The sequence below is a fragment of the Nocardia citri genome, from assembly GCF_054065835.1.
Genome location: NZ_JBSUQM010000005.1, coordinates 288,358 through 336,473 on the forward strand (window position 1 = coordinate 288,358; position 48,116 = coordinate 336,473).

45 protein-coding genes and 1 pseudogene (1 of these 46 running past the window's edge) are annotated in these 48,116 nt (G+C 65.8%); 28 read left to right on the forward strand and 18 right to left on the reverse strand.

What is annotated here, in order from left to right; all coding sequences use genetic code 11:
• The 5 genes from ACW2Q0_RS10815 to proB form a co-directional block, all read left to right on the forward strand.
• Positions 1-1,842, forward strand: partial view of a translation initiation factor IF-2 N-terminal domain-containing protein gene (locus ACW2Q0_RS10815; protein ID WP_457188753.1) — the 3' portion only. It extends 1,431 nt beyond the left edge of the window; 1,842 of the gene's 3,273 nt are visible here — the last part of the coding sequence; its start codon lies off the left edge, out of view; it ends in the stop codon at positions 1,840-1,842.
• 305 nt (positions 1,843-2,147) lie between these two features.
• Positions 2,148-2,459: a 50S ribosomal protein L21 gene (gene rplU, locus ACW2Q0_RS10820; protein WP_040687720.1), complete on the forward strand. Its 312-nt coding sequence runs from the start codon at positions 2,148-2,150 to the stop codon at positions 2,457-2,459.
• A gap of 40 nt (positions 2,460-2,499) precedes the next feature.
• Complete coding sequence (gene rpmA / locus ACW2Q0_RS10825) at positions 2,500-2,766, forward strand: 50S ribosomal protein L27 (protein WP_457188755.1); 267 nt, start codon at positions 2,500-2,502, stop codon at positions 2,764-2,766.
• A 156-nt stretch (positions 2,767-2,922) separates the two neighbouring features.
• The gene (obgE, locus tag ACW2Q0_RS10830) at positions 2,923-4,377 is read left to right on the forward strand and encodes a GTPase ObgE (RefSeq protein ID WP_457188757.1); all 1,455 of its coding nucleotides are present in this window, start codon (positions 2,923-2,925) and stop codon (positions 4,375-4,377) included.
• Between the two features lie 219 nt (positions 4,378-4,596).
• Positions 4,597-5,712 carry a glutamate 5-kinase gene (proB, locus tag ACW2Q0_RS10835; protein ID WP_457188889.1) on the forward strand — a complete coding sequence of 372 codons (1,116 nt, stop codon included), beginning with the start codon at positions 4,597-4,599 and terminating at the stop codon, positions 5,710-5,712.
• Between the two features lie 75 nt (positions 5,713-5,787).
• On the opposite strand, the gene ACW2Q0_RS10840 is transcribed toward proB, so the two are convergent.
• The 5 genes from ACW2Q0_RS10840 to ligD (ACW2Q0_RS10860) form a co-directional block, all read right to left on the reverse strand.
• A complete protein-coding gene (locus tag ACW2Q0_RS10840) occupies positions 5,788-7,167 on the reverse strand; it encodes a hypothetical protein (protein WP_457188759.1) in 1,380 nt (459 codons plus the stop codon).
• 97 nt (positions 7,168-7,264) lie between these two features.
• The gene (locus ACW2Q0_RS10845) at positions 7,265-7,639 is read right to left on the reverse strand and encodes a hypothetical protein (protein ID WP_457188761.1); all 375 of its coding nucleotides are present in this window, start codon (positions 7,637-7,639) and stop codon (positions 7,265-7,267) included.
• 85 nt (positions 7,640-7,724) lie between these two features.
• On the reverse strand, positions 7,725-8,441 hold the full coding sequence (locus ACW2Q0_RS10850) for an ESX secretion-associated protein EspG (RefSeq protein ID WP_457188763.1): 717 nt from the start codon (positions 8,439-8,441) through the stop codon (positions 7,725-7,727).
• Positions 8,442-9,235: 794 nt separating this feature from the next.
• On the reverse strand, positions 9,236-10,192 hold the full coding sequence (locus tag ACW2Q0_RS10855) for a D-isomer specific 2-hydroxyacid dehydrogenase family protein (protein ID WP_457188765.1): 957 nt from the start codon (positions 10,190-10,192) through the stop codon (positions 9,236-9,238).
• Between the two features lie 110 nt (positions 10,193-10,302).
• Entirely contained in the window at positions 10,303-11,259 is a 957-nt protein-coding gene (ligD, locus tag ACW2Q0_RS10860) for a non-homologous end-joining DNA ligase (protein WP_457188767.1), read from the reverse strand.
• A gap of 57 nt (positions 11,260-11,316) precedes the next feature.
• On the opposite strand from ligD (ACW2Q0_RS10860), the gene ACW2Q0_RS10865 reads away from it, so the two are divergent.
• Positions 11,317-11,490, forward strand: a complete 174-nt coding sequence (locus ACW2Q0_RS10865) for an isochorismatase family protein (protein ID WP_457188769.1) — start codon at positions 11,317-11,319, stop codon at positions 11,488-11,490.
• A 301-nt stretch (positions 11,491-11,791) separates the two neighbouring features.
• Here the strand turns inward: ACW2Q0_RS10865 and ACW2Q0_RS10870 are convergent, their stop codons facing one another.
• Together ACW2Q0_RS10870 and ACW2Q0_RS10875 are read right to left on the reverse strand one after the other, a co-directional pair.
• Entirely contained in the window at positions 11,792-11,950 is a 159-nt protein-coding gene (locus tag ACW2Q0_RS10870; protein WP_457188771.1) for a hypothetical protein, read from the reverse strand.
• Positions 11,951-12,037: 87 nt separating this feature from the next.
• Positions 12,038-14,212: a RecQ family ATP-dependent DNA helicase gene (locus tag ACW2Q0_RS10875; RefSeq protein ID WP_457188773.1), complete on the reverse strand. Its 2,175-nt coding sequence runs from the start codon at positions 14,210-14,212 to the stop codon at positions 12,038-12,040.
• Positions 14,213-14,540: 328 nt separating this feature from the next.
• Here ACW2Q0_RS10875 and ACW2Q0_RS10880 point away from each other — a divergent pair, with 328 nt between their 5' ends.
• Entirely contained in the window at positions 14,541-15,023 is a 483-nt protein-coding gene (locus tag ACW2Q0_RS10880; RefSeq protein WP_457188775.1) for a hypothetical protein, read from the forward strand.
• 42 nt (positions 15,024-15,065) lie between these two features.
• On the opposite strand, the gene ACW2Q0_RS10885 is transcribed toward ACW2Q0_RS10880, so the two are convergent.
• Positions 15,066-16,289, reverse strand: a complete 1,224-nt coding sequence (locus tag ACW2Q0_RS10885) for an RtcB family protein (protein ID WP_457188777.1) — start codon at positions 16,287-16,289, stop codon at positions 15,066-15,068.
• Between the two features lie 204 nt (positions 16,290-16,493).
• On the opposite strand from ACW2Q0_RS10885, the gene ACW2Q0_RS10890 reads away from it, so the two are divergent.
• Positions 16,494-17,240 (forward strand): DsbA family protein, encoded by a 747-nt coding sequence (locus ACW2Q0_RS10890; RefSeq protein ID WP_457188779.1) that lies wholly within the window; start codon positions 16,494-16,496, stop codon positions 17,238-17,240.
• On the opposite strand, the gene ACW2Q0_RS10895 is transcribed toward ACW2Q0_RS10890, so the two are convergent.
• A complete protein-coding gene (locus tag ACW2Q0_RS10895; RefSeq protein WP_457188781.1) occupies positions 17,237-18,304 on the reverse strand; it encodes an amidohydrolase family protein in 1,068 nt (355 codons plus the stop codon). The genes ACW2Q0_RS10890 and ACW2Q0_RS10895 overlap by 4 nt on opposite strands.
• Position 18,305: 1 nt before the next feature.
• The gene (locus ACW2Q0_RS10900) at positions 18,306-19,679 is read right to left on the reverse strand and encodes a glutamine synthetase (protein WP_457188783.1); all 1,374 of its coding nucleotides are present in this window, start codon (positions 19,677-19,679) and stop codon (positions 18,306-18,308) included.
• 395 nt (positions 19,680-20,074) lie between these two features.
• Between ACW2Q0_RS10900 and ACW2Q0_RS10905 the strand changes: the two genes are divergently transcribed.
• The 3 genes from ACW2Q0_RS10905 to ACW2Q0_RS10915 all read left to right on the forward strand — a co-directional run bounded on the left by ACW2Q0_RS10905 (position 20,075) and on the right by ACW2Q0_RS10915 (position 23,781).
• A complete protein-coding gene (locus ACW2Q0_RS10905) occupies positions 20,075-22,087 on the forward strand; it encodes a polyprenyl synthetase family protein (RefSeq protein WP_457188785.1) in 2,013 nt (670 codons plus the stop codon).
• A gap of 264 nt (positions 22,088-22,351) precedes the next feature.
• Positions 22,352-22,960: an ABC transporter ATP-binding protein gene (locus tag ACW2Q0_RS10910; protein ID WP_457188787.1), complete on the forward strand. Its 609-nt coding sequence runs from the start codon at positions 22,352-22,354 to the stop codon at positions 22,958-22,960.
• Positions 22,957-23,781 (forward strand): hypothetical protein, encoded by an 825-nt coding sequence (locus tag ACW2Q0_RS10915; RefSeq protein WP_457188789.1) that lies wholly within the window; start codon positions 22,957-22,959, stop codon positions 23,779-23,781. Before ACW2Q0_RS10910 ends, ACW2Q0_RS10915 begins: the two co-directional genes overlap by 4 nt.
• Positions 23,782-23,847: 66 nt before the next feature.
• Here ACW2Q0_RS10915 and ACW2Q0_RS10920 read toward each other — a convergent pair whose 3' ends face one another.
• The 6 genes and pseudogenes from ACW2Q0_RS10920 to ACW2Q0_RS10945 all read right to left on the reverse strand — a co-directional run bounded on the left by ACW2Q0_RS10920 (position 23,848) and on the right by ACW2Q0_RS10945 (position 28,172).
• Positions 23,848-25,854, reverse strand: coding sequence for a polyprenyl synthetase family protein (locus ACW2Q0_RS10920; protein WP_457188791.1), 2,007 nt, complete (start codon positions 25,852-25,854; stop codon positions 23,848-23,850).
• Between the two features lie 227 nt (positions 25,855-26,081).
• Positions 26,082-26,246: pseudogene (locus tag ACW2Q0_RS10925) on the reverse strand (GH-E family nuclease); the annotation flags it as partial.
• 45 nt (positions 26,247-26,291) lie between these two features.
• Complete coding sequence (locus ACW2Q0_RS10930) at positions 26,292-26,465, reverse strand: hypothetical protein (protein WP_457188793.1); 174 nt, start codon at positions 26,463-26,465, stop codon at positions 26,292-26,294.
• A gap of 62 nt (positions 26,466-26,527) precedes the next feature.
• On the reverse strand, positions 26,528-26,740 hold the full coding sequence (locus ACW2Q0_RS10935) for a DUF397 domain-containing protein (RefSeq protein ID WP_457188795.1): 213 nt from the start codon (positions 26,738-26,740) through the stop codon (positions 26,528-26,530).
• On the reverse strand, positions 26,730-27,638 hold the full coding sequence (locus ACW2Q0_RS10940) for a helix-turn-helix domain-containing protein (RefSeq protein ID WP_457188797.1): 909 nt from the start codon (positions 27,636-27,638) through the stop codon (positions 26,730-26,732). The genes ACW2Q0_RS10935 and ACW2Q0_RS10940 overlap by 11 nt, the downstream gene beginning before the upstream one ends.
• A gap of 321 nt (positions 27,639-27,959) precedes the next feature.
• Positions 27,960-28,172 carry a DUF2510 domain-containing protein gene (locus ACW2Q0_RS10945; protein ID WP_457188799.1) on the reverse strand — a complete coding sequence of 71 codons (213 nt, stop codon included), beginning with the start codon at positions 28,170-28,172 and terminating at the stop codon, positions 27,960-27,962.
• Between the two features lie 75 nt (positions 28,173-28,247).
• Between ACW2Q0_RS10945 and ACW2Q0_RS10950 the strand changes: the two genes are divergently transcribed.
• The 11 genes from ACW2Q0_RS10950 to ACW2Q0_RS11000 all read left to right on the forward strand — a co-directional run bounded on the left by ACW2Q0_RS10950 (position 28,248) and on the right by ACW2Q0_RS11000 (position 38,372).
• A complete protein-coding gene (locus tag ACW2Q0_RS10950) occupies positions 28,248-29,513 on the forward strand; it encodes a glutamate-5-semialdehyde dehydrogenase (RefSeq protein WP_457188801.1) in 1,266 nt (421 codons plus the stop codon).
• Positions 29,514-29,582: 69 nt separating this feature from the next.
• Entirely contained in the window at positions 29,583-30,479 is an 897-nt protein-coding gene (locus tag ACW2Q0_RS10955; protein WP_457188804.1) for an AAA family ATPase, read from the forward strand.
• 3 nt (positions 30,480-30,482) lie between these two features.
• Entirely contained in the window at positions 30,483-31,898 is a 1,416-nt protein-coding gene (locus tag ACW2Q0_RS10960; RefSeq protein ID WP_457188806.1) for a vWA domain-containing protein, read from the forward strand.
• Positions 31,899-32,123: 225 nt separating this feature from the next.
• Complete coding sequence (locus ACW2Q0_RS10965) at positions 32,124-32,873, forward strand: RsiV family protein (RefSeq protein WP_457188808.1); 750 nt, start codon at positions 32,124-32,126, stop codon at positions 32,871-32,873.
• 65 nt (positions 32,874-32,938) lie between these two features.
• Positions 32,939-33,619 (forward strand): RsiV family protein, encoded by a 681-nt coding sequence (locus ACW2Q0_RS10970; protein ID WP_457188810.1) that lies wholly within the window; start codon positions 32,939-32,941, stop codon positions 33,617-33,619.
• Between the two features lie 48 nt (positions 33,620-33,667).
• Positions 33,668-34,309, forward strand: a complete 642-nt coding sequence (nadD, locus tag ACW2Q0_RS10975) for a nicotinate-nucleotide adenylyltransferase (protein WP_457188812.1) — start codon at positions 33,668-33,670, stop codon at positions 34,307-34,309.
• A gap of 83 nt (positions 34,310-34,392) precedes the next feature.
• Positions 34,393-34,845, forward strand: a complete 453-nt coding sequence (gene rsfS, locus ACW2Q0_RS10980; protein ID WP_457188814.1) for a ribosome silencing factor — start codon at positions 34,393-34,395, stop codon at positions 34,843-34,845.
• A gap of 55 nt (positions 34,846-34,900) precedes the next feature.
• Positions 34,901-35,560, forward strand: coding sequence for a histidine phosphatase family protein (locus tag ACW2Q0_RS10985; protein WP_457188816.1), 660 nt, complete (start codon positions 34,901-34,903; stop codon positions 35,558-35,560).
• A 442-nt stretch (positions 35,561-36,002) separates the two neighbouring features.
• A complete protein-coding gene (gene octT, locus ACW2Q0_RS10990; protein ID WP_457188892.1) occupies positions 36,003-36,761 on the forward strand; it encodes a diglucosylglycerate octanoyltransferase in 759 nt (252 codons plus the stop codon).
• Between the two features lie 3 nt (positions 36,762-36,764).
• Positions 36,765-37,607: a DegV family protein gene (locus tag ACW2Q0_RS10995; protein ID WP_457188818.1), complete on the forward strand. Its 843-nt coding sequence runs from the start codon at positions 36,765-36,767 to the stop codon at positions 37,605-37,607.
• Positions 37,608-37,874: 267 nt separating this feature from the next.
• Entirely contained in the window at positions 37,875-38,372 is a 498-nt protein-coding gene (locus tag ACW2Q0_RS11000) for a hypothetical protein (RefSeq protein WP_457188820.1), read from the forward strand.
• Between the two features lie 7 nt (positions 38,373-38,379).
• Here ACW2Q0_RS11000 and thrS read toward each other — a convergent pair whose 3' ends face one another.
• Complete coding sequence (thrS, locus tag ACW2Q0_RS11005) at positions 38,380-39,588, reverse strand: threonine--tRNA ligase (protein WP_457188822.1); 1,209 nt, start codon at positions 39,586-39,588, stop codon at positions 38,380-38,382.
• 325 nt (positions 39,589-39,913) lie between these two features.
• On the opposite strand from thrS, the gene lexA reads away from it, so the two are divergent.
• The 6 genes from lexA (at position 39,914) to holA (ending at position 47,724) form a co-directional block, all read left to right on the forward strand.
• The gene (lexA, locus tag ACW2Q0_RS11010) at positions 39,914-40,573 is read left to right on the forward strand and encodes a transcriptional repressor LexA (RefSeq protein ID WP_457188824.1); all 660 of its coding nucleotides are present in this window, start codon (positions 39,914-39,916) and stop codon (positions 40,571-40,573) included.
• A gap of 87 nt (positions 40,574-40,660) precedes the next feature.
• Complete coding sequence (locus tag ACW2Q0_RS11015; RefSeq protein ID WP_457188826.1) at positions 40,661-41,152, forward strand: FBP domain-containing protein; 492 nt, start codon at positions 40,661-40,663, stop codon at positions 41,150-41,152.
• Between the two features lie 189 nt (positions 41,153-41,341).
• Entirely contained in the window at positions 41,342-42,340 is a 999-nt protein-coding gene (ligD, locus tag ACW2Q0_RS11020; RefSeq protein WP_457188828.1) for a non-homologous end-joining DNA ligase, read from the forward strand.
• Positions 42,341-42,565: 225 nt separating this feature from the next.
• Positions 42,566-43,690 (forward strand): helix-hairpin-helix domain-containing protein, encoded by a 1,125-nt coding sequence (locus ACW2Q0_RS11025; protein ID WP_457188830.1) that lies wholly within the window; start codon positions 42,566-42,568, stop codon positions 43,688-43,690.
• Positions 43,687-46,260 (forward strand): ComEC/Rec2 family competence protein, encoded by a 2,574-nt coding sequence (locus tag ACW2Q0_RS11030; protein WP_457188832.1) that lies wholly within the window; start codon positions 43,687-43,689, stop codon positions 46,258-46,260. Before ACW2Q0_RS11025 ends, ACW2Q0_RS11030 begins: the two co-directional genes overlap by 4 nt.
• A 492-nt stretch (positions 46,261-46,752) precedes the next feature.
• On the forward strand, positions 46,753-47,724 hold the full coding sequence (gene holA, locus ACW2Q0_RS11035; protein WP_457188834.1) for a DNA polymerase III subunit delta: 972 nt from the start codon (positions 46,753-46,755) through the stop codon (positions 47,722-47,724).
• 123 nt (positions 47,725-47,847) lie between these two features.
• Here the strand turns inward: holA and ACW2Q0_RS11040 are convergent.
• On the reverse strand, positions 47,848-48,116 hold a 269-nt coding region (locus tag ACW2Q0_RS11040; RefSeq protein WP_457188836.1), incomplete at its 5' end, for a toxin-antitoxin system HicB family antitoxin.

The window sequence follows — 48,116 nt, forward strand, 5'->3', positions numbered from 1 at the left end:
GGTGAGGTGAATTGGGAGGCCGCCGGTCTCGGCGGTAAGGAGCGCAAGATCGAGCAGGCGCTCAAGCCCGGCGATCAGGTGCTGGTCCAGGTCTCCAAGGATCCGGTCGGGCACAAGGGCGCCCGGCTGACCACCCAGATCAGCCTGGCCGGACGCTTCCTGGTGTACGTACCGGGCGGTTCGTCTACCGGTATCAGCCGCAAGCTGCCCGATACCGAGCGCAAGCGGCTCAAGGAGATCCTGCGCGATATCGTGCCCGCCGATGCCGGGGTGATCATCCGTACCGCGTCGGAGGGCGTCAGCGAGACCGAGCTGGCTCGCGATGTGGAGCGGCTGCAGGCGACCTGGCGCACCATCGAGAAGGCCGCCGAGATCAAGGACAACGGCGCGCCCAAGACGCTGTACGAAGAGCCGGACCTGTTGGTCAAGGTCATCCGTGACCTGTTCAACGAGGACTTCTCCACGCTGGTCATCGAGGGCGAGCGGTCCTGGAGCACGGTCGAGAACTACATCCGTACGGTCGCGCCGGATATGCTCGCCCGGGTCTCCCGGCACGAGAACAACGGTGTCGACGTCTTCGAGACCTACCGGATCGATGAGCAGCTCGCCAAAGCACTCGACCGCAAGGTGTGGCTGCCCTCGGGCGGCACCCTGGTGATCGACCGGACCGAAGCGATGACCGTCATCGACGTCAATACCGGCAAGTTCACCGGTGCGGGCGGCAGCAATCTGGAAGAGACGGTCACCAGGAACAATCTGGAAGCGGCCGAGGAGATCGTGCGCCAGATGCGGCTGCGCGATATCGGCGGCATGATCGTCGTCGACTTCATCGACATGGTGCTGGAATCGAACCGGGATCTGGTGCTGCGCAGGCTGACCGAGGCATTGGGCCGCGACCGCACCCGTCACCAGGTCTCCGAGGTGACTTCGCTGGGCCTGGTGCAGATGACCCGCAAGAAGCTGGGCACCGGGCTGGTGGAGGCGTTCTCGACGACCTGCGAGCACTGCCACGGCCGGGGCATCCTCGTGCACACCTATCCGGTGGAGCTCACGGGCGCCGAGGAAGCTACGCGAGGTGGCCGGGAGACCGGGGCGCGACGGCGGCGCGGCCGGGACAAGGGTGCGGCGGCGAGCGCACCCGCGGCGACCAATGGCACCCCGCATGTCGCCGAGGACGAGGCGGACATCGCGGTCAAGCGAGCGCATCCGGTGGCGTTGGCGATGGCGGCGCATCAGTCGGAGGAGGCGGCGGATACCGAGGATGTGCACGTCGAGGACGTCGAGGAAGTTACGGAGGTCGCCGCCGTCGATACCGATGTCGTCGCGGCGACCGATGAGGCTCCGGTCGAGCAGGTCGTAGTCTCCGATTCGGTTGCGGCGGTCGCCGGGGAAGTCGCCGAGGCGGTGGCCGACGAAATCGCGGAGGCGGTCGTCGAGGAAGCCGCGGAAGCGGCACCCGAGGAAGTCGCGGCCGAGGCGGCCGTCGAGCCCGGATCCGAGGCGGTCGTAGCACCGGTCGAGGCGCGGATTCCGACCTCGGTGGCGGATGAACCCGCTGAGTCCGTGGCAGTTGTGACAACGGAAGCACCGGCCTCGCCCAACGGTGCGCCCGAATCCGCGGCGCCTCGTACCGCTGCCCGCAGGCGCCGTGTCGCGCGTTCGGCCGCCGCGCCGGCCGCCGACAGCACCGGCGCGGTCTTCGTGCTGCCGACGGCGGATCAGGCATCCGCGGGGCCCGTGGTGGACTACACCACGGATGTGCCGGTCGTGGTGCCCGTGCGCAAGCCGCGCCGCCGGGCCGTCGGCCGTCCCGCCGGACCGCCGGTGGACGACGCGAACTGATTTGCCACAATCGGATCAGAATCCGGGACCCCCGCCGCATTTCGCGACGGGGGTCCCGCCTTTCGCGGGCACCGGTTTGGTCGGGGTGGTACCCGTCCTGTAATCTTGGACAGTCGCTGCCCGGCGACAGCGCTTGTTTGCGCTGTGTTCGTGACTCGGCTCGAGGCCGAGAGCCATCAGATTGCTGAGGCGGCGGTGACTACCAGACCAGAGTGCTGTGGTTTCCAGCCGGAGTCATCCGGGCGGGAGCACGCAGCCGCGCGAGCACGAGCCGCGCGCATTACAGGAAGAAGGGCAGCCGACCGATGGCAACGTACGCGATCGTCAAGACCGGCGGAAAGCAGTACAAGGTCGCGGTCGGTGACCTGGTGAAGGTCGAGAAGATCGAGGGTGCGCCGGGTTCGTCCGTGGCGCTGGCCCCGGTTCTCGTGGTGAACGGCGCCGAGCTGACCACCGATGCGGACAAGCTGGCCAAGGTGTCCGTGGCCGCCGAGGTCGTCGAGCACACCAAGGGCCCGAAGATCCGCATCCACAAGTTCAAGAACAAGACCGGCTACCACAAGCGTCAAGGTCACCGTCAGCCGCTGACGGTCCTCAAGGTCACCGGCATCAAGTAAGCCTCCGCGCTTTCTCGAATTACTTCACAGGAGTTCAGAAATGGCACATAAGAAGGGTGCATCCAGCTCCCGCAACGGTCGCGACTCGAATTCCCAGCGACTCGGCGTCAAGCGTTTCGGTGGCCAGACCGTTTCTGCGGGCGAGATCCTGGTTCGCCAGCGCGGCACGCACTTCCACCCCGGCGTGCTCGTCGGCCGTGGCGGCGACGACACCTTGTTCGCCCTGGCCGCTGGCAAGGTCGAATTCGGCACCAAGCGTGGCCGCAAGACCGTGAACATCGTGGTCCCGGAGCCGGTCGAGGCCTGAGCGCCTTAAGCCACTCCGGAAACAGCTGAGCGGGTCAGGGTGCATTCCCTGGCCCGCTTTTCGCATTCTCGAAAGATCGCGTTCCGTCAGCGCAGGCTCTTTTCGAGCGACCTGCAGGCAGTCGCTACGACTACCAACGAGGAGGATGATTCGGACATGTCCAAATTCATCGACCGTGTCGTATTGCATGTGCGTGCGGGCAAGGGTGGTCACGGCTGCGCCTCCGTGCGCCGCGAGAAGTTCATGCCGCTCGGTGGACCGGACGGCGGTAACGGCGGACGCGGCGGGGATGTGATCCTCGAGGTCGACCCGAATGTGCACACCCTGCTGGACTTCCACTTCCATCCGCACGCCAAGGCGAGCAACGGCAAGCCGGGCGAGGGCAGTAACCGTGATGGCAAGCAGGGCACCGACCTGGTGCTGAAGGTGCCCGACGGCACCGTGGTGCTCGACGACGACGGCAAGGTGCTCGTCGATCTGGTCGGCTCGGGCAATAAGTTCATCGTGGCCCGTGGTGGACGCGGCGGGCTCGGTAATGCCGCGCTGGCCTCCAGGGCGCGTAAGGCGCCCGGTTTCGCACTGCTCGGTGAGGACGGTGAGGAGGGCGCTCTCGTCCTCGAGCTGAAATCCGTCGCCGATGTGGGTCTGGTCGGGTATCCGTCAGCGGGTAAATCTTCGTTGGTGTCGGTGCTTTCGGCCGCCAAGCCGAAGATCGCGGACTACCCGTTCACCACGCTGGTACCCAATCTCGGCGTGGTCTCCAGCGGTGACACCACCTTCACCATCGCCGATGTGCCCGGGCTGATTCCGGGTGCGAGCGACGGGCGTGGGCTCGGGCTGGACTTCCTGCGACATCTGGAGCGCTGTGCGGTGCTCGCGCACGTTGTGGACTGCGCGACGTTGGAGCCGGGACGCGATCCGGTCTCCGATGTCGATGCGCTCGAGGCTGAACTCGCCGCCTACAAGCCGGCTTTGGATGCCGATACCGGGCTCGGTGATCTGGCGGATCGGCCGCGCGTGGTGATCCTGAACAAGGTCGATGTGCCCGATGCCGCCGAGTTGGCGGAGATGGTCACGGCCGAATTCAGCGCACGTGGCTGGCCGGTCTTCGAGATTTCGGCGGTGAGCCGAGCGGGCCTGCGCCCCTTGACCTTTGCGCTTGCGGAGATGGTCGAGCAGTATCGGATCGCGCATCCGAAGGCGGCGCCGAAGCGTCCGGTGATCCGCCCGATCGCGGTGAACGAGACCGGCTTCAGTGTGATCGCCGATCCCGAGGAGCCGGGCGGCTTCATCGTGCGCGGGCCGCAGCCGGAGCGCTGGGTGCGCCAGACCCAGTTCGACAACGACGAAGCCGTGGGCTACCTCGCCGACCGCCTCGCTCGCCTCGGCGTCGAGGAGGAACTGGTGAAGCAGGGCGCGGAGCCCGGTGCGCCGGTCACCATCGGCGATGTCACATTCGATTGGGAGCCGCAGATCTCCGCGGGCGTGGACATGGTGCCAACTGGTCGTGGGACCGATATTCGACTGGAGCAGAACGACCGGATCAGCGCTGCCGAACGCAAACACGCATCCCGAGTGCGCCGCGGTCTGGTCAAGGACGACGAGGAATAGCGTGAATGCCGTGGGCTTGTGGTGGGCGCCGGCGTCCGGCACAGCGCTTCGGCGAGCGCTGCGGTTCGGTTCGCCCCTGCGGCGAGTACCGGAATTCGATGGCGAGCGGCGCGTGCGGGGTGCGGTGATGCGCTCGGCCGGTTCGGTTGGTGCGACGAGTTCTGTTGCGGTACAGGGAGTCCGGTTGCGATGCAGGTGAGTTCGGGGATGGCCGAGGTGATGTCGCAGTCCGGGCTGAGTGAGGCCAGGACGGCGATTGCTTCGGCGCGCAGTGTGGTGGTGAAGATCGGGTCTTCGGCGCTGACCAGCCTCAGGGGCGGGCTGGATATGGCGCGACTGGATCGGCTCGCCGATGCGGTGGAGGCGCGGATGCGGGCCGGATCCGATGTGGTCGTGGTGTCCTCCGGTGCTATCGGTGCCGGTATCGCACCGCTCGGATTGACCAGTCGCCCAAGGGATTTGGCCACCAAGCAAGCCGCGGCCAGCGTTGGTCAGTTGGCATTGGCGCATGCCTGGGGCACCTCGTTCGCGCGATTCGGGCGTACGGTCGGGCAGGTGTTGTTGAGTGCCGACGACTTTTCGCGCCGCGAACATCATCGCAATGCCCAGCGCACCCTGGACCGGTTGCGCTCGCTCGGTGCGGTTGCGGTAGTGAACGAAAACGACACCGTCGCAACGGAAGAGATCCGATTCGGCGATAACGACCGCCTCGCCGCACTGGTCGCACATCTGGTCGGCGCGGATGCGCTGGTGCTGCTCTCCGATGTGGAAGGCCTCTACGACGGCGATCCGCGCAAGGGTGTCGCCAACTTCATCCCAGAGGTCCGCAGCAGCGCCGACCTCGACGGCGTTATCGCGGGCAGTGGCGGTGCGCTCGGCACCGGTGGCATGGCCTCCAAACTCTCCGCAGCCCGGCTGGCCGCCGACGCGGGCGTCCCCGTTCTACTGGCCGCCGCCACCGAGGCCGATGTCGCGCTCAGCGCGGGTACCGTCGGAACCGCCTTCGCCGCCCGCCCGGTCCGCCTTTCCGCCCGCAAATTCTGGGTCCGCCACGCCGCCGACAGCCGCGGCGCCATCCTCATCGACGAGGGAGCGGTCCAAGCCGTCGCCCACCGCCGCCGCTCGCTCCTTGCCGCAGGCATCACCGGCGTACGTGGCCGCTTCCACGGCGGCGACGTAGTCGATCTCGTCGCCCCCGACAACCGCATTGTCGCCCGCGGCGTAGTCGAATACGACAGCACCGAACTCTCCGGCATGCTCGGCCGCTCCACCACCGAACTGCCGGACACCATGCAACGCCCGGTAATCCACGCCGACGACTTGGTCAAGGTGTAGAGCCCGCTGTTTAACTTGTTGATTTGTGTATTCAGCCGTCGAAGCCTGGTGTAACTCGATGCTTATGAGAACGGCTCATCGCTGACTGCCGTCTGAGGTTGGGATGACGCCGGGTTGGTTGGTGGTCGGCGGGGGTTGGGATGGGTTGGTTTGGTCGGGTATCGGGCCGGTGATGCCGGGTTGGCCGCCGGGGTCGGGGAGAGGCGAGGTTGGTCCTGACGGGCCGGGGGCCGGGGGTGCGGGTGGGGGTGCCTGTTGGGTTGGGGGTGCCGGTGTCGGGGCGGGCTGTGGCTGTGGCGCCCGGGATTCCGGCGTCGGAGGCGCTGGGTTTGTTTGGGGCGCAGGAGATTCCGGGGTGGAGGGTGCCGGGGATGGGTCCGGGGCAGGCTGAGGGGCCGGGGCTGGAGCCGGGGTTGGCTGTGGTGGGTGGGATTCCGGCGTGCTGGGTGCCGGAGTTGGCTGTGGTGGGTGGGATTCCGGCGTGCTGGGTGCCGGGGTTGGCTGCGGTGCCTGCGAATCCGGGGTTCCAGGAGCCGGAGTGGTGGGTGCCGGTGCCGTCGGGTCCGGAGTTGGTTGTGGCGCTTGGGAATCCGGAGTGGAGGGTGCGGGCAGGGGGTCGGGGGCAGGCAGTGGGGGCGGTGCCGGTGTCGGCTGCGGTGCCTGGGAATCCGGGGTTCCAGGGGGTGGAGTGGTGGGTATCGGTGTAGTCGGTTGCGGTGCGCCGGTTTCTGGTGTCGACGTTGTCGGTCCGGGAACCTGTGTGCCGGATTGGGTTGGCGGCGATATTGGTTCGGTGGCTTGATCGGGCTCGGTCGACGGTTGCTGCGAATGCTGGGGTACCGATGGTGTCGCGCCCGGTGTGCCGGGTAAGGCGGGTGGTCCGGGGAGGGCGGGGACGGCGGTGCCTGCCATGTGGTAGGCGGGTTTGTAGATCATGTTCATGGCGAGGACGGCTTCTTGGCGCAGTGCCTCGTCCGCCATTTGCGCATTGATCACGTTGGCGGCTTCGAGAAGTCGGGCGATGGTGCCGATGGGGCCCGAATTGCCTGGTGGCACCACGGCGATCTTCACTGCTTCGGCCGCTGCGGCCACCGCGCCGAGGCGGGTGCCGACCTGGCCCATGATCGCGGCGAGTTCATCGACGGAGTCGGCGTAGCTGCGAGCACTCGCGTATGCGGCTTCGGCGGCGGCACCCTCCCAGGCCATCGAATTCATCACCCGATCCGAGCCGGCTCGGGTCAGCGGAAACGAACTGGCCAGTGTCCCTGCGACTTCCAGCCACGTGATCGACGCATTGAGGATCTGCGCGGCATCGATCTGCTGGGTCTTGGCGTAGATCTCCTCATGCTTCATCGACTCGAAATGTTCCATCGAGCTGATGTAATCGGGATCATTACCGCGCCCACCCGTCGCCTGAGCACCGGTGCCCATGGACTCGCTGCGCGATGCTGTCATGACCGCGCCTCGCTGACGCTCGCCCCCGTGATCCCCGCAGCCCGCCTATCGAGCGCCCGACCGCTGCCTCGCGCGGAGTCACACCGCGATGCGGGCCTCATCGCGGCACCCGCGTTTCGATTGCCCGCAGTGCCGCGGCATTCGCGGCATCGGCCTCCTCGAACAGCCCGCCGCTGATCAGGAACGCCTCCTTCATGCGGTAGGCGGCTTCGATGTAGTGGTCGAGCAGGGTGGCGGCGTCGCGGGCCTTGTGCGCGAATCCGGCCTGCAATTGCTGTGCGGAGATGAATCCGCCGAAGCCGGCCAGCTCGGCCGCCGATTCGAGGCGCTGGCGTAGATCGATGAGCCGGTCGGCCTGGTGGTCGTACATTTCGGCGCAACGTCGCGCCGCGTCCGGATCGAACTTGACAGTGCCCGCCTGCGCCTCCTGTTTGAAGCGGGCGATATCGGCTCGGCTGCTCTCGATCGTCATGCACCACACCCCCGGGGATCGGTCGGTCCGCCTCAGACTAACCGTTAGCCATGCCCGCGCATGAAATAGTTCTGGTCGGATACGACTATCGGGCCTGCGCGGGAATACGTTTCTGCAGCTGCGTCGCGAGTTGCTCGGCCGAGGCGGGCACGATGTGCACGGTATCGCCGGCCTTGATCAGATAGCGCCCGTCGCCCTTGACATCGATCCAGGTGTAGTGAATCGGCGGTTGCGGTGACGGCTGGTCCACCCGCCCTTCGATCCGGATATGCCCCTCGGTGGTGTGCGGCTTCAGCAGCAGCCGCCGGATCGGCAGCACCGCCGCCCGCTGCGATACGACCACCGTCTCGTCGTCGCGGATGGCATCGGCGGGTGCTGCTCGCGCCGGTTCGTGTCCGGCGCGGGCCGTGGGCAGCAATGCCGCGATGCGAGCGCCGAGCTTGGCGCTGAGGCCGATCGAAAGTCGTACGCGCCCACCGAAATCCGTTCCGGAACCGGGTTCCTGGACGACGAGGACGGCGCGGTCGTAGATCGCGCAGGCCAATAATCGGATCTCGGTTCCGGGACCATGTCCGCCGCCGATCGCCACGATCCTGGTCTGCGGTGCGGCCAGAATCCGCAGGCACGCCGATAGGTCTGGATCGCTGCGCGGCGGTAATCGCTGGTCCAGTTGGGCGCGCAATTCATCGGCTTCGGTTTCGGTTCGCGGCGTCTCGAGAATGCGCAGTGGATACGGGTGACGGTCCACTTCGGTTTCGCGCCAGATATGGGCGAACTCGTCCGGGGTGAAGGTCCAACCCACGCCGAATCACTCCTCACAACCCGCGAACGTCGAGGCTCCCGCTGGCGACTCTTGCAGGCCGCTCGAAAGGGTCAGCTTACTGGTGCCCCGAGGCGTTCGAACCATGTCTTCGTACCACAAGATTGCGGGCTGAGGTCGAAGGCCAAAGTCGGATGTATCCAAACAGCCCTTCCGTTTTGCTCCGCTTGTTGCACCGCAGCGCTCGCTCCGGTGCCGAACGCACCGCGCAGAACCACGTCCAACGCATCCTGCCCGAGCGGGATTCGCCAACCGCGGCCAGATCGCGGCCTGGGGGCGCCCGAAACCTGACCATTGACCCGCAGGATCTGCGCATACGCGAAGTTGTAGGCCGAGGTAACGGTTGTGTTGCCATGGGCTCACATTGCATTGAGCTCGCCGAAAATGGGAATTCCTTCGACACGTCCCGTGAGCGGAATGAGGTGCCACATGAACACAGTGGTATGCGGCGATTGCTGGCGCCGCGAAAACTTGACGTTCGCACAGCGACTCGACCCGGCATTCATCCGGCCCAAAACCGACTATCTGTGTCCGGAGCACCGTGCCTGCCGCGCCGAAACGCTCGGTCGGCCCGAGCCCGAGCCCGAGCTAGGGCAATCGGCGGCGTGAGCCATTACCTGAAACATGAGTGTCTTTGTGGCGGTGTGTGTTTCAGGCAGCCGTTCCTTCGCCAGCTTCATTTCCGCGAGCCGGTCGACGAGTTCATCGGTATCGGTGCCGCGTTGTCAATGGCACATTTCAAAAAGGGTGATCCTGATCCCAATTGTGGGTGGGGCTCAGTAACCTCGTTCGGTATCGATCGGGGCGAGTAGATCGCCTCCGCTGGTGAAGCGCCGCACATTCGCGCAGACGTGGTCCGCGAAGGCGGCCAGGCGCAGCTGTGGTGGATTCGAATCATGCGGTGTGACAATGGCATTCGGCAGCACCCAGAGCGGATGGCCGTCCGGCAACGGTTCGGGATCGGTGACATCGAGACCGGCGCCGCCGATCGCGCCCGAGGCCAGTGCGGCCACCAGCGCGTCGGTGTCGACCAGGCTGCCACGCGCCACATTGATCACCCAGGACGACGGCTTCAACCTCGACAGTTCCTCGACCCCGACCAGGTGTTTCGTCTCGTGCGTCGCGGGCGCGGCGATCACCACGTGATCGGTGCGTGGCCAGATGCGGGCCAGATGTTCGGCAGGCAGGGTCTCGACGGTGTCCGGAATCCCGGGCCCGGTCACCGGGCGACCGGAGCGATTGACGGCGATGATGTGCGCGCCGAGCGGGACGAGCATGGGAATCAGGGCGCGCCCGATCCCGCCCGCACCGACGATGGTGACCGTCTTACCGCGCAATGTGCCGACGTGCGGGAAGAAATCGTGCTGTCGCCAACTGGCCGCATGTAGGTGTTCCGGCAGATACCGCACTCCGGCGAGCAGCAGCATCAGTGCGTGCTCGGCCACGCTCGCGGCGAAAGCGCCTGCGGCGGAGGTGAATCGAACGTCCGGATGCCGGGCCAGAATACCTGCGGTGAACCAGTCCTCGACACCGGCCGCGGGCAGCTGCACCCATTCGACGGAGGCGGGCAAATCGTCCGGGAATTCGCCCGGACCGCCCGACCAGATCAAGGCCCTGGCCTGCGGCAGATCCGCGACGGTCGCGCCGCCCTCCACGACGGCCTTGCGCAAGAGCGTCGGCGGGGGCGTCGACGGGCCGATCGCGACCGGCACCGGAAAATCGGCGGGGCTCATGGACGACCTCCTGTCGCGGGCGAAACCGCTGGCACGGCTGCTGCGGTTGACTTCGTTGCGAACCGTAGCACCAGAACCTTTCGACCGGTCCGAGCCACCGGGCAGGGGAGTCAGCCCTCGTCGAGGTCGACGTCCAGATTGTCCCGGTCGGCCCACTCGAGCAGTTGGTCGATGCGGAACACCGCCTCGTCGATGCCCTCGTGCAGATCGCCGTATTCGGCGAAGCGGGCGGGGACCGTCTTCATGGTGAAGTCGCGCGGGTCGACATCGGGAATCTCATCCCAGCGAATGGGCGTGGAGACCGTCGCCTCCGGGACGCCGCGCACCGAATACGCCGCGGCGATGGTGTGGTCGCGAGCGTTCTGGTTGTAGTCGACGAACAGCAGTTTCGGATCGCGGTCCTTGCGCCACCACGTGGTGGTCACGTCGTCGGGTGCGCGGCGCTCGACCTCCTGCGCAAAGGCGAGTGCGGCCCGGCGCACCTCGGTGAAACCCCACTCCGGTGCGATGCGCACATAGATGTGCATGCCCTTGCCGCCGGAGGTTTTCGGCCAGCCGACCGCGCCCAACTCGTCGAGCACGTCATGCGCGACGTCCGCGACTCGCTGCACCCGCGACCACGGGCAATCCGGCATCGGGTCGAGGTCGATGCGCCATTCGTCGGGGCGCTCGGTGTCGTCGCGGCGCGAGTTCCACGGATGGAACTCAACCGTCGACATCTGCACGGCCCAGATGACATCAGCCAATGTGTCCACGCAGAGTTCATCGGCATGGCGGCCGTAGCGGGGAAAGAAGACGCGCACCGTCGGAACCCAGTCCGGTGCACCGGCGGGCAGCCGTTTCTGATGCACCTTGTCGCCTGCGAGTCCCTTGGGGAAGCGATGCAACATGCACGGCCGATCCCGCAGCGCGCGGACGATGCCGTCCCCGACGCTGAGGTAGTACTGCACCAGGTCGAGCTTGGTCGCACCGGATTCCGGGAAGTAGATCCGGTCCGGGTTGGAAATGCGGACGGTGCGGTCGCCGACATCGAGTTCGACGGCGGGCGACGCGGACTTACTGGCCACCCGTCCGACGATAACGGCTCGGCGGGTCCATCGCCGGTATCCCGATTGATACACAGCGTGCATTGTCGCCGCGCCGCGCACGAACACGGCTACCACGTCACCCTGGCCGTCGACGCCATAACCGACTCCGACGCCGAGACCCACCAGCACAGCATCGGCAAGATCTTCCCGCGCCTCGGCGAAACCGGCAGCACCGCCGAAATCGTCGAACTGCTCGCCGCGAGCCGCTGACCTGCGGCTTCGCCGGTTGTGAACGCCGATGCCATCCGGGGCGAACGGGCGCACACCGGCGAAATGATGACCAAGCTGATGCGAGAGATTCGTCGACTGTTCGGTGGCGGCGCGGTGCCCGCGGGCGGCGGCCGGGGCCCGGGCGAGCCTGGTGGCGGCGCCGCGGGCGTGCGCGAGCCGCGCAGGCCGATACCGCCGGACGACCGGCTGAGTGATACCCGACGGATCGAGCCGGGCCCGCCGACTTTTCGACTACCGGACACGCGTAGGTAACGTGTGTCCGGTGATCATCCGTGCGGGCTCAGTCGGGCTTGCGCAGCTCCGTTATGGGTGGTAGCTCGATGGTGTCGGCCATCGGGTCGATGCGCGGGTTGTCCAAGGATTCGAAGAATGCCTCGGCCGAGCCGTACCGCGCGGTGACCTCATCCAGCAGCCGTTTTGCGGGGAGGTTCGAGTGCATGCGCCTATCGTCACCTATGGAGCCCGGCCCGAAACGTTAGTTAGCTAAAAGTTGGCTAGTTTGTTAGTTGCCGACGGCAAACGCTGACTAGGTCTGGGTGGCGAGAGTGAACGGCAGTACCGCCGGCGCGCCCGCGTTGCGCAGGGCATGCGCGGCCACCGTGAGTGTCCAACCGGTATCCGACAGTGCGTCGACGAGCAAGATCGGACCGTCCGCCGAACTCAGGTCCGGAATCAGCCAGGAGTCGAACAGTCCAGCCACCCGGTGGGCCGAGTTCGCGGCGGATACCGGCGGCCGGTCCGGACGCAGTTGCAAGGTACCGAGGTCACGCAGGCGGCCTACCTCGGCGAGGCGGGCGGCGAGGGTGGCGGTGAGCACCGGATAGCGGTGTGATTCGAGGGCCATCACCGCGGTCGGGCGCGTCGCCCAATCCCATTCGCGCAACACCGCGATGCAGGCGTCGAAGACCGCGTCCGGGACCGGATCGTCGGGCGCGTCCAGCAGCGCGCGCAGGCGCTGACCCCAGCCGAGGTCGGTGAGCCGACCGAGCGCACGCCCGGTCTCGGCGCCATTGGTTATCTTGCCGGACAACGGAATACCGAGTTTGGCCATCCCGGTGGGCCACTGCTTGCGCGGGGTGAGATCGAGGCCGGGACGGTCGAGCCGGGCCCGGGTCGCGGCGATGGCCGCAGGGTCGATGGTGGTATCGCGGCGCGTGCCGGTGCAGTTGTCGCAGCGGCCGCAGCCGGGCGTGTCGGCCTCGAGGGCGGGCAAGCCGGGATCGTCGAGCTGGCGGCGCAGGAACTGCATCCGGCAGCCGGTGGTGCGCTGATAGTCGATCATCGCCTGTTGTTCGACCTCGCGGGCCGCGGCGAGACGTTCGTAGCGTTCGGTGTCGTAGACCCACGGCTGCCCGGTGGTGATCCAGCCGCCGCGCACCCGCCGTACCGCGCCGTCCACATCGAGCACCTTGAGTACCATTTCCAGTCGCGAGCGGTTCAGCTCCACCATGGGCTCGAGTGCCGCGGTCGATATGGCTCGGTCGAAATCCAGTGCGTCGAGTACCGAGCGCACGATATGTTCGCGCGGAAAGGCAACGGAGGCAAAGTAACTCCAGATCCTGGTGTCCTCCGCACCGGGCAGCAGTACCACCTCGGCGCGATCGGTGCCGCGACCGGCACGACCCACCTGCTGGTAGTAGGCGATGGGGGAGGACGGTGCGCCGACGTGCACCACGAAACCCAGATCGGGTTTGTCGAAGCCCATGCCCAGCGCCGAGGTCGCGATGAGCGCCTTCACCTCGTTGTTCAACAAGGCGGCTTCGAGTGCCTCACGTTCGGCGGTATCGGTCTGGCCGGTGTAGGCGGCGACATTGTGTCCATGCGAATTCAACACATCGGCGAGGTCGTGCGCGGCAGCGACGGTGAGGGTGTAGACGATGCCGGAACCGGTCAGCTTGTCGAGGTGACCGCTGAGCCAGGCGGTGCGCTCGATGGCATCGTCGAAGCGCACCACCGATAGGTGCAGCGATTCGCGATCGAGGGTGCCGCGTAAAACCAACGGGGGTGGCAGGCCGACGGAGTCGGCGGGGTGGACAGACGCAGTGTCGGTGCCGATCTGGGTGGCGACATCGGTGACCACCCGATCGTTGGCGGTCGCGGTGGTGGCGAGTACCGGCACATCGGAGCCGAGATCGGCGATCAGAGTGCGGATGCGGCGGTAATCGGGCCGGAAGTCATGACCCCAGTCCGAGACGCAGTGTGCCTCGTCGATCACGACCAGTCCGGCGTCGGCGGCCAACTTGGGCAATACCTGGTCGCGGAAGTCCGGATTGTTCAGCCGTTCCGGGCTGACCAGCAGGACATCCACCTCGCCCGCGGCCACCCGATCGTGGATTTCGTCCCACTCGGTGACATTGCCGGAGTTGATGGTCGCCGCGATGACGCCCGCCCGTTCGGCGGCCGCGACCTGGTTGCGCATCAGCGCCAGCAATGGCGACACGATCACTGTCGGCCCGCGCCCCGCCCGGCGTAGCAGCTTGGCCGCGATGAAATACACCGCCGACTTACCCCAGCCGGTGCGCTGCACGACCAGGGCCCGGCGCCGACGCACGATGAGCGCTTCGATAGCCGTCCACTGGTCCTCGCGCAGTTCCGCCTGGGCTCCCGCGAGGTCGCGTAGCAATTCCTCGGCCCGTTCCCGCAGGTCGGGCGCGGTGAGGTCGATCGCTGAAATACCGGCCGCGGTGGTCATGGGCTCCATCGTGCCCGATGCCACCGACATCGACAGCGACGACCGTGCGCAGCGGTATCCGTTCGACGGAAGGCTCGGTCGTTCGGTGGTCGCGAGCGCTACCGGTGGACACCGACACCTGCGGCGTCGCCGGGGCGGCCCACCCCACGGATTCGCGACGACAATGTTCCGACGTCGCGCCGGAACGCCCGTGATAGCCGCGGGCGAGTGCAGGGCCGGATACAGCTCACCGGTGACACCCGCGGGCACCGCGGCCGAAACAGCGAAATAGCTATGGGCAACGGACAATAGGATGAGATCATTGCTGCGCACCGTGGGACCGCGCGAGGAGGCAGCCATGACCAACTACGAGCCGCCGCCGGGTTGGTCGCCACCCGGTGCGCAATTCCGCAGTACCGGTGGATTCGGGCGGACCGTCGTCGGCATATTGACCGGTCTGGTGGTCACCCCGGTCGGCATCGGACTCGCCGCGCATGCGGCGCTGGATACCCGGCAATGGGTCATTCTCGGGTCCGCGGCAAACCGGGCCGGGTCGACATTCCAGATCGTCGGCGGGGCACTGTTATTGTTCCTGGTGGCCGCGCTTGCCGCGTACGCACCGGCCGGGACGGTGCTGGCCGGTCTGATCTGGGGTGTGGTACCGGGCTTTGTCTATATCCTGTTCCCGGATGACACCTGGCGGATTATTCATGACGATCTGCCGCTGCTATCCGATGAGATGCGGCAAGCGCTGATCACCTGGGTGACCAGCGGTTTCCCCTTCATCCTCGGGGTACTGCTGCTCGGTGCCGGAGTGGCCGGGACGCTGCGGCGGCGCTGAGGGCCGAATTGTGGCTGTTATCACCGCAATTCGGCCGCCAGGTCACCCCTTCACGCACAGCACCTGACGCAGCGTCGCGACGATATCGACCAGATCGCGTTGCGCGGCGATGACCTCGTCGATGTCCTTGTACGCGGCCGGGATCTCGTCGACCACACCCGCGTCCTTGCGCGATTCCACGCCCTCGGTCTGCGCGATCAGATCGGCGACGGTGAACTGCCGCTTCGCCGCGTTCCGGCTCATCCGCCGCCCGGCACCGTGCGACGCCGACTGGAACGAGGCCGGATTTCCCTTGCCCCGCACCACATATGAGCGCGTGCCCATCGAACCTGGAATCAACGCCAGATCGCCAGCACCCGCCCGCACCGCGCCCTTGCGGGTCACCAGCATCGGCAACCCGTCGATCTCTTCCTCCGCCACATAGTTGTGGTGGCAAGATATGGGTTCATCGAAACGCACTTCGCGTCCGGCGAATTCCGCGCGCACAGCACCGCATACCAGCGACAGCATGACCGCCCGGTTGCGTGCGGCATATTCCTGGGCCCAGGTCAGATCGCGCCGGTAGGCTTCCATTTCCGGTGTGCCGGAAAGGAATACGGCCAGATCGCGGTCGGGCAGGTCCTTGTTGTGCGGCAGTGTGCGCGCGATAGTCATATGCCGTTCCGCGAGTTCCTTGCCGATATTGCGGCTACCCGAGTGCAGCAGGATCCATACCCTGTCGTGCTCGTCCAGGCAGATCTCGATGAAGTGATTGCCACCGCCGAGCGAGCCGATCTGCTTGTGTGCCTTGGATTCCAGCGCCTGTACGCCCGGATTCAGTGAGCCGAACTCGGACCAGAAGCGCGTCCAGCCGCTGACGTGCTTGGCCAGTTCGCCATGTGAGGCCGCGAACTGCGCGCCCAGCTTCGCGACGTCGACCGCAGCCTTATGTGACTGGAACCCCACCGGTACCGCCGCCTCGATGCGCGAGCGCAGCGAATGCAGGTTGTCCGGTAGATCGGCGGCGGTGAGGTCGGTCTGCACGCTTTCCATCCCGCAGCCGATATCGACGCCGACCGCCGCCGGCGCGACCGCATCGCGCATCGCGATCACCGAGCCGACCGTCGCGCCCTTGCCGAGATGCACGTCGGGCATGACACGGAGGCCGTGCACCCATGGCAGTTGCGCGATATTCCGCAGTTGCCGCAGCGTGGACTGCTCGATGTCGTGCTCGTTGGCCCACATGAGCGTCTGCGCCCTGGTTCCGCGCAGCTCGACGGGAAACATGGGAAGCGTCCTTTCTGGTTCGGTCTATTCCCTATCAACGCTAGGTTCACCCGGGGCGGTGCGCACTTCAATATTTGCGAAGCCGGCAGCAAGAAATCGGCGGTCGGGCGTCGTCGGCGCGCGACCGGACGAGGATGCCGCGTTCGGCAACCGCTATCGTGCGGGGCGGAACTTTTCGGCGAGCGAAAGCGTGGTGAAGGTACCGTGAGCAACCCTCAGCATGGATGGGCCGTTCCGCCGTCACCGTCGCGGTCCACCAACCGCGCCGCTGTCATTCTGGTGGCGGTCGCCGCACTGCTGATCGTCGCTGTGGTCGTGGTCGGCGCGGTTGTGGTGCGCAAGAGTCACATGAATGTCATTTCGGGTAACGCGACGGCGGCGGGCGCCGACTCCGGTACCAGCCCCGCGGGCGTGACCGCCACCGGAACGGTCCGCGTCGGTGATTCGAATGCGAAGGTCGTCGTTCGAGTGGTCGCGGACCTGCAGTGCCCCGCGTGTAAGCAATTCGAGAAGAGCAACGCGAAGACTTTGGAAGACGCCGCCAAGAACGGCACCGCGATCATCGAATACGACGTCATCTCATTCTTGGATCGCGCCTCCAGCACCCAGTACTCCTCGCGGGCCGCAAATGCGTCGTATTGTGTTGCGGGACAAGACCACTCGAAGTATCAGGGCTGGTTCGCCGCGATGTTCGAGCAGCAGCCCGCCGAGGGTGGTAGCGGCCTGCCCGACAGCAAGCTCATCGAGATCGCCAAGAATGCCGGCTACACCGATCCGTCTGTCGCCCAATGTATTACCGATCGCAAATATGACACCTATCTCCGTGACAAGACCAAGCGGGTCCTCAACGGTGAGGTCAACGCCACTCCGACCGTCTTCGTCAACGGTAAGAAACTCGACTCCGGCCAGCTGTCCAACGGACTCGAGGCCGCCATCGCCGCTGCGCGCTAGTCCACGGACAGCGCGTAGGTGCGCGCCGCGTTTCCGTAGGCGATCGCCGAGACGAGTCGTTCGGCGTCGGTGAGGGTGATGATGTCGTCGGCGATCCACTCGTCGAGCAGGCAGCCGAGGCCGTGGCGCCACAGTAGTGCGCCGAGATAGTGCAGCTCCGGGAGCCCGCAACCGTCGGAGGAGTACAGCATCGCCCGGAACGGTGCGAGTTCGAGTGCTTCGGCGAGTACGGCCTCGGCTCGTCGTCCCACATACGGAATGGTCAGGCCGAGGTCCAGATGCACATGGTCGAAGAGATGGGCGAGATAGGCGGCGTTGCGGTGGAACGGCCAGCAGTGCAGCAGCATGACCGATAGCCCGGAGCCCGCGGTGGCGTGAAGGAAGTCGGTGAGCAGCAGCGGATCGGCGCAATTCAGCCGCAGATCCGGATCGCCGAATCCGGTGTGGATCTGCAGGGGCAGGCCGAGCTCGGCTCCGATGCGAGCGCCGAGTCCGACAAGCCAGCCGAGCGTCACCGGGTCGGTGAGGCGCAGTTCCTGGGTGATCGTCGACGGCGGTGTTTCGGTGCGTGGGAAGTCCAGGCCACAGCGGTAGGCGACGATTGTCTTGAGGCCGACAGCATTTCGGGCCCGACCACGCAACGCGGTCTCGACATCCTCGAAGGGCCTTTTCGCCGAGGCGACTTCGGTGATCACCTGCTCGGCTACCTGTTCGAGCCGGACGATCTCGCACACCTCGCCAGGAGCTAGGGCGGCGAATTCTGCTCGTCCACCGCCGAATCCGGTATCGAGAAACCATCGGGTGGTGCCTGCGGCGCGCAGCAGTCGAGTGGTTGCCTCGCGCCAGCCGAGGTCGGCCCTGCGCGCCAGATAACGCTCCGGATCCGCATGCGGTTCCAGGTCGAGAACCGGTGCGCACCAACGCCTTACCGCCAAACCGATCGATGAATCGAAGGTGCCGCGTTGTCCTTCACCCAGGAGTCGCTCGAATCCGGGGCGGTCCAGATCCGCGGCCACGACGCCGTGACAATGGTGATCGGTGAGCGCGACACCATCGGTGAGCACGCTAGAACCGCCAGCGGGTGAGTTCGACCACCTTGGCCGGACTGATATCCCGATAGCGTTCGGCCTCGGCACGACGCACGGTGAGCAGCGCATCATGCAATTCGACGCCGAGTGCCTCAGCGAGCACCTTGGAGTCCGCGAGTGCGTCGGCGGCCTCCATGGAACCGGTCGGCAACCGCCGCACACCCGACAGCAGGAGTTGCTCGGCATCGAAACCGACCGGATCGCCGGAGATTTCGGCGGGCAGCCGCAGTTCTTCGGCGACACCGGCGAGTCCGGCGGCAATAACCGTACCGACGATCAGATACGGATTACCGGTCGCGTCGAAACATTTGACCTCGGCATTGGCCGCCCAGTCCGCGGTGCCCCGCAAGCCGGTGATGAAGCGCAGCGCGGACTCCCGCGTCTCCCGGCCCCAGCATTGCCAGACCCCGGCCCAGCGTGAGGGTTGCAGCCTGAGGAAACTCGCCGGATTGCCCGCGCCGACCGCGACCAAGGCGGGTAGCTCCCGCAGCACACCCGCCAGGAACGCCTCGCCGGCGGGACGCATGCCATAGGGGCCGTCGCCCGTGGCCAGGAGCGGTCCTTCGGTGTCGTGTAGCGAAAAATGCAGGTGCGCACCGGAACCCGCGCCACCGGGCTCGATACAAGGCGCGAGCAGTGCGCGCCAACCGTATTGCGCGCTCACCTGCCGGATGGTGTGCCGCACCAGGATCACGTCATCGGCGGCCGCGACCGGATCATTGGGTGCGACGGACAATTCCATTTGCGACAGAGCGTATTCCGGGTGGAACTGATCGACGGCGATCTCCTGGCGCTCCAACGCCGCGACGAGATCGCTGGCGTATTCGCCCACCTGGCTCAACCGGATCATGCCGTAGGCGGGCCCGTATACCGCTGGGACGAAATCGTTGCCGACATCCCCGCGCCCGACCGCCCACTCCGTCTCGAACGCCATCGACAGCCGCAGACCGACCTGCTGGGCGGCCTGTGCCTGCCGGGTCGCGAAGGCGCGCTGACAGGCGACGAAGCGGTTGCCGTCCAGGGTGAACTTATCGGCGGGCGCCCAGGCCCACCCCGGTTGACAGGCGAGTTCGGTCAATCGCGACAGGTCGGGAATCAGACGCAAATCGCCATCGGGCCCGCCGATATATCGTCCGACAGACATCAGATCATCGAAGGTGAACGTCTCGAAACAGGGCGACACCCCGATACCGAACCTGGCAGCATGCGCCAGCCGACCCTTCGGCACCGTCTTCACCCTGGTAATTCCGGCATTGTCCACAAAAGTCAGTGCAACCATATGGGCCTCGAGATGCCCGATCAACGCATCGTGGGCACCCTCGGCCGGTATCCGATCCGGCATGGTGGGCATAACCCCAAGATAATCTGGCCCCGGCCGCTTCGGCACAGACTCGGCCCACCTCGTCGCATCGGGTTATCCGGCCAATTCGATGGCCGGCACTTCGCGGCTTATGGTCGACCTGTCGGGACCAGAGGCACCCGGCCAGCCACCTCGGTCTTTCCTACGACAGATCCTGAACGAGATCGATGGAATTCAGCGAGCGGATCTATCACGAATAGGCCATGCCGTTGTCAGCGAGAAGCCATCCGCCGCGTGTCGCAGCGCATGGACGCGTGTCCGAAAGCGGTAAATCTCACCTTTGGCGTCAAAATTGGCCGATACCAACATTTTTCGTGCACTATCGTGTCAAATTTCAAATGTATCAACGGTGTAGATGGCCGATACCCCTAGGCAGGAGAGCGCGCGTGCCCCGTGAGATTGATTCCGCTGTCTTCCCTCACCTGGATGCGGACCTGGACCGCGTCCGTGATGTTCTCGGGCCCGTGCGGTTTCGAGGTCGGCCCGAGCTGACCGCACTTACTGATGAGGGGCCGGACACGTCTCGTCGGCTGGTGCGTCCGACGTTGACGTTACTGTCGTACTACCTGCTCACCGATCCCGCGACCCCGGCCGACGACCGGGCGGTGCGCGCGGCTGCCGGGGTGGAGTTGCTGCATCTGGGGTCGTTGTATCACGACGACGTCATCGATCACGCCGATCAGCGCCGCGGACGTCCCAGCACCAATGCGGTGTGGGGTTCGCACATGGCCGTGCTGGCTGGGGACTGTGTGACGACCTCGGGCACGCGCATGCTGGTGGAACTCGGCCAGCGCGAGGTTTCCGCGGCGGTGATCGCGAGCGAGCAGATGTGCGCGGGGATGGTGCTCGAGGCCGCCGATGAGTATGTGGCCGCTCGCAGTGAGCACTCCTACCTGGAGTCGATCGGCGGTAAGACAGCGGCGTTGCTGTCGTTGGCGTGCCGGGTCGGCGCGATGCAGGGCGGCTGCCGCGACGAGCACGTGGAGGCGTTGGCCGAGTTCGGTCGATATTTCGGGCTGGCATACCAATTGTGTGATGACATCCTCGATTTGACTTCGACCGCCGAAGAAATGGGTAAGCCGGTCAACACGGATCTGTTCGAGGGCATCTACACGTTGCCCGTGATCCGTGCGGCTGTTCGCGACCAACGACTTGCCCGCCTGCTGGGTCGGCGAATGACGCGTGCGGACGCCGCGCGTGCCCGCGAGCTCGTGATCGCCTCGGGTGCCGTGGATGAGGCACAGGCGGTCGCAGAGGAATTCATCGACCAGGCCCAGGATCAGCTTGCCGCTGTGCCCGTTGACTCTCGGGTTCGCCACGCGATGATCGGTTATGTCCGGTCGGTACTCGACCGGCGAACTTCCCGCCCCGTCGTTTCGGGGCCTTCGACACAGCCATCCGAGGCAGGGGGCGAGCCGGTCTCGCCGCAGGCCATATCATGGCTGAGGAACTGGATGGCAGATACCGGCCTTGTCGCCTCTCCGGCCGAGTTCGACCAGGATCACCGGTGGTCAGGAGTGTTCCGGCTGCCGGCGCAACCCTTCTTGGCCCCCGCGGACGCAGACCATGAACAGGCCTTCACCGCCATGGCTGCGCTGCTTGCCGTGTGGGATGATCTGTTCGATGATCCACGGCTGAGGGATCCAGAAGCTGTCAGCGCGCTGCGGCATGGACTGGCGGCTGTGCTGCGTCAGGATCCACGGGAACCGGGGAAGCCCGGCGCGATCGCGACGGCATGGGCGAGTGTGTGGCCGCGCCTGCGCGAGGGCCGCACCATCGAGTGGCAGGAGCGGTTCCTCGACAGCGTCGAGGCGTGGTTCGAAGCCTGCGAACGCGAAGCGCACCATCGCATCAACCGCTACGTCCCCACCACCGCCGACTGGCTCCCGCTGCGGAACTCGACCGGTGGGTTCGCCATCGCTGCCGCCCTCCTGGAGGTGCGCCAGGACTGGGAACTGCCGTCGACACTGCGGAACCACCCTGTGTTCCGCCGTCTCGAGGAACTTCTCTTCTGGGTGGCCCTGGCGGAGAACGATCTGGTGTCACTGGATCGGGACGAGGCCGACCATATCCCCTACAACCTGGTCAGGGCCATCCGGCAGGAAACCGGGTGCACCCGTGGTGCAGCCATCGAGCAGGTGCAGCGTCAGCTGACCGAGAAACGCGCTCGGATCGACGCCGTGATCCGCTACTTGCCCGCACTCCTGCGCGTACTTCCCGGTCTATCCGGCCGCAGGAAGGAGTACATGTCGCTCTACGAGAACATCAGGGACGCGGCGTTCACGGCGCGTCACGCCGACCGGTACACGCAGAGCTCGGATGCCGCCGCGCCGGACTTGGAACGCTTGCGCCGTGAGGTCTACTACCCCGCTGCGGATTCGGCTCCCAGCAGGGCGTAAATCCTGCCGCCGAAGCATTTTCTCCGCTCCGGCGGCTCTCCGGGCCGGCGCACCGGTTCGAGGGCCGGTGCTATCTGCTCAGGATAAGCATGGGCAGATAAGCACGGGCACTGGCAAGTTGAGTCGGTAACCGCCCCGGCTGAATTCGGTCAACCACGCAGCGCTTCCCGTGTCGCGAATTGGCTGTCGCGGCACGGGTTTTCGTCGTTGCTTGGTAACATCCGAACGGATGCCGGGCCACTGCATCCGCGGCAGCAAGGGGCGATGATGGAAGTGGAGAACGTCCACCACTCATACGGCAGGCGGTCGGTGCTGCGTGGTATCGACATCGTGCTGCCTGTGGGGACGCTGATGGGCATCGTCGGTGAGAACGGGGTGGGGAAGTCGACGCTATTGAAGGTCCTTTCCGGAGGGCTGCGACCGGACCGGGGCACGATCCGGCACCGTGGACGGTTCGGTTACTGCCCGCAGCAGGTGATCCTCAACGACGCCTTCACGGTCCGCCAGCATCTCGACTTCTTCGCCGCTGCCTATGCCGTTGCGGATCTGCGGCGGGCCGAGGAGACCATGGAGATTCTCCGGTTCTCCGAGTACCTCGGCGAGCGCGTCGCGACGCTGAGCGGCGGCACCCGCCAGAAGCTCAACCTGACGTTGGCGGTGATGCACGACCCGCAGGTTCTGCTGCTCGACGAGCCCTACCAGGGTTTCGATTGGGAGACGTATCTGCGTTTCTGGGATCTGGTCACCCAGTTCCGTGACAGCGGCCGGTCGGTTCTGGTCGTCTCGCATCTGGCCCACGACACCGACAAGCTGGATCAGGTGTGGCAGTTGCACGACGGGGTCCTACACGACAGACAAGAGAAGGCTGGATGAGCAACGGTTTTCGACTGTTTCTGATCGCCACCCGCTACGGCCTCATCGAGCACGCACGTAACCGGTTCGCCATGCTGTTGGTGGCCGCCTTCGTCCCCATATTGATCACTCTGGTGCACGTGGCCGTCACCGACATCGAGGTGCCGTTCCGGCTCCGGGACACCGGTCTCGTGCTGCGGGCCAATGGCAATGAACTCGCCCAGATCAGCGTCGCGCTGATGGCGGTCTCACTGATCATCGGGTTCATGATGTTCGCGGCGACTTTCAGCAGTGGAGCGTTCGACCGGCGACTGTCGATGGCCGGGTATCCTCGGGTCGCGCTGGGGCTGGCGAAGATCGCCTGCCTGGTGGTGGCCTCCGTGATTGTCTGCGCGTACGCCACCGCGATCATCTGCTGCTACTGGTCGCCTCGGCAGCCGGGCCTGCTTGCCGCGGCGCTTTTCGGCGCGGCGATGACCTACGGGGCACTCGGTGTCGCCCTCGGTGCGCTGCTGCGTCGCGAGGTGGAGGGTATGTTCGCCATCGCGATGATCAGCTGCGTCGATATGGCCGTGCAGAATCCCATCGCCAGCGTCGGGGCAGACAGCGATCTGGTGCGCTGGCTGCCCTCCTATGGGGCAATGCAGGCTTCGACCGCGGCCGGATTCTCCGATGCCACGCCATTTGTGGGCTTCGCCGTGCAACTGGCCTGGTTCGCCGTGAGCGCCCTCGTCGGACTGATCGCTTTCCATCTGCGGACCCGCTCGTCTCTTCGACCTCCGATGTGGGTCCGCATCTGTGGACCTCGCGTCCCATGGCCGACGAAGTCGGCGAAGCACTGAGGGCGCAACCCGCGCGATGCCACGCTGAACCGCGCGGGACACCCCTGACTTTGTCGGCTGTGGGGCTTACGGAGCGATAGGGGCCGGTTCGTCGGCGTGGTCGTGGATCTCCCGCCACAAGCGTTCCAAGTCCGGCGCCGCGGAAGCGGAGTTCGGCTCGTACCGATCGCTATCACGTCCCCACAGCGCCACATTCGTGATGTTCTCGTATATCTGCGCGTAATCCTTCCTCCTGCCCGACAGGCCGGGAAGCACGCGGATGAGTCCGGGGATGTAGCGGATCACCGCCTCGAGTTGGGCGCGATGCTCCGCCGCCTGGCGCCGCACCTGCTCGACGGCTTCGCCAGGGGTGCAGCCGGTTTCGTGACGGACCGCCCGCACCAAGTTATAGGGGACTTGGTCTGCCTCGTCCTGATCCAAGCCCACCAGGTCGTTCTCCACGAATGTCACCCAGAAGGCGAGTTCCTCGAATCGGCGGATCACGGGATGGTTGCGCAGCTTGGACGGCAGTTCGCTGTCCTGGTACACCTCGATGCAGGCGAGGGCGATTTCGATCCCACTAGTCGCGATCCGCAGCGGCAGGTAGTCGGCGGTGGCGGGGATGTAGCCGTTGATGCGATGGTGCGCTTCGCGTTCAGCCGCTTCGAACCACTCCTCGAGACCGTTGAGGAACCGCTCCTGCCAGCGGGTGGTCCGGCCCGCGCGCAGACGCGGCCACACACTCGCCCAGGCCGTTGCGATCGCGCCGGGCCGTGACGGCGCCTGCGGGTCCTGGCGCACCACCGCCACCATGCCGCGCCGCAGCGCGGTGACCGCCTCCGGGTCCTTCAGTTGCGGATCCTCGAACAGGTCGTCCCACACCAGGGTCAGCACGGCCATACCGTAGGTTGTCTGTTCACGTGCGGTGTCCGCTGCCGGGGTCAAGGTTTGTGCCGGGAGCTGGATCGCGCCTGTCCACCGGTGGTAGTCGGCCTCGGCGGCAGTGCGGGCAAGACCGGTGTCCAGCAGCCAGTTTCTCAACCATTGCGCGACGTGTGGCGGGAGCCCGGCACCGCGGGCTCGGGGCTGCGTCGCGCGCGGGGCGACGGCGGGATCGGAAGGTCGCCGGTCGAGGATGGACCGGGCGTAGGCGGTCATCGCGTCGCGGGCGCGTCGGTCGACGGGCACAGCGGCAAGTCGACCGGCGGCCTGGTCCATGAATTCATCGGCCATCGCCTGTGCTTCGTCCACGGCACCGGAGGTGATGACGAGTTCGTGGGCCCGCGCGACTTGCTCACGCGTCATTGCTCTGCGTAGCAGTCGGACAAGGTTCTCGTCGCGGGCGGCCGCGCGGATCACAGGAAGTGTGTAGATGCCCTCGGGCAGATCCGCGTTGACGGGCTTGCCCATTTCTTCGGCGGTCGAGGTCAGGTCAAGGATGTCGTCATACAGCTGGTATGCCATCCCGAAATGTCGCCCGAACAGGGCCAACGCCTCTTCTGCATCCTCGGGGCGCCCGGCTTGCATCGCACCGACCCGGCATGCCAGCGAGAGCACCGCCGCCGTTTTACCGTCGATCGCGTCCAAGTAGGACTGCTCGCTGCGGCAGGCCACATAGAGGTCGGCGGCCTCGATCACCATGCCCGCGCACATCTGCTCACCCGCGATCGCCCCCGCGAGAACTTCCCGCCGGCCTAGTTCGGCCAGCATGCGCACGCTCGCGAGCATCACGGAGTCCCCACCCAGTACCGCCATATGCGAACCCCACACCACATTGGCACTGGGGCGGCCGCGACGCTGGTACGCGTGATCGACGACATCGTCGTGGTAGAGCGAGCCCAGATGCAGCAATTCGACGGCAGCCGCGGCGCGCACCACCCGGTCGTCGGCCGGGGTCGCGGGATCGGTGAGCAAGTAGTACGACAACAGGGTCAAAGTGGGACGAACCAAACGGCGAGAGGTATCCGGACCCTCGTCGGTGAGTGCGGTCAGCTCAGGCCTGCCCGTCAGTCGAACAGGTCCTAGAACTGCACGGACGCGGTCCAAGTCCGCATCCAGATGTGGGAAGACAGCTGAATCGATTTCACGTGGCACGAGGGCACTCCTGACTGGTTACATCGGGTCATCTGCAACACCATCGATCAGTGGAATTGGACCTCGAATTCGCGCGGAAGATGTTGGTATCGGCCAATTTTGGTGCGGTCATGGCAGGGCTGGCCATCGTCCGAGATTGTGCGGCCCACGTTTCGAAGAAAAGGATGGGTGTCGCCGCGCCAGAGATCGGCATAGGCAGAGCCGCCACGATTATTCCACAGCGAAAGTTATGCCCCACTTCGCTTCCGCCACAAGGGATTTAGCTGTCCGCGTCTGTGACTGCGGTTGCCGTATTGGTCCTCGATATGGAAGTACTCCGGGTGGCCGTTGACGTAGTCGTTGAACTGCTGCTGGTCCATACCCTGGCTTTGGGCATCTGCCAGCAGCCGACGGTGTTCGAAGCCGGCTGTTGTGTTGGTTCACCGCCACGAGTGCGATCAGCTCGACGAGCGCGCGTTTGATCGCTTGGTCTGGTCGACCGAATTCGCATGCGAGTCACAGGATGTCGCGAGCTGATCACATACACCCGCCAAGGTCTCGAACTGGTTCTTGACGAGGTCGGCCTGCTCGAGCGACTGCTCGGTCTCCGGGCTCTGCTGCGCCTCGATCATTTCAGTAATGGCCTCAGTTAATTACGTGTGGGACTGAGGTGGTTTACCGTGGTCGGGAGCTGTTACGTGGTGGGGTGGATGAACTCGCCGCCCTGTACGTCTGATGCGAAGGCATCCCATTCGCCGGGGGTGAATATCAGTGCTGGGCCGGTTGGGTTTTTCGAGTCGCGGACGCCGACTTTGTCTCCGTCGAGCCAGGCCACCTCGACGCATTGGGCGCTGCCTTCGCTGTAGCTGCTCTTGAACCAGTTCACCCCGGATAGGTCAACGCTCACGACGCTCGTGCTCCTTCGCTACCTGCCGCAACAGGTTTCTGCTTTCCACCTCACCCAGGCATGCATCCTGGATGGCCGTAGCAAGCTCACTATAGAACCGCACGTCCTCGGGCTTCTCGAGATATAGATCTTGTGCGGCTCCGCCGTCGATGAATACCACGGGAGGCTCGACGGGTTCTCCTTTGGCGCAACGCTCGAACCCCAGGATGATGAACGAGCTGTAGGGCGTCCCCCAGGTCAAACCGGCCCTGAATGGATGTATCCGCAATGTGATGTTGGGGCGCTTGGACATTTCGGCGAGGTGCTTCAGCTGCGCGGCCATGATGCTGGGTGTGCCGATCACCCGGTGAAGCACCGACTCGTGCAGTATCACGTCCAGCTGGATCGGGTTCGTCTTGCGCGTGACGAGCGCTTGCCGTTTCATCCGGTGCTCGACGCGCCGGTCGACGTCCTCGGGATTGGTGAATTTGGGGAATGCACTGATGATTGCGCGCGCGTAGTCGGCCGTCTGGAGTAGGCCGGGGACGTGTTGCTCATGGTAGGTGGTGAGTCGGCGGGCGGCGGCTTCGAGCCCGACATACATGTTGAAGGCGTTGCTGAACAGGCCACCGTATACGTGATACCAATTCTTGAACCGGGCTTGGGTCGCGAGATCGACTGCGGCCCGTGTGTCTTCGCGTCCAACGTCGTATACCTCGCACAGCGCCTGCACATCCTGTCTTTGAACCTTCTGAATCTGGCCGGTCTCGATGCGCTGGAGCACGGCCCTGGAAAGGTCGACCAATTTGGCGGCTTCGGCGATGGTGAATCCGGTTGCTTCGCGGCGGTCGCGAAGGAACCGTCCGAGCTGGCGGCGCGGCAGGGTTGACGATGGGCCATCCTCTTCGGTGCTGGTCACGGGGTCTCCTGGAATCGAGTCATGTCGGAGCGGAAACAGAGCCTGTTGTCATCGCGGAACCGAGTCCCGTTCTGGCGCTTAGTCCCTCGGTCCCCGGGAGCAACGGCGCACGATCTGACTGATCGGTATCGATCAGGTGATGGCCCGCAATGTCCACCGCGGTACCGGAGTGGAGTCGAGCCGGTGCGAAATCTGGAACCGGCCGCCAACCGCGGAAACCCGCTGTGGCTGCACCGACGAGCGGTTCACCCGCCGTCGTATGCAAGGTATTGCCTTGTCAAGGCTGAGAACTCAGGCCGTGCTGAGCTGATATGCCGGTGGTCAGTGCGTCCGCGGCTGCGTATGCGGCGTCCACTGCCGCCCGTCGAACCAGCGCACGACGCCGGGGTTGGCCGGATCCGGATACCACCCCGGTGTCAGCGATGGTGCGGGATGGTTCGGTCTGCGAGATCCGGACTGCACGATGAGCAAGACGAGTCCGACGCCCACACCGACGACCACCAGTGCCGCGATCAAGAGCAGCAGGAGTTCCATGCGGCAAGTATGGACGGGCCGCCGGTCCGCGCCGTGGCTGGAACCGCTTTCGCACCGGTCAGTAGGCTGTCACCTATGACGGTAGGGACGACGACCGGCCAGGATATCCGCGAAGCGGTGCACGATGCGGCGCGGAAGGCTCGGGCGGCTTCGCGGGCGCTCGCGCAGTTGACCACGGCGCAGAAGAACGAGGCGCTGCATGCGGCGGCGGATGCGTTGCTCGCGGCGGCCGATACCGTGCTCGCCGCCAATGCCGAAGACATCGCGGCCGCGCAGGCGGCGGGGACCGAGGATTCGCTGCTGGATCGGCTGCGGTTGACCAAGGCGCGTATCGACGGTATCGCCTCGGGGTTGCGCCAGGTGGCGGGGCTGCCCGATCCGGTCGGCGTGGTCGTGCGCGGGTCGACGCTGCCGAACGGGCTGGAGATCCGTCAGGTCCGAGTGCCGCTCGGCGTGGTCGGCATGGTCTATGAGGCCCGCCCGAATGTCACCGTCGACGCATTCGGACTCGCGCTCAAATCCGGCAATGCGGCGCTGCTGCGCGGGTCCTCCTCGGCCGCGCATTCCAATGCCGCACTCGTCACCGTGCTGCGGGAAGCCCTTGTCGCACTGGATATTCCGGCAGATGCGGTGCAGTTGCTGCCCAGCCATGATCGCTCGAGCGTGACCCATCTGATCCAGGCCCGCGGCCTGGTCGACGTGGTCATCCCGCGTGGCGGCGCGGGCCTGATCAATGCCGTGGTCCGCGACGCCCAAGTACCCACCATCGAGACCGGTACCGGCAACTGCCACGTCTACGTGCACGAGGCCGCCGATCTGGACATGGCCGAGCAGATCCTGATCAACGCCAAGACCCGCCGTCCCAGCGTGTGCAATGCCGCCGAGACGGTGCTCATCGATGACGCGATCGCCACCGCCGCCGTGCCCCGGCTGATCGAGGCGCTGCAAAACCACGGCGTCACCGTGCACGGCGATCTGCCCGGACTGGTGCCCGCCGACGACAAGGACTGGGGCGAGGAGTACCTCACCCTCGATATCGCGCTCAAGGTCGTCAAGAATCTCGATGAAGCTGTCGAGCACATCAACACCTGGGGCACCGGCCACACCGAGGCCATCGTTACCGCTGAACTTGCCGCGGCCCGCGAATTCACCAGCCGCGTGGATGCCGCCGCCGTCATGGTGAACGCCTCCACTGCCTTCACCGACGGCGAGCAGTTCGGCTTCGGCGCGGAAATCGGCATCTCCACCCAGAAGTTGCACGCCCGCGGCCCGATGGCGCTGCCGGAACTGACCTCGACCAAATGGATCGTCTGGGGCGATGGCCAGATCCGCCCGGTCTAGATTTCGTTCGGTGTAAGAACCGCCGAGTGCTTGCATCGAAGCCTGCCGTAGCGTTGGAGGTGGGTTTCGATGGAAGGACGCTACGTGGGTACCGAAAGCGCAACGCAGGACCCGATCTTCACCTCGGTCGACGATGTGATCCAACGACTGGCCACCACCGGGTACCTGGCCGATAAGGCGACAGCGACCTCGGTATTCCTGGCTGATCGGCTCGGTAAGCCGCTGTTGATCGAGGGTCCAGCCGGTGTCGGCAAGACCGAACTGGCCAGGGCGGTCGCGCGGACCGTGGACGCGGAGCTGGTGCGCCTGCAGTGCTACGAGGGCGTCGACGAGGCCCGCGCACTGTACGAGTGGAATCACGCCAAGCAGATTCTGCGGATCCAGGCGTCCAGCGAGAATGACTGGGAAGAGACCAAGGCCGACGTCTTCACCGAGGAGTTCCTGCTGTCGCGGCCGCTGCTGACCGCGATCCGCCGCGCCGATCCGACCGTGCTGCTCATCGACGAAACCGATAAGGCCGATGTCGAGATCGAGGGTCTACTGCTCGAGGTGCTCAGCGATTTCGCGGTCACCGTCCCCGAACTCGGCACCATTACCGCCAGTCGCAAGCCGTTCGTGGTGCTGACCTCCAATGCGACGCGCGAACTCTCCGAAGCGCTCAAGCGCCGCTGCCTCTACCTGCACCTGGACTTCCCGGACGAGGAACTCGAGCGGCGCATCCTGGCCAGCCGGGTGCCGGAGCTGTCCGCCACGGTCGCCGCGCAGTTGGTGCGGATCGTGCACGTGCTGCGCGGGATGCAGCTGAAGAAGCTGCCGAGTGTCGCGGAGTCGATCGACTGGGCACGCACCCTGCTCGCGCTGGGGCTGCAGGATCTCGACGACACCACCGTGCGCGCCACCCTCGGTGTCGTGCTCAAACATCAGGCCGACCACCAGCGCGCGCTGGCCGAGCTGAAGCTCGCCTGAGCCATGGCGGCCGGATCGCAGCCGACACTCGATGCGCCGCACGGGATTTCGGGACATCTCGTCGGTTTCGTCGAGGCATTGCGGGCGCATGGCATTCCGGTCGGTCCCTCGGAGACGGTGGACGCGGGCCGCGTGGTTTCGGTGCTGGATCTGATGGACCGCGAGGTCGTGCGCGAGGGGTTGGCCTGTGCGCTGCTGCGCCGCCCCACCCATCGCAGTACCTTCGACGGCCTGTTCGACCTGTGGTTCCCGGCCGCCCTCGGCGCGCGCAGCGGCGCTGCGGAGGATCTGGAGGTTGCGCGCACGCCGTCCGGTGAAATCGACATTCCGGCGCTGCGTGACGTGCTCGCGACCCTGCTGACCAGGGAGGATTCGACGCAACAGCAGGAAATGATCGCCGCGCAACTGGTCGAACAACTCGGGCAGTACGAATCCTCGCGCGGTCCGTCCTTCTCGGCGTACCGGACGCTGCGTGCGGTACAGCCGGAAACACTGCTGGCCAGGATCCTGGCGGGGATGGCCGTCGGACCGGATACCAGCGAATTCGATACCGAGATCGCGCGCCGCATCGGACGGCAGCGCATCGCCGGATTCCGCGCCATCGTGGAGGCGGAAACGCATCGGCGGGTGGCCGAGAATATCGGCAGGGAGCGCGTCGCGAGCTATGCCGTCGCCCGGCATGTCGAGGATATCGATTTCCTGCGTGCTTCGGAAACCGAGCTCGCCGAGATGCGGCGCAGCACGCAGCGACTGGCCCGAATCCTGGCGTCCCGACTTGCCGTGCGGCGCAGGCACGCCCGTCGCGGTGAGATCGATCTGCGCAAGACGCTGCGCAAATCCATGTCGACCGGCGGCGTACCCATCGATCTGGTGAATCGCAAACCGCGACCGGGTCGTCCCGAATTGGTGCTGCTCTGCGACGTGTCCGGCTCGGTGGCCGGATTCAGCAACTTCACGCTCTTGCTGGTCAATTCGCTACGCGAACAGTTCTCCCGGATGCGGATATTCGCTTTCGTGGACCGGACCGATGAGGTGACCCGGTTCTTCGATCCGAAGACCCAGCCGGACCAGTCCATGACCCGTATCTTCTCCGAAGGAAAGGTGGTCGGCCTGGACGGGCACTCCGACTACGGCCATGCGTTGTCGAGCTTCGTCGAGCAGTGGCCCGACGCGGTCACCTCCCGCAGTTCGCTGCTGATTCTCGGCGACGCCCGCACCAATTACCGTGATCCGGAACTGAAGGTGCTGCGCGAGCTGGTGCAGACCGCCAAACATGCGCATTGGCTCAATCCCGAGAAGGAAAACAATTGGGGCACCGGCGATTCCGCCGCCGATAGGTACCGCGAAGTGATCGAGATGCACGAGTGCCGCTCGGCCAAACAACTGACCGCGGTGGTGTCGCGACTGCTACCGGTGTGAGGTGGCTGAAGTGCGTTCCACACGGCCGGAATTCGCGGCCCCACAACGGGTGCATTGATCTGCGATTGCATCCGACCTGTACGCGGGTATGCACCGGAATGACACGGCTCAGCCGGTGCGATGCTGATGGCGTTTGCGGACGGTAAGAAAACTGTTAGGTGGCATCGGCATTGTTGTAGCGAACACCGAGATCGCCTCGGTGCGACGTGGATTCGGGAGTTCCAGATGAACAAGACCGCCGCTGTTATCGGTGCACTGGCCGGCGCCGCAGTACTCACGGCCTGCGGGCCGGACGCTTCGCCGCAGACCGGGAGCGGATCGTCGGTGCCCGCGACCTCGTCCGCGGTGGGGGCGAAGACGACCGTCGCCGGATCGCCGCGAGCCGAAACCTTCACCGCGACAACACTGCATCTCGAGGGTGCCGGGTACAAGATCGACGTGCCTCAGGTGAGCGGTGGAAAGGCCGATGCCAGAACCGAATTCAACGCGGCGATGCGGGCCGGGGCGCAGGAGTGGATCGACCGCATCAGCCGTCCGGGCGATTCGGTCACCGGCGGTGACAGTCAGGTTGTCCGCATCGGTGCGCAGGTGCTCAGCGGGCATCTGGTCGTCAGCATGTACGGCGAGGGCGCCGCGCACCCGAACAGCAACGACTTTGCGCACGTCACCGATATCGACACCGGCAAGGCCATCACGCTGCCGGACTTGTTCACCGACCTCCAGCAGGGCCTAGACGTCCTCTCGGCTCAGGCCGAGGCCCAGGTACAGCGGAACCCGAGGGCGGCGGGCTACAGCAAGAGCCTGCTCGCCCCGGTCGCCGCGCACTTCCAGACCTGGGTCGCCACGCCCGATGGCATCCGGATCTATCTCGGTGAGATCGCCTCGCACGCCGCGGGTGCGATCGATGTCACCGTGCCGTGGTCCGCGCTGGACGGCGTGTTGAAGCCGGGGCTGCGCGCGGTCGTCAGCAGTTGATGAACCTGCGATAGCTCGCGGTGGTACGTTCTCGAGCACGGACGCGAGCTATTCGGGGAGGCGAAATGAGGAAGACCGCTACCGCCGTCCTGGTCAGCGTCCTGTTGGCCGTGCTGATGGCCTGCGGGTCCGCCGACCGGGCCGAATCGCCCACAGCACCGGCCTTCACCGCGACCTCCGTCGAACTCGAGGGCCCCTGGTACTCCTTCGATCTGCCGCAGGTCGAGGGCGGAACCGACGCTGCGCGCACCGACTTCAACGAAGGTATGCGCGCCGAATTGGATCCGTACATCCGAGCCGCGGCGCAGAACCAGCGGGTGAAGGGATACCAGAGCGAGGTCGCCCATATCGGTCGCCATGTGCTCAGCGGTGTGCTGGGCATCGAGGTCGACGACGGCTACGCGCATCCGACCACCTTCAAGCGAACGCACGTAACGGATATCGACACCGGCAAGGCGCTCACCCTGCCGGATCTTTTCATCGACCTGCAGAAGGGGCTCGATCGGCTGTCGGCGCAGGCGCAGGCGCAGATCCCCAAAACCCGGGTCGGCACGAACCCCTACGACAAGCAGCGCATCGAACCGGCGGTGGAGAACTTCAAGGACTGGCTGGCCATGCCCGACGGTCTGCGCGTCTACCTCGGGGAGATCGCCTCCCACGCACTGGGCTATATCGATATCACGATCCCGTGGTCCGAACTCGACGGAGTACTGAAGCCGGGTCTGCGGGCAGTTGTCAGCAGTTGACCGTCCGGCCCCGGCTCGCGCCGAACTGACCGGTTAAGCTCGGCTCTCATGCAGGAGAACGGTCGGCGTCGACGCAAGCTGGGGGTGATGGGTGGCACCTTCGACCCCATCCACCACGGCCACCTCGTCGCCGCCAGCGAGGTAGCGAACCGGTTCGAACTGGACGAAGTGATCTTCGTCCCTACCGGACAGCCGTGGCAGAAGGCCGATCGACAGGTCAGCCCGGCCGAGGATCGCTACCTCATGACCGTGATCGCCACCGCCTCCAACCCCCGATTCTCGGTCAGCCGGGCCGATATCGACCGGGGCAAGGTCACCTACACCGTCGACACGCTGCGCGAGATGCGCACCAAGCATCCCGATGCCGAGCTGTACTTCATCACCGGAGCTGACGCGCTAGCCAACATCCTGACGTGGCAGGATTGGGCGGAGTTGTTCGAACTGGCGAAATTCGTCGGGGTGAGCCGACCGGGGTATGAGCTGAACACCGATCATCTCGAGGAACACCTGCGTGACCTGCCGGTCGACGCGGTGACCATGATCGAGATCCCGGCGTTGGCGATCTCATCGAGTGACTGCCGTCGCCGCGCCGCTGAGAACCGGCCGGTGTGGTACCTCGTGCCCGACGGCGTCGTGCAGTACATATCGAAGCGGCATTTATACGTGCCCGTAGGAGTGGAAGGTAAGTAAGGCGTGAGGGAGTGTAGCGAGCGAACCGAGGGCGCGGCCGCATTTGCGGTCATGTCGGAGCCGAGCGCCGGCGAGGCGTCGGCATGACCGCATCTGTCGAATCGGTGGAGATGGCGCAGGTCGCCGCGCGCGCGGCGGACGAGAAGCTGGCCACCGACGTCGTGGTGCTCGACGTGTCCGAACAGTTGGTGATCACCGACTGTTTCGTGATCGCTTCCGCGCCGAACGAGCGTCAGGTCAATGCCATTGTCGACAATGTCGAGGAGAAGCTCCGCCTGGCCGGACACAAGCCGGTCCGGCGTGAGGGCACCCGCGAAGGGCGCTGGGCACTGCTGGATTACGTCGATGTCGTCGTGCACATCCAGCACAATGACGAACGCAATTTCTATGCGCTGGAACGGCTCTGGAAGGATTGTCCGGTAGTTCCAGTGGATGGGATCGCGGCCGGGACCGAGGTACTCGAGCACACCGAGTCCGACGGTGTCGCGGTACGTGGTGAAGCGGGGGAAGACAGCGTGAGCGAGCGTAGCGAGTGAACCATCAATACCGCGAGCCTGCTCGTAGCGGAGCCGAGCAGAGCGGGGCGCAGCTGTGAGCAAGTATGCCGGCGTTCGCACGCTGATCCTGCTGCGGCACGGGCAGACCGAGTGGAATGCCACCGACCGGATGCAGGGCCAGATCGACACCGATCTCACCGAGCTCGGTCGTCGTCAGGCGAAAGAGGCCGCACGCGAACTGGTTTCGCGCAGTGCGATCGCGATCGTCTCCTCCGACCTGCGGCGCGCCTTCGATACCGCATCGGCACTGGCCGACCACACCGATCTGCCGGTGGTCCCGGATCCGCGGCTGCGGGAAACCAATCTCGGCGACTGGGAGGGGTTGACCCATCTGGAGGTCGACGCCGACTATCCCGGTGCGCGGATGGCCTGGCGCTTGGACGCGGCCTATACCCCGCCGGGCGGTGAGAGCAAGCTCGAGGTCGGCGCACGGTCACTACCGGTTGTTCGAGAATTGTTCGCCGAGCGGCGGGATTGGCCCGGCCGGACTATCATCCTAGTGGCGCATGGCGGGCTGATCGCCGCCCTCACGGCCGCGCTGCTCGACCTGCCGCCGCAGAACTGGCCTGCCCTGGGGGGCTTGGCCAATACCAGCTGGGTACAGCTGAGCAGTCACGGTCCGAGCATCGATCAGCCGGGTTGGCGCCTGGATGTGTGGAATGCAGCGGCGAAGGTGGCCCCGGATGTCCTCTGAAGAACCGGTTCGGCAGGTACCGGATGAATTGTTCCGTCGGGTATCGGCCAAGCCCGAACGGGCAATCCCGGATGCGCTTTTCGGGCCCGCCCCGATGAAGAATGTCGAGCAGGAACCGGTCGCGTCGCAAACGGGCGAGTCCGAGAGCGATGAATTGGTTGCCACCGCCGAATCCGGGGAAGGTAACGCCGAGCCCGCCGTACCCGCGACCGTGTCCGGATCCGGCGTTGAGCCCACGGAACCAGCAGGTGAACCACCGGAAGGTGTTGCGGCAGCTTCCGATACGAATATCGCGGCGTCGATCGATGAGTCCGAGATCGGCGCTGCTCCCACAACCGATCCCATAGCTCCCGCAGCGGTTTCGACAAGCGCACACGAGCCCACTGCCGCAGGTGATTCGGTAGTCGACGATCCCGAATCACTACCCGCGCTCGAATCGGTTATCGGTGACAAGGTTTCGGCCGCGGCGGCGGAACCGGCCTCGGCCGATGCATCCGATCGCCCAGTGCTGCTGGTGATCGCGGACTCGCTGTCCTACTTCGGTCCGAAGGGCGGCCTGCCCGCCGACCATCCGAAGATCTGGCCGAATCTGGTCGGCGCCGAACTCGATTGGGATGTCGAGCTGATCGGGCGGATCGGTTGGACCTGCCGGGACGCGTACTGGGCGCTGATCGGCGATCCTCGGGTCTGGGCGGCGGTGCCGCGAGCTGGTGCGGTCGTTTTCGCGGTCGGCGGTATGGACAGCCTGCCCTCGCCGCTGCCGACCGCGCTGCGCGAGTTGATCCGCTATGTGCGTCCGCCCGTGCTGCGTCGCGGGATCCGCGCGACCTACAACTGGCTGCAGCCCACGTTGTCGAAACTCGGTCGGCCCGTGGCCTTGCCGCCGAAGGTGAGTGTGGACTACCTGGAGCAGGCGCGTGAAGCGCTGGCCCAGCTGCGTCCGGATCTGCCGGTCGTCGCGGTGTTGCCGTCTGTGCACAACTGCGCCGCCTACGGGCATGTACACAGCGGCCGAGAGCCCGCCGTCGAGGCATTGCGCGCGTGGTCGGCCGAGACCTCCGTTCCACTGGTCGATCTCGCGGAAGCGGTGCGCGAGGATATCTTCTCCGGCGGCGCGAATCCGGACGGCATCCACTGGGGATGGGCCGGACATACCGCGGTCGCGAATTCGATGATGAAGACCTTGCAGGAGGTTCGGTAGTCCGTGGCCGTTGTGGTCGTCACTGATTCGTCCGCCAGCCTCCCTGCCGAACTTATCGGTGAGTTGGACATTGCCGTTGTCCCACTGCATGTTCTGGTCGGCGACCGCACCATCCACGAAGGTGTCGACGCCATCGATATCGACTACGGCTCGGATACCGTGACGACCTCGGCAGCCTCACCCGGTGAGCTGCGCGCGGTCTACGAGCAGGCCCTGTCCCGCAGCAATGGGGACGGCGTTGTCGCGGTGCATCTTTCGCGTCAACTCTCCGGCACCTGGGAGGCGGGACGGCAGGCGGTCCGCGATATGGACGCCGCCGATCGGGTCCGGCTGGTCGATTCGCTCGGCGCCGGTCTGGCCACCGGACTGCCGGTGCTGGCGGCCGCACGCCGCGCGCACAGCGGCGCGACATTGAATGTCGTCTATGACACCGCCGTCGCCGCTGCCGGCCGATCACGCACCTTCATCCTCGTGAACCGCACCGAACAACTGCGCCGCGGCGGCCGATTGAGTAGCGCCGCAGCATTTTTCGGCAGCGAATTAGTAAGCAAACCGCTGCTGCAGATCATCGGGGGCCGCCTGGAATTACGCGAAAAGGTTCGCACGCGCTCCAAGGCCTACACCAAACTTGTTGCGGCAGCGGTGGATGCGGCCGGTGACGACGGCGCCGCCATCGCCGTACAACACCTCGGTGCCGCGGACGCCGCCAATACCGTTGCTGCCCAACTGCGCGAGTTGGTGCCAGGCATCCGTGAACTGATTATCGCTGAATTCGGGCCGACCCTGGGCGTTCACCTCGGTGTAGGCACTGTGGGCGTGTCGGTCGTTCCCGGCGGCTGTTCCTGATCAGCCAGGGTTCAGCACGCTCGAGCGCGCCGTATCTCGGGTCGAATGGCATGGTGGTCGTAATAATTTCAGCGTGATCGCAACCCCTTCGGTCGATGCCGGAGATGACTAACGTCGCGGCATGATGAGTTGCGTAACGCGAAGGCTCTGAACTGATCGCCGATGTCAAGATCCACGATGTGCGGCGGGTCGGCTGGGCGACCGCGCCCGGCCCGATCTCGGCAGCGGGATATCACCAAGTGCGGCAAGGGTGCTCGGCGACGTCGAGTGCGCTGGCGCAGCTTCGATATCGAGGCGCCCTACGGAAGTTATGGTGACGACGTGGGCAACGAATGTCCGATTTGCGATAAGCACCGGGGGATCGGTGCCCTGGTCGGCCCGGTGCTCTACGCGGACGACCTGATATTGGTGACGCATCGGCCGCTCACCGAAGGCATGCCGGCGCCGGGCTACCTCTTCGTGGAGACCCGACGGCACGCGCCGACGTTGTCGACCTTGACCGACGCGGAGGCGCGGGCCGTGGGCTGGGCAGCTCGACGCGCCGCGCACGCATTGCACGTCGAGCTGGCACCTGAATTCGTATTCTCCGCGATCACCGGAATGAGCATCGCGCATTTCCATCAGCACGTATTCGCTCGTCCGCACGGCACCCCGGCCTCGGTGCCGTGGACGAACGCCGATGCGTGGCCGAACGCGCCGCACATCGATGCGTGCGCACTCGGTGAACTGTGTGACCGCTTGGCGATTCACTTCGTGACCGAGTAATGAGGGGTCACAGCAGGGTGCTGTGTGCGGCGACGAGTTCGGTTACGCGGGACAGCAATGTGTCGACCCGCGATGGTTCGAGGCGGCGTCCGTCCCGAAGCCGCACCGCGACAAGGTCATTCGCGACCTCTTTTGGACCTATCACGACTTGATACGGAATCAAGCGGGCGCGGCGAATGCGTGCGCCGAGGCTACCGAGTTCGTGGTCGGCGACCTCGGCGCGCAGGCCCAGCCCGCGGCAGCGGTCGACGAGCGCGTCGGCGGTCGGCGCCTCGGCCGCCGAAACCGGCAGGACCACCAGCTGAGTCGGGGACAGCCAGGCCGGGAACGCGCCACCATGCACCTCGATCAGGTGCGCGACGGCTCGCTCGACACTGCCGATAATGCTGCGGTGCACCATGACCGGGCGGTGTTCGGCACCGTCCGCGCCGACGTAGTGCAGGTCGAATTGCTCCGGCTGGTGGAAGTCGACCTGCACGGTGGAGAGAGTGAATTCGCGGCCCGCGCTGTCGGTGAACTGGATATCGATTTTGGGGCCGTAGAACGCGGCCTCGCCCTCGGCTGCTTCGTAGGGGATGCCGGCGCGGTCGAGTATGTCGGTGAGCCTGGCGATCGACTGCCGCCAGAGTGTCGGGGCCGCAACGTATTTCCCGCCCGCTGCTGGCAGTGAAAGCCGGTATCGGGTGGGCCGGATGCCCATGGCCGCATGCGCCGATCGGATCAGTTCCAGCGCGTCCGCGACCTCGTCGGCGACCTGATCCGCGGTGCAGAAGATGTGCGCGTCATTGAGCTGAATCGCGCGAACCCGGGTGAGTCCGCTGAGCACGCCGGAGAGTTCGGAGCGATACATCCCGCCCAATTCGGCCATCCGCAAAGGCAATTCGCGATAGCTGTGTGAGCGGGAGCGGAACATCACCGCGTGATGCGGGCACAGACTCGGGCGCAGCACCACCTGCTCGCCGCCCAACGCCATGGGCGGGAACATATCGTCGCGGAAGTGCGACCAGTGCCCGGATATTTCGTAGAGCTCTCGCTTTCCGAGCACCGGTGAGTACACGTGCCGGTACCCGGCCCGTCGCTCCGCGGTGCGGATGAATTCCTCGAGTGCGTGGCGCACGGTGGCGCCGTCGGGCAACCAGTACGGCAGGCCGGATCCGATCAGTGGGTCGGTGTCGAACAAGCCGAGTTCACGGCCGAGTTTGCGGTGGTCGTGCATGGGATCTCCTCGCGGACAGGGGCGAGTGACCACAAGACGAAGCCCCGGGCACTCGCCCGGGGCTTTCGATCAGAACAGCGATCAGCGCGCCGGGACGGTCTCCGGCGTCGTCGTCACTGCAGCGCGCTTCATGTGCGCCACCGTAGCAGAACCCTCGCCGCGCCGGCACATGATTTTCTTGCGGGTTCGATGGTGCTGGCCTGCAAGCAGGAGCAGCCGTGCGGCCACCACCTGCGAATCGATCGGTTGCCTTGCCCGGATGACGACGCAGACGGCCGCGTGTGACAAAGCGGGGAATTGTCCGTGCTCGCTCTAGGATTCCCGGGTGACCGGATACGACCACGATGCCTTCGAGCACCTCGACACCTCGACACTGCCAGCGCGCCAGCGGCGGATCCTCGCCACGATTCGGGACTGGGCGCAGCGGTACGGGTACGCGCCGAGTACCAGGGATATCGGCGATGCCGTAGGCCTGAGGTCCTCCTCCTCGGTGTCGAAACATCTGAAGTCCCTGGAGGACAGGGGATTTCTGCGGCGTGGCGAGACCATGTCGCGGCCGATCGACGTGCGGATGTTCCTGCAGGCGTCCGTGGTTGCGGAGCAGTCCCAGGATTCGGTCGCGGTTCCGGTCGTCGGCGATATCGCGGCGGGTACGCCCATCCTCGCCGAGGAGCACGCCGACGACCTGATGACGCTGCCGCGTGAACTCGTCGGTCGCGGAACGGTTTTCGGACTGCGCGTACGCGGCGATTCGATGATCGATGCGGCTATCTGCGACGGCGATCTGGTGGTGATCCGTAAACAGCACGAGGCGCATTCCGGTGACATCGTCGCCGCGATGATCGATGGGGAGGCGACGGTCAAGGTCTATCGGCGGCGCAACGGGCATATCTATCTGGAACCGCGGAATCCGGCCTACGACGTGATCGACGGTGACGAAGCCGTGGTCTTGGGCAAGGTTGTCTCGGTGATGCGTCGCGTGTGAACGCGGTTCGAAATTCCGTTGTCCGGGCTAATGACCGGCTGTAGCGTCGCTTCGGTTTGTCAATCGATCGAAGGAGTCGATGCCGTCATGAAAGCCGTCACCGAACGCGATATCAGGTCGTCGTTCATCAACTGTTCCAAGACGACCGCCAAGAAGTTGCCGCTGCCCCGGGACCTGGACGCACAGCCGTGGGATGACTTGGATTTCCTCGGCTGGAGCGATCCGTCGCTGCCGGGCCGCGGCTATCTCGTGGTGCCGCAGGACGATCGCGTCGTGGGCATCGCGCTGCGTTATGAAACCGGTGGATCCGGTCGGACGCAGATGTGCGCGATCTGCCTGACCTCGCATACCGGTCACGGCGTCTCGCTGATGACCGCACACAAGGCGGGCGAATCCGGACGCCGGGGCAACTCGATCGGCACCTACATGTGCACCGATCTGGCGTGTTCGCTGTACGCGCGCGGTAAGCGGACACCGGCGCTCGGCAATCGGTATCGCGAGGATCTGATCACCGAGGAGACCAAGATCGAGCGGGTTCGCGACAATATGAACGCCTTCGTCACCAGACTGTTCACCTAGATCCGTCGATTCGCTGCGGCAATGGAATGGAGGTAGATGCCATGTGCCGACACTCAACAGAACTCCCGATGCCCGGGATTCCTCTCCGGTTGAGCAGGCCCGGATTCGGTCCGGACCTGCTCAACTGGAGAGGAATCACTCTTCCTCCGCCAACTCTCGCTGGCCCGACCAGTCGGTATTATTCAGCTGATGGTCAGCAGCGTTCGAATTCGCGAGGGGACCGGCGATGGCGACGAGGCGGGTGTGACGAGGCTGCCGCACTATGCGGCGATGCTGGCGATGGCAGGTGCCCTCCCCGGCGATGCTGATCGCTGGGGCTACGAGGTCAAATTCGACGGAATTCGCGCCATCGGATACGTCGACGAGCAGCTGCGGCTGATCTCGCGCAACGATAAGGACATCTCCGCGGCCTGGCCGGAACTCGCGGATATCGCACCCGGCAATCCGAGATTCGTCGTCGACGGCGAGGTCGTCACCTTCAGCGCCGACGGCAGAACCTCCTTCGAGGCACTGCAGCCACGGATGCATCAGCGCAATCCGGCCATGATCCACGCTTTGCGGAAGTCCATCCCCGCGACGTACCTGATCTTCGACCTGCTCCACATCGGCGACCGATCCTTGATCGACCTGCCGTACGAGCAGCGTCGCCAACTGTTGGAGCAGCTCGGCTTACGCGGCCCGCGTTGGCGGGTCCCACCGCGCTTGTACGGCGTCGGCGCCGATGTCCTCGCCGAATCGAGACGCCTCGGCCTCGAGGGCATTCTCTGTAAACGCCTCGACAGCCCCTACCTACCCGGCCGGCGCAGCCCACTCTGGACCAAGGTCAAAAACGTGCGCGACCAGGAGGTCGTCATCGTCGGCTGGCGACCGGGAACCGGCCGACGCGTCGGCACCATCGGCTCCCTCCTGATGGCAGTGCACGACGACTCCGGAAACCTCGTCTACATCGGCAATGTCGGCACCGGCTTCACCCAATCCACCCTCGCCGACCTCCACTCCAAACTTCAACCCCGACAACGCAATACCCCCACCGTCTCCGCCGATGTCCCGGACGCCATCTGGACCACCCCCACCCTCGTCGGCGAAGTAACTTTCACCGAATGGACCAGCGACGGCCGCCTTCGCCACCCCTCCTGGCGTGGTCTCCGTCCCGACAAGTCCCCCACCGAAGTCACCCGCGCGGAGTAGGCCGCGTCGACGAGGATTGCCTCGTGCGAACCGTCTGCGTCATCGCCCATCCGAACATGTGTCGCTATTCGGCTGCGAAGTCAGAGTAGCGAGCGTGTGCCCGCGGAACTGAAAATTTGCGCGGCCGCGGGCGGGGTTATCCACAGGCTCGCAGTTATCAACAGACTTTTATTTCGCCTGGTCGGCACGAATTCCTGCCCTTGTCGCGGGACTAGCGTCGCCGCCATGTCACGACATGACGAGCGCGAGCGGATTCGCCGACGACTGACCGTGCTGACCGAGCGAGTCGGTGCCAGCCGGACGATCGGTGCCGAACGCCCGGTGCCTTCCGGACGCGGCGGCGCTGAGCTCTGTCGAAGTTCGCCCAGTTCGTCGAGGTCCGCAGATGTATCGGGGCGTGGGAAGCCGCCGGGGCGTGCGGTTCCCGGTGGGCGGTGGGATGACGAGCAGTTATCCGAGGTGGCGCCGTCCCATCCCGAGAAGGCGTCGACCGAGGACGCGAGACCCGACGAAGGTGAGGAGGATTTGGCAGACGGGTTCGGCGAGGTGCGGGCACCAGGTTGGCTGAATGAGCCGCGGCGCCGCTCGTCGTGGCGGGATCGGCTTGTGCCGGAACGGTTTCGTAGGACTCGACTGGATCCGGGGTGGCGGGGAGTGGCGACGCTCATCGCGGTCGGACTCGCGGCGGTGGTCGTCGCGGCTGTCGTCGTGTTGCGTGAGCGACCGGTCGCACAGACCGTACCGCTACCGTCCGCGGTGCGCATCAGTACGAGCGCTGGCACCGGCACGGTACCGGCTGGGCTGTCCGGCGCCAGCATGGCGGCATCATCCGGTGCGGCACCGTCTGCCGTGTCGGTAACCTCCAGTCCCGCAACGGAACTGGTGATCAGCGTGGTCGGCCTCGTACATCGCGGCGGTCTGGTGCGTTTGCCTGCCGGGGCGCGGGTCGCCGATGCACTCACCGCCGCGGGCGGTGCGAAGGACGGTGCGGACCTGAGCGGACTCAACCTCGCCCAGCGCCTTCAGGACGGCGACCAGGTTCTCGTCGGTTCGAGCGGTCCGAATGCGGGGCCGCAACTCGGCAGCACCACGATCGGTGCGGGCGGTCGCGCACCAACTGGCTCGGCCTCGAATTCGGCTGCGGCAACACGACCGTCGAACAAAGTAGACCTCAATTCCGCAACCGAAGCCGAACTCGACGCTCTCCCCGGCATCGGCCCGGTGACCGCCCGCGCAATCGTCACCTGGCGCACCACGAATGGGCGATTCACCGATATCGCCCAACTCGGCGAGGTCGACGGCATCGGCCCGGCCCGGCTCGCCCGCCTGCGCGATCTGGTGACGGTATGACCGCTTTCGCCGGTGCATCGGACGGGCCGGGTGATATCGATCGGCGGGCTGCCGCTGACGGCGAACTGTCAGTGGACAAGGCGCCGATACTCGACGCGCGGCTGCTACCGGCAGCGCTGAGTTGTTGGGGCGCAACGGTTGTCGCGGTGACGGCGGGCTGGGCGGCCGGTTTGGTGCTGGCATCTGTGCTGGTGCTGCTGGCAATCGGACTTTGGGTGGTGTTGTTACGCGCGGTGGCTCATCCCAGTGAGCGGTGGCGGGTGGTCGCTGTCGCCGCACTTGCCGCGCTGCTGCTGGCTGCCGGGTTTGCGGTGGCCGGGGCATGGCGTGAGCATCGGGTGGCGACGCATCCGTTGCGGAACACCGCGGCTGCGGTGCGTGTGGTCGTGGTACCGGTCGATGATCCGAAACCGGTGCGGTCCAACGCATTCGGGGGAGAGCAGCGCTGGACCGTCCGGGCACGGCTGCGCGAGTACCGGCAAGGCGCATCGACGGTGCGGGTGGGTGGCACCGTGGTGATTCTCGCCTCGGGCGCGGACTGGGGCGAGCTGCTGCCTGGGCGAGCGGTGGAGTTCCGGGCCGAGCCGGAGCCGCCGTGGCATCGCGATCTCACCGTCGCCACATTGCGTGCGCAGGGACCGCCGGTGGTGGTCGGTGCATTGCCCTGGTGGCAACGGGTGGCCGCCGCAGTGCGCACCGACCTTGCGTCGGCGGCACGCGTGCTGCCCGAAGAGCAGGCGGGACTACTGCCCGCGCTGGTGGTCGGGGATACCTCCGCGCTGTCCGAAGAAGTCAGCGAGGAGTTCGAAATCGCTGGACTGGAGCATATCTGCGTGGTCAGCGGGGCCAACTTCACGATCTTGTTGGCGGTTGTGCTCGGTGCGGTGCGGCTGCTCACCTTGGGTCCGCGCGTCGGCGCCGTGGTCGCGGCGGCGGCACTGTTGATGTTCATCGTGGTGGCGCGTCCGGACCCGAGTGTGCTGCGGGCGGGGGCAATGGGTGCGATTACCTTGCTGGCCTTGATAACCGGACGCCGCAAGCAGGCATTGCCCGCGCTCTGCGCGGCGGTCATCGGTCTGCTCGCGCTGTGGCCGGAATTGGCGGTGCGCGCCGGATTCGGATTGTCGGTACTGGCGACCGCCGGACTGATCCTCTTGGCGCCGAGTTGGGCGGACTGGTTGCGCGGCCACGGCTGGTGGCGGGTGCCTGCCGAAATCGTCGCGGTATCGGCCGCCGCATTCATGGTGACGACACCGCTCGTCGTTGCGCTGACCGGACGGCTCAGCTTGGTTGCGATTCTCGCGAACATCCTGGTCGAACCGGTAATCGCACCGGTGACGGTGCTCGGTGCGATCGGCACCGTGGTCGCCGTGGCTTGGCCGCCGCTGGCCGAACTGATACTGCGCTGCGCGCAACCACCACTGTGGTGGCTGCTGTTCGTCGCCGAACATGCGGCGAATGTTCCGGGTGCCGAGATCTCTGTGCGCGGTGGGCTCATCGGCGGTGCGATCGCTTGTGCGGCAGTAGTTCTCATTGTGTTGGCATTGCGATCGGCAATGATGCGCCGCCTTGCCGCTGCTGCACTGATCGGTGTGTCGGCCGTGCTGATTCCGGTCCGCGTCTGGCACCCGGGTTGGCCGCCCGCTGGCTGGGTGTTGGCGGTCTGCGATGTCGGGCAGGGTGACGGACTCGCATTATCCGTCGGTGACCATACGGCGGTGGTCATCGATGTCGGACCGGATCCACGCAGCATTCGTACCTGTCTGAATCGCCTGCGCATCAACCGAATTTCGCTTCTCGTGCTGACCCATCCGCACGCCGATCACATCGCCGGACTGGCCGGTGCCCTCCAGGGGCGTTCGGTCGACGCAGTGGCGGTCGGGCCCGATGAACTCGCCGGAACAATGGGCAGCGTCGAATCCGGACGCGAAGGCGACCGGCGAATATCGCATCAGGACAGTTCGGAGGCGGATCCAGGCGGGTCGACGCGCACCGTCCACGAACCGCGTTCCAGGCGAGATCGGCAAGCATCGGTCAGCGGTCCGGAGCAGGTCGCCAGCCTCGCAGCACGGGCCCATATCCCGGTGCTGGAGTTGTCGTCGGGACAGGTATTGCGTTTCGGCGCTGTCGAATTGAACGTACTCGCTCCGCGCCCACTCGCGCACCGCCCAACCGGCCCGCCCAGTATCGACGATGCCAATGACCGCTCGATCGTCATCGCCGCCACCACACCCGCGGGCCGCATCCTGCTCACCGGCGATATCGAGGCTCCGGCGCAACAACGACTACTGCAGTCGGGTGCTCAATTACAGGCCGACGTGCTGAAGCTGCCGCACCACGGATCCCGAACAACCACGAAGGAATTCATCGCCGCCGTCCACCCTCGACTCGCCTTGGTCAGCGTCGGTGCCGACAACACCTTCGGTCATCCGAATCCGGGTCTGCTCGCGGACCTGGCCGATCTGGGCGTTCCCGTTGCGCGGACCGATCACCAGGGTGACGTATTGGTCCTGGGTGAGGGCCGCCAGTTGCGAACCCTGACCGCCCGCGCGACCAGACCGTCGTCGTGATAGCTCAGCGACATGGCCGAGGTGAAAGTGATAATCCTCGATCGCTCCGGCAGCGCCCACCGGGATCCAGCTCTGTGCGCAGAACCGAGAAGCTATCACGTTCCGAGCCCAGACCGAGGACCTCGCGCAAGGGAGCCCTGGACGCTGCGGCCGCGGACGGGGCCACAGCAGCGATAGCCTGGGCATTGACGGTGAAGATGTGCCAGCCACCGTGAAAAGCAGTGCGGCACGAAAACCGCGCGCTCGATCGGCGTGAGAGTCTTCGGTGGCGCACGAACGGGTGATAAAAAGCAGAGTGCGTCGGCGGAGGAAGTTGATCGAGGCCACTGCGGCGGGCAACAGGTGTTCGCATCGGGCCGGGCTGGTACCCGCGAGGGGTGCGGACCTGTCGGTGGCGAACCGTAGGATGCTCGCCGTGAGCGAGCGTAGCGAGCGAACCGACGACACAGCATCGTCGGGCGCGATGCAGCCGAGTGTCAACGAGGTGCAGCCGTGACGGAACAGACCGCGGCCGTGCACCTGGTGCTCGGTGATGAAGAGCTGCTGGTGGAACGGGCCATCGCGGGGATTACGGCGCAGGTGCGGGCGAATGCGCCGGATCCCGATGCGGTACCTGTTGATCGGCTGCGGGCCGGGGATGCCAGCACCGCGGAACTGGCGGAGTTATTGAGTCCTTCGCTGTTCGCCGAGGATCGGGTGATCGTGCTTGAGTCCGCGGCGGAGGCGGGGAAGGATGCGGTCGCGGTGATCACGGCCGCCGCCGGGGATCCGCCCGACGGCGTGGTGCTCGTGGTGCTGCATTCCGGGGGCGGCCGGGCCAAGGCACTGGCTCCCGCGCTGCAGAAGGCGGGTGCGCAGGTGCACGACTGCGCCAAGTTGACCAGGGCGGCCGAGCGGGTGGAATTCGTGCGCGGCGAATTCCGCAATGCCGGGGTGCGGGTTTCGAGCGAGGTCGTGCAGGTGATGTTGGAGGCGGTCGGCTCGGATCTGCGGGAATTGTCCGCCGCCTGTTCGCAATTGGTCGCCGATACCGGCGGCAAGATCGATATCGCCGCGGTGCGCCGCTACTACTCCGGCAAGGCCGAGATCTCCGGTTTCGATGTCGCGGAACTCGCGGTGGCGGGGGATCGGCCTGGTGCCATGGAGGCGTTGCGCTGGGCCACCGACCGCGGCGTACCGCATGTCCTGCTCGCCGACGCACTCGCCGACTCCGTCCACACCATTGCCCGCGTCGGCTCCGCGGGCCGCGGCGACCCATTCAAACTGGCCCAGCAATTGGGTATGCCACCGTGGAAGGTGAAGAAGGCACAAGCTCAAGCGCGCGGTTGGAACCAGGCCAGCATCGGCACGGCCCTGCAAGTCGTCGCCACCCTGAACGCCGACGTCAAAGGCGGCGCCGCCGACGCCGACTATGCCTTGGAACACGCCCTCACCCGGATCCTGGACCTGCACTCCGCAGGCTGACGCGATGCCGCGACAACAGTTGCGCAGCGGATCGCCACCAAGCCCTGGCTGACAGCGGTGCGCGCCGGGGTAGCCGGAATCCAGGATTACCGCTCAGTCGACGCCAACCTCTCATTCACCCACTTATTGATGCTCACCCTTCCTTTGCTCGGCCGCCTCCATAGCCAGTCGTCGATGCAGCGTCGGAGAAATCCGCAACGCGAAGTGCCCACTGAACTTCCGATCCGCCAGCGGTTCGGGAACCGGCTCATGTGACTCCCGAAGATCGACCGCCAAGCCGACCACCAGTTGCACGATCCCCTCGAATGCCTCTGCCATCGACTCCGCCAGCCAGGACAACAAGAGGAATTCGAGGCATCGCCCGCCAGGCGGGGGTGTAAGTCGGGCTAACC

What these genes read in the sequence shown, in the direction of transcription:
- rplU (WP_040687720.1), top strand. Translation starts at nt 2,148, where the DNA reads ATGGCAACGTACGCGATCGTCAAGACCGGCGGAAAGCAGTACAAGGTC.
- rpmA (WP_457188755.1), top strand. Translation starts at nt 2,500, where the DNA reads ATGGCACATAAGAAGGGTGCATCCAGCTCCCGCAACGGTCGCGACTCG.
- obgE (WP_457188757.1), top strand. Translation starts at nt 2,923, where the DNA reads ATGTCCAAATTCATCGACCGTGTCGTATTGCATGTGCGTGCGGGCAAG.
- proB (WP_457188889.1), top strand. Translation starts at nt 4,597, where the DNA reads ATGTCGCAGTCCGGGCTGAGTGAGGCCAGGACGGCGATTGCTTCGGCG.
- ACW2Q0_RS10840 (WP_457188759.1), bottom strand. Translation starts at nt 7,167, where the DNA reads ATGACAGCATCGCGCAGCGAGTCCATGGGCACCGGTGCTCAGGCGACG.
- ACW2Q0_RS10845 (WP_457188761.1), bottom strand. Translation starts at nt 7,639, where the DNA reads ATGACGATCGAGAGCAGCCGAGCCGATATCGCCCGCTTCAAACAGGAG.
- ACW2Q0_RS10855 (WP_457188765.1), bottom strand. Translation starts at nt 10,192, where the DNA reads ATGAGCCCCGCCGATTTTCCGGTGCCGGTCGCGATCGGCCCGTCGACG.
- ACW2Q0_RS10870 (WP_457188771.1), bottom strand. Translation starts at nt 11,950, where the DNA reads ATGCACTCGAACCTCCCCGCAAAACGGCTGCTGGATGAGGTCACCGCG.
- ACW2Q0_RS10875 (WP_457188773.1), bottom strand. Translation starts at nt 14,212, where the DNA reads ATGGAGCCCATGACCACCGCGGCCGGTATTTCAGCGATCGACCTCACC.
- ACW2Q0_RS10880 (WP_457188775.1), top strand. Translation starts at nt 14,541, where the DNA reads ATGACCAACTACGAGCCGCCGCCGGGTTGGTCGCCACCCGGTGCGCAA.
- ACW2Q0_RS10885 (WP_457188777.1), bottom strand. Translation starts at nt 16,289, where the DNA reads ATGTTTCCCGTCGAGCTGCGCGGAACCAGGGCGCAGACGCTCATGTGG.
- ACW2Q0_RS10900 (WP_457188783.1), bottom strand. Translation starts at nt 19,679, where the DNA reads ATGCCCACCATGCCGGATCGGATACCGGCCGAGGGTGCCCACGATGCG.
- ACW2Q0_RS10910 (WP_457188787.1), top strand. Translation starts at nt 22,352, where the DNA reads ATGATGGAAGTGGAGAACGTCCACCACTCATACGGCAGGCGGTCGGTG.
- ACW2Q0_RS10915 (WP_457188789.1), top strand. Translation starts at nt 22,957, where the DNA reads ATGAGCAACGGTTTTCGACTGTTTCTGATCGCCACCCGCTACGGCCTC.
- ACW2Q0_RS10930 (WP_457188793.1), bottom strand. Translation starts at nt 26,465, where the DNA reads ATGATCGAGGCGCAGCAGAGCCCGGAGACCGAGCAGTCGCTCGAGCAG.
- ACW2Q0_RS10945 (WP_457188799.1), bottom strand. Translation starts at nt 28,172, where the DNA reads ATGGAACTCCTGCTGCTCTTGATCGCGGCACTGGTGGTCGTCGGTGTG.
- ACW2Q0_RS10950 (WP_457188801.1), top strand. Translation starts at nt 28,248, where the DNA reads ATGACGGTAGGGACGACGACCGGCCAGGATATCCGCGAAGCGGTGCAC.
- ACW2Q0_RS10955 (WP_457188804.1), top strand. Translation starts at nt 29,583, where the DNA reads ATGGAAGGACGCTACGTGGGTACCGAAAGCGCAACGCAGGACCCGATC.
- ACW2Q0_RS10960 (WP_457188806.1), top strand. Translation starts at nt 30,483, where the DNA reads ATGGCGGCCGGATCGCAGCCGACACTCGATGCGCCGCACGGGATTTCG.
- ACW2Q0_RS10965 (WP_457188808.1), top strand. Translation starts at nt 32,124, where the DNA reads ATGAACAAGACCGCCGCTGTTATCGGTGCACTGGCCGGCGCCGCAGTA.
- ACW2Q0_RS10970 (WP_457188810.1), top strand. Translation starts at nt 32,939, where the DNA reads ATGAGGAAGACCGCTACCGCCGTCCTGGTCAGCGTCCTGTTGGCCGTG.
- nadD (WP_457188812.1), top strand. Translation starts at nt 33,668, where the DNA reads ATGCAGGAGAACGGTCGGCGTCGACGCAAGCTGGGGGTGATGGGTGGC.
- rsfS (WP_457188814.1), top strand. Translation starts at nt 34,393, where the DNA reads ATGACCGCATCTGTCGAATCGGTGGAGATGGCGCAGGTCGCCGCGCGC.
- thrS (WP_457188822.1), bottom strand. Translation starts at nt 39,588, where the DNA reads ATGCACGACCACCGCAAACTCGGCCGTGAACTCGGCTTGTTCGACACC.
- ACW2Q0_RS11015 (WP_457188826.1), top strand. Translation starts at nt 40,661, where the DNA reads ATGAAAGCCGTCACCGAACGCGATATCAGGTCGTCGTTCATCAACTGT.
- ligD (WP_457188828.1), top strand. Translation starts at nt 41,342, where the DNA reads ATGGTCAGCAGCGTTCGAATTCGCGAGGGGACCGGCGATGGCGACGAG.
- ACW2Q0_RS11025 (WP_457188830.1), top strand. Translation starts at nt 42,566, where the DNA reads ATGTCACGACATGACGAGCGCGAGCGGATTCGCCGACGACTGACCGTG.
- ACW2Q0_RS11030 (WP_457188832.1), top strand. Translation starts at nt 43,687, where the DNA reads ATGACCGCTTTCGCCGGTGCATCGGACGGGCCGGGTGATATCGATCGG.